At 62.5% G+C, this 57,671-nt stretch carries 48 protein-coding genes and 1 tRNA gene (1 of these 49 running past the window's edge); 21 read left to right on the top strand and 28 right to left on the bottom strand.

Annotated features, from left to right (window positions below; translation table 11 throughout):
* The 5 genes from yaaA to BP846_RS04395 all read left to right on the top strand — a co-directional run.
* On the top strand, positions 1 to 842 hold the 3' end of the coding sequence (gene yaaA / locus BP846_RS04415) for a peroxide stress protein YaaA (RefSeq protein ID WP_292392841.1). 967 nt of this gene lie to the left of the window's left edge; 842 of the gene's 1,809 nt are visible here — the last part of the coding sequence; its start codon lies beyond the left edge, outside the window; the stop codon is at positions 840 to 842.
* Positions 843 to 1,109: 267 nt separating this feature from the next.
* Positions 1,110 to 4,481: a hypothetical protein gene (locus BP846_RS04410; protein ID WP_292392840.1), complete on the top strand. Its 3,372-nt coding sequence runs from the start codon at positions 1,110 to 1,112 to the stop codon at positions 4,479 to 4,481.
* Positions 4,482 to 4,486: 5 nt separating this feature from the next.
* Positions 4,487 to 5,536, top strand: a complete 1,050-nt coding sequence (locus BP846_RS04405; RefSeq protein ID WP_292392839.1) for a hypothetical protein — start codon at positions 4,487 to 4,489, stop codon at positions 5,534 to 5,536.
* A 122-nt stretch (positions 5,537 to 5,658) separates the two neighbouring features.
* Positions 5,659 to 5,802, top strand: coding sequence for a hypothetical protein (locus BP846_RS04400; protein WP_292392838.1), 144 nt, complete (start codon positions 5,659 to 5,661; stop codon positions 5,800 to 5,802).
* 239 nt (positions 5,803 to 6,041) lie between these two features.
* On the top strand, positions 6,042 to 6,422 hold the full coding sequence (locus BP846_RS04395; RefSeq protein WP_292392837.1) for a DUF134 domain-containing protein: 381 nt from the start codon (positions 6,042 to 6,044) through the stop codon (positions 6,420 to 6,422).
* A gap of 170 nt (positions 6,423 to 6,592) precedes the next feature.
* Here BP846_RS04395 and BP846_RS04390 read toward each other — a convergent pair whose 3' ends face one another.
* Positions 6,593 to 6,952 carry a M23 family metallopeptidase gene (locus BP846_RS04390; protein WP_292392836.1) on the bottom strand — a complete coding sequence of 120 codons (360 nt, stop codon included), beginning with the start codon at positions 6,950 to 6,952 and terminating at the stop codon, positions 6,593 to 6,595.
* Positions 6,953 to 7,057: 105 nt separating this feature from the next.
* The gene (locus tag BP846_RS04385; protein ID WP_292392834.1) at positions 7,058 to 7,387 is read right to left on the bottom strand and encodes a nucleotidyltransferase family protein; all 330 of its coding nucleotides are present in this window, start codon (positions 7,385 to 7,387) and stop codon (positions 7,058 to 7,060) included.
* A gap of 405 nt (positions 7,388 to 7,792) precedes the next feature.
* Between BP846_RS04385 and BP846_RS04380 the strand changes: the two genes are divergently transcribed.
* On the top strand, positions 7,793 to 8,218 hold the full coding sequence (locus tag BP846_RS04380) for a Fic family protein (protein WP_292392833.1): 426 nt from the start codon (positions 7,793 to 7,795) through the stop codon (positions 8,216 to 8,218).
* Positions 8,219 to 8,696: 478 nt separating this feature from the next.
* Here BP846_RS04380 and BP846_RS04375 read toward each other — a convergent pair.
* The 4 genes from BP846_RS04375 to BP846_RS04360 all read right to left on the bottom strand — a co-directional run bounded on the left by BP846_RS04375 (position 8,697) and on the right by BP846_RS04360 (position 13,839).
* A tRNA-Ile gene (locus tag BP846_RS04375) sits at positions 8,697 to 8,771 on the bottom strand.
* Between the two features lie 144 nt (positions 8,772 to 8,915).
* The gene (locus BP846_RS04370) at positions 8,916 to 10,262 is read right to left on the bottom strand and encodes a phosphomannomutase/phosphoglucomutase (RefSeq protein ID WP_292392832.1); all 1,347 of its coding nucleotides are present in this window, start codon (positions 10,260 to 10,262) and stop codon (positions 8,916 to 8,918) included.
* 2 nt (positions 10,263 to 10,264) lie between these two features.
* A complete protein-coding gene (gene nifS, locus BP846_RS04365) occupies positions 10,265 to 11,437 on the bottom strand; it encodes a cysteine desulfurase NifS (RefSeq protein WP_292392831.1) in 1,173 nt (390 codons plus the stop codon).
* 5 nt (positions 11,438 to 11,442) lie between these two features.
* Complete coding sequence (locus tag BP846_RS04360; protein WP_292392830.1) at positions 11,443 to 13,839, bottom strand: Lon protease family protein; 2,397 nt, start codon at positions 13,837 to 13,839, stop codon at positions 11,443 to 11,445.
* A gap of 160 nt (positions 13,840 to 13,999) precedes the next feature.
* On the opposite strand from BP846_RS04360, the gene BP846_RS04355 reads away from it, so the two are divergent.
* The 4 genes from BP846_RS04355 to BP846_RS04340 all read left to right on the top strand — a co-directional run bounded on the left by BP846_RS04355 (position 14,000) and on the right by BP846_RS04340 (position 16,470).
* Positions 14,000 to 14,359, top strand: a complete 360-nt coding sequence (locus BP846_RS04355) for a NifB/NifX family molybdenum-iron cluster-binding protein (protein ID WP_292392829.1) — start codon at positions 14,000 to 14,002, stop codon at positions 14,357 to 14,359.
* 64 nt (positions 14,360 to 14,423) lie between these two features.
* Complete coding sequence (locus BP846_RS04350; RefSeq protein WP_292392828.1) at positions 14,424 to 14,756, top strand: NifB/NifX family molybdenum-iron cluster-binding protein; 333 nt, start codon at positions 14,424 to 14,426, stop codon at positions 14,754 to 14,756.
* On the top strand, positions 14,753 to 15,604 hold the full coding sequence (locus tag BP846_RS04345) for an ATP-binding protein (protein ID WP_292392827.1): 852 nt from the start codon (positions 14,753 to 14,755) through the stop codon (positions 15,602 to 15,604). Before BP846_RS04350 ends, BP846_RS04345 begins: the two co-directional genes overlap by 4 nt.
* A complete protein-coding gene (locus BP846_RS04340) occupies positions 15,601 to 16,470 on the top strand; it encodes an ATP-binding protein (RefSeq protein ID WP_292392826.1) in 870 nt (289 codons plus the stop codon). Before BP846_RS04345 ends, BP846_RS04340 begins: the two co-directional genes overlap by 4 nt.
* 162 nt (positions 16,471 to 16,632) lie before the next feature.
* On the opposite strand, the gene BP846_RS04335 is transcribed toward BP846_RS04340, so the two are convergent.
* Entirely contained in the window at positions 16,633 to 16,827 is a 195-nt protein-coding gene (locus tag BP846_RS04335) for a CxxC-x17-CxxC domain-containing protein (protein ID WP_011845255.1), read from the bottom strand.
* A gap of 203 nt (positions 16,828 to 17,030) precedes the next feature.
* On the opposite strand from BP846_RS04335, the gene thiC reads away from it, so the two are divergent.
* Positions 17,031 to 18,269 carry a phosphomethylpyrimidine synthase ThiC gene (gene thiC, locus BP846_RS04330; protein ID WP_292392825.1) on the top strand — a complete coding sequence of 413 codons (1,239 nt, stop codon included), beginning with the start codon at positions 17,031 to 17,033 and terminating at the stop codon, positions 18,267 to 18,269.
* A gap of 124 nt (positions 18,270 to 18,393) precedes the next feature.
* Here thiC and BP846_RS04325 read toward each other — a convergent pair whose 3' ends face one another.
* Together BP846_RS04325 and BP846_RS04320 are read right to left on the bottom strand one after the other, a co-directional pair.
* Positions 18,394 to 18,747 carry a DUF86 domain-containing protein gene (locus BP846_RS04325; protein WP_292392823.1) on the bottom strand — a complete coding sequence of 118 codons (354 nt, stop codon included), beginning with the start codon at positions 18,745 to 18,747 and terminating at the stop codon, positions 18,394 to 18,396.
* A complete protein-coding gene (locus tag BP846_RS04320; RefSeq protein ID WP_292392850.1) occupies positions 18,740 to 19,066 on the bottom strand; it encodes a nucleotidyltransferase family protein in 327 nt (108 codons plus the stop codon). Before BP846_RS04320 ends, BP846_RS04325 begins: the two co-directional genes overlap by 8 nt.
* A 121-nt stretch (positions 19,067 to 19,187) precedes the next feature.
* On the opposite strand from BP846_RS04320, the gene BP846_RS04315 reads away from it, so the two are divergent.
* Positions 19,188 to 19,448, top strand: a complete 261-nt coding sequence (locus tag BP846_RS04315) for a hypothetical protein (RefSeq protein ID WP_292392822.1) — start codon at positions 19,188 to 19,190, stop codon at positions 19,446 to 19,448.
* A 7-nt stretch (positions 19,449 to 19,455) separates the two neighbouring features.
* On the opposite strand, the gene BP846_RS04310 is transcribed toward BP846_RS04315, so the two are convergent.
* Positions 19,456 to 20,316: a 4Fe-4S dicluster domain-containing protein gene (locus BP846_RS04310; RefSeq protein WP_292392820.1), complete on the bottom strand. Its 861-nt coding sequence runs from the start codon at positions 20,314 to 20,316 to the stop codon at positions 19,456 to 19,458.
* A gap of 105 nt (positions 20,317 to 20,421) precedes the next feature.
* On the opposite strand from BP846_RS04310, the gene BP846_RS04305 reads away from it, so the two are divergent.
* Positions 20,422 to 22,440: a DUF2298 domain-containing protein gene (locus tag BP846_RS04305; RefSeq protein WP_292392819.1), complete on the top strand. Its 2,019-nt coding sequence runs from the start codon at positions 20,422 to 20,424 to the stop codon at positions 22,438 to 22,440.
* 113 nt (positions 22,441 to 22,553) lie between these two features.
* Complete coding sequence (locus tag BP846_RS04300) at positions 22,554 to 22,892, top strand: cupredoxin domain-containing protein (protein ID WP_292392818.1); 339 nt, start codon at positions 22,554 to 22,556, stop codon at positions 22,890 to 22,892.
* Between the two features lie 21 nt (positions 22,893 to 22,913).
* Here the strand turns inward: BP846_RS04300 and BP846_RS04295 are convergent, their stop codons facing one another.
* Positions 22,914 to 23,807, bottom strand: coding sequence for a UbiA family prenyltransferase (locus BP846_RS04295; protein WP_292392817.1), 894 nt, complete (start codon positions 23,805 to 23,807; stop codon positions 22,914 to 22,916).
* A 128-nt stretch (positions 23,808 to 23,935) separates the two neighbouring features.
* Here BP846_RS04295 and BP846_RS04290 point away from each other — a divergent pair, with 128 nt between their 5' ends.
* From BP846_RS04290 to BP846_RS04275, 4 genes are all read left to right on the top strand, one after another.
* A complete protein-coding gene (locus tag BP846_RS04290) occupies positions 23,936 to 24,421 on the top strand; it encodes a DUF7282 domain-containing protein (protein WP_292392816.1) in 486 nt (161 codons plus the stop codon).
* A 177-nt stretch (positions 24,422 to 24,598) separates the two neighbouring features.
* Positions 24,599 to 24,871: a DUF1294 domain-containing protein gene (locus tag BP846_RS04285; protein ID WP_292392815.1), complete on the top strand. Its 273-nt coding sequence runs from the start codon at positions 24,599 to 24,601 to the stop codon at positions 24,869 to 24,871.
* 90 nt (positions 24,872 to 24,961) lie between these two features.
* Positions 24,962 to 25,630, top strand: coding sequence for a hypothetical protein (locus BP846_RS04280; protein ID WP_292392814.1), 669 nt, complete (start codon positions 24,962 to 24,964; stop codon positions 25,628 to 25,630).
* 44 nt (positions 25,631 to 25,674) lie between these two features.
* Positions 25,675 to 26,601, top strand: coding sequence for a prenyltransferase (locus BP846_RS04275; protein ID WP_292392813.1), 927 nt, complete (start codon positions 25,675 to 25,677; stop codon positions 26,599 to 26,601).
* A gap of 16 nt (positions 26,602 to 26,617) precedes the next feature.
* Here the strand turns inward: BP846_RS04275 and BP846_RS04270 are convergent, their stop codons facing one another.
* From BP846_RS04270 to BP846_RS04230, 9 genes are all read right to left on the bottom strand, one after another.
* Positions 26,618 to 29,371, bottom strand: a complete 2,754-nt coding sequence (locus BP846_RS04270) for a hypothetical protein (RefSeq protein ID WP_292392812.1) — start codon at positions 29,369 to 29,371, stop codon at positions 26,618 to 26,620.
* A gap of 428 nt (positions 29,372 to 29,799) precedes the next feature.
* Positions 29,800 to 30,510, bottom strand: coding sequence for a hypothetical protein (locus BP846_RS04265; protein ID WP_292392811.1), 711 nt, complete (start codon positions 30,508 to 30,510; stop codon positions 29,800 to 29,802).
* A 17-nt stretch (positions 30,511 to 30,527) separates the two neighbouring features.
* On the bottom strand, positions 30,528 to 34,421 hold the full coding sequence (locus tag BP846_RS04260) for a hypothetical protein (protein WP_292392810.1): 3,894 nt from the start codon (positions 34,419 to 34,421) through the stop codon (positions 30,528 to 30,530).
* A 21-nt stretch (positions 34,422 to 34,442) separates the two neighbouring features.
* Positions 34,443 to 39,626, bottom strand: a complete 5,184-nt coding sequence (locus BP846_RS04255) for a S8 family serine peptidase (RefSeq protein WP_292392809.1) — start codon at positions 39,624 to 39,626, stop codon at positions 34,443 to 34,445.
* A 608-nt stretch (positions 39,627 to 40,234) separates the two neighbouring features.
* Positions 40,235 to 41,044, bottom strand: coding sequence for a PKD domain-containing protein (locus tag BP846_RS04250; protein WP_292392808.1), 810 nt, complete (start codon positions 41,042 to 41,044; stop codon positions 40,235 to 40,237).
* A gap of 5 nt (positions 41,045 to 41,049) precedes the next feature.
* Positions 41,050 to 43,026 (bottom strand): CUB domain-containing protein, encoded by a 1,977-nt coding sequence (locus tag BP846_RS04245; RefSeq protein ID WP_292392807.1) that lies wholly within the window; start codon positions 43,024 to 43,026, stop codon positions 41,050 to 41,052.
* 367 nt (positions 43,027 to 43,393) lie between these two features.
* A complete protein-coding gene (locus tag BP846_RS04240; protein WP_292392849.1) occupies positions 43,394 to 44,161 on the bottom strand; it encodes a PKD domain-containing protein in 768 nt (255 codons plus the stop codon).
* Positions 44,161 to 46,644 (bottom strand): MEMAR_RS02690 family S-layer glycoprotein, encoded by a 2,484-nt coding sequence (locus BP846_RS04235; protein ID WP_292392806.1) that lies wholly within the window; start codon positions 46,642 to 46,644, stop codon positions 44,161 to 44,163. Before BP846_RS04235 ends, BP846_RS04240 begins: the two co-directional genes overlap by 1 nt.
* On the bottom strand, positions 46,601 to 46,792 hold the full coding sequence (locus BP846_RS04230) for a hypothetical protein (RefSeq protein ID WP_292392805.1): 192 nt from the start codon (positions 46,790 to 46,792) through the stop codon (positions 46,601 to 46,603). Before BP846_RS04230 ends, BP846_RS04235 begins: the two co-directional genes overlap by 44 nt.
* 745 nt (positions 46,793 to 47,537) lie before the next feature.
* Here BP846_RS04230 and BP846_RS04225 point away from each other — a divergent pair.
* A complete protein-coding gene (locus BP846_RS04225) occupies positions 47,538 to 48,686 on the top strand; it encodes a hypothetical protein (RefSeq protein WP_292392804.1) in 1,149 nt (382 codons plus the stop codon).
* An 11-nt stretch (positions 48,687 to 48,697) separates the two neighbouring features.
* Entirely contained in the window at positions 48,698 to 49,672 is a 975-nt protein-coding gene (locus tag BP846_RS04220) for a DUF1616 domain-containing protein (RefSeq protein ID WP_292392803.1), read from the top strand.
* Here the strand turns inward: BP846_RS04220 and BP846_RS04215 are convergent.
* From BP846_RS04215 to BP846_RS04180, 8 genes are all read right to left on the bottom strand, one after another.
* Positions 49,620 to 50,414 (bottom strand): hypothetical protein, encoded by a 795-nt coding sequence (locus BP846_RS04215; RefSeq protein ID WP_292392802.1) that lies wholly within the window; start codon positions 50,412 to 50,414, stop codon positions 49,620 to 49,622. The two genes, BP846_RS04220 and BP846_RS04215, sit on opposite strands and share 53 nt — an antisense overlap.
* The gene (locus tag BP846_RS04210) at positions 50,411 to 50,701 is read right to left on the bottom strand and encodes a hypothetical protein (RefSeq protein WP_292392801.1); all 291 of its coding nucleotides are present in this window, start codon (positions 50,699 to 50,701) and stop codon (positions 50,411 to 50,413) included. The genes BP846_RS04215 and BP846_RS04210 overlap by 4 nt, the downstream gene beginning before the upstream one ends.
* Positions 50,701 to 51,951, bottom strand: coding sequence for a DUF58 domain-containing protein (locus BP846_RS04205; protein ID WP_292392800.1), 1,251 nt, complete (start codon positions 51,949 to 51,951; stop codon positions 50,701 to 50,703). The genes BP846_RS04210 and BP846_RS04205 overlap by 1 nt, the downstream gene beginning before the upstream one ends.
* A 2-nt stretch (positions 51,952 to 51,953) precedes the next feature.
* Positions 51,954 to 52,925, bottom strand: a complete 972-nt coding sequence (locus BP846_RS04200) for an AAA family ATPase (protein ID WP_292392799.1) — start codon at positions 52,923 to 52,925, stop codon at positions 51,954 to 51,956.
* On the bottom strand, positions 52,918 to 53,730 hold the full coding sequence (locus BP846_RS04195; protein ID WP_292392798.1) for a DUF4350 domain-containing protein: 813 nt from the start codon (positions 53,728 to 53,730) through the stop codon (positions 52,918 to 52,920). The genes BP846_RS04200 and BP846_RS04195 overlap by 8 nt, the downstream gene beginning before the upstream one ends.
* Positions 53,711 to 55,312 (bottom strand): Ig-like domain-containing protein, encoded by a 1,602-nt coding sequence (locus BP846_RS04190; RefSeq protein WP_292392797.1) that lies wholly within the window; start codon positions 55,310 to 55,312, stop codon positions 53,711 to 53,713. The genes BP846_RS04195 and BP846_RS04190 overlap by 20 nt, the downstream gene beginning before the upstream one ends.
* Entirely contained in the window at positions 55,309 to 55,575 is a 267-nt protein-coding gene (locus BP846_RS04185) for a hypothetical protein (protein ID WP_292392796.1), read from the bottom strand. The genes BP846_RS04190 and BP846_RS04185 overlap by 4 nt, the downstream gene beginning before the upstream one ends.
* Positions 55,576 to 55,897: 322 nt before the next feature.
* Positions 55,898 to 57,064, bottom strand: a complete 1,167-nt coding sequence (locus tag BP846_RS04180; RefSeq protein WP_292392795.1) for a Fic family protein — start codon at positions 57,062 to 57,064, stop codon at positions 55,898 to 55,900.
* Positions 57,065 to 57,504: 440 nt separating this feature from the next.
* Here BP846_RS04180 and BP846_RS04175 point away from each other — a divergent pair.
* On the top strand, positions 57,505 to 57,671 hold a 167-nt coding region (locus BP846_RS04175; protein ID WP_292392848.1), incomplete at its 3' end, for an antitoxin VapB family protein.

The raw sequence follows: 57,671 nt of genomic DNA, 5'->3' as shown, positions 1-57,671 counted from the left end.
TCTACTACTACCGGGATCTCATCAACTGGCAGCGATTCAAAGGAATGGTTGAAGAGAGCGGGATCGAGTGTGACATCCTGCACGTCTTTTCTCCGGTTGGTGCGGGTGATAATGCTCTGCCTGCATTTGGTGAGAGCATCGCTCAGCAACTCATCCACTACACTGAAGAACAGTTGTACTCTATCGTTCCGGAGGAGTCCATCGGAAATGTGTACTTCAGGGCTATCTATGGGGCTCGCGAGGGCCTGACGAGCGACTTCCCGACCGGCGAACCTATGATAGCGCTTGAAAAAATCACCGATCCTGATGCGAAGAAAATCCTGGCAAGTGCGGATCGGGCGACGATCCACTCCTATAGGAACCCGAACAACCCTCCGGATGCAGGCTCATCTCTGATATGGCACTATGGCAAAGGGTTAGAGAAGTTGTTGCACCAGGAGATCACATGCAAGGTCGGGGACCAACTAAGAAGAGCATATGGAGGGAGTATCCCTCAGAGCGTTCGCTATCGGCCCCGGGAGGAGGGTAGACTCTGGAAGCCGTTTTGGTATTCGCACCAAGTCTCTGCAAAACAGATTACTCTGGGTCAATGGGCCCGGCTACCAGATGGTCTGATCGAATATCCCGAGAATCCTTTTGCAATTAAATTGCGTCAACTACTCGGCCAAAACTCATCGGGTAGGTTTATTGAGGTGATGAAAAAATGCAGTTCGGTGGAAGAGATACGTAACGAAGCAGTTCACCCGAAGGTGATATCATTTGAAAAAGGGATGGAAGAGCGAAAGAAGATCGTGCCGACCATTAACGCAATCATTGGCCTCATATACCCCGAATCTTCCTGATGCTCTGGGAGCAGAATCCGGTTGATGATCCTTGAGGAGCGTCCGGAGGGGGACATCGCCAGCGCGCGGGGTGGTCGGAGGATATGTAACCCCCTCCGGCGGGCACGGCTATCTTCCGATCCGCTTACCCTCAGGATCCGGGAGCCGGCCCGGTAAATCATGGTTTGTCTATCGCTTCAAAACTCCTCTGCGTAAAGAAACAGACGCTTCAGGGTGGCCCGCGAAACAATCGCAAGGCTTATGCCCCCTATAATACCACTGTCCCACATGCGATCTCTGATCACGGTTCCCGCAGGCCTCCCCGGGCGGATGCTGGCACGGGAGCCTGGAGGGAGCGGTATGATCGGAAAATATGGCTTATTCATTGTATTTTCCCTGCTGGCGGTTCTCGCCTGCCCGCCTGTGCTGGCGTCCGAGCTCGGCGAGTACGAACTCATCGCCACGTGGGGATCTCTCGGCGCGGATGACGGACGGTTCAACCGTCCGACCGGGATAGCCGTCGATGCCGAGGGGAACGTCTACGTGGCGGATTATTGCGATCGGATACAGAAGTTCGACAGTACCGGCGCGTTCCTTCTGCAGTGGGGGTCTTCGGGCTCTGGTGACGGAGAGTTTTATCAACCTGATAATATCGCGCTGGATGCCGATGGAAAGGTGTATGTGGTAGATTATTACCGCATACAGGTATTCGATAGCAACGGAACGTTTCTTAAGAAATGGGGATCATACGGCACCGGCGAAGAGCAACTCCAATACCCCCAGAGCATTGCTTTTGACGCCGACGGCAACGCCTACGTCATCGCTGGAGGTGGCATCAAGAAGTTCGACAGCGATGGGAACTTCCTCACTTCATGGGGAGGGTTTGGCACCTATGATGGGGAGTTTCACAACGCGGTAGATGTCGTGGTCGATGCTGCCGGAAACGTCTATGTCGCGGACTGTTACAACAACCGTATTCAGAAGTTTAACAGTACCGGCGCGTTCCTTCTGAAGTGGCAAGTAGGATACCCATATGGAATAACAGTTGATTCTGCTGGCGATGTTCTTGTAGCAGCTTCCAGTACATCCGTTCTGAAGTTTGATAGTTTTGGGAATCTGCTCGCAAGATCTCTTGGAGGAAGTGGAAAAGACATAACTGTTGGTGCTGACGGCACCGTCTACGTAACCCGCGATCATTGCGTTAGAGTATTCAAACAATCCTCGGCACCAACACCGACCCCGACTGTTCCTAAGGGACTTGGCATTACGTCAAACAAGGACAGCGTTGTCCGTGGCAACAGTTTCACCGTGACCATCACCGGCGAGTCGCTCAAGGCCTACCGCCTGTTCATCAAGCCGGAAGAAAGCCTTGCCGATTCGGATTACCCGTGGATTGTAGCCGGCCAGAACGGAGTTAGCACGGTTGGCATGATCAACCCGGAGCGGAACGCGACCGTTATGACCACCGCCGGCGGCACCCGGTCTATCCAGTTCAACACCAACCAGAGTACTGATGCCTGGGTCTTCACGATCCGGGTCGAAGATCCGGCAGATCCTACCACCTATGATGACATCAAGGTGAAGATCGAGGAGGGTGCAGCCACTATTACTACCTACGGTACCCGCTACCTTGGTGAGGGTGTCCCCCTCTATGGTATTAACACTGACGGCGAGACCACTTACCTCTTCCTGACTGGTTCCGATCTCGCTGTCAGCGGCGTCAAACTCTCGGATATAAAGGTCGCGGTTGAGGATGGCAATCCGGGCACATTCACCTGTGTGCATGTCGAGGCCTACGACACCTGGTCCTACATGTGGAACACCGCCGATATCGGCAGGCGCCTCAATGCCGGCAATTACACGATCTATGCGGCCGCGGAGCCCCGGAGCAGGGACAACCTCAGTGATGTCAAGCATGCCGCGGCCGATATACAACTGAAACTCCCCTCCATTAAAGCGGCCACATCCAGTGATACTGTTGCCCGAGGTGACGATCTGGCGATCGATGGGACCGTAACGGGCTATCCCGATAGCGTCCAGATCTGGATCATCGGCCCGGACTACCTCAGTCTCGGTGTGCCGATAGTTTTACGAGATGAGTACTCTTCTAGCAACCGTTTCACATACCGCCTCACAGGCGCTGAAACCAGCAACCTCACCGCGGGCAGGTATTTCGTCGTCGTCCAGCACCCGGTGGTCAACGGGTTTGATGTCACGGCCAATGGCACCACCATCAGCGGCCCCGGTGTGATGCCTACAGACCTTGCCGGCCTGCAGCCATCCGAGGCGGCAAACGCGCTGATCAGTGCCCTTGAGTCTCCATACGTCGATGATACCTACGCAAAACTCACCTTTACCGTCGGGGCGCCCATGATCCGGATCGATCCTATCGAAAGGGCCGATAAGATCAACTGGTTTGGCAAGATCGACTGGTTCGACTGGCTAAGCACCTGGACCTGCGGTGAGACCTTCACGGTCACCGGCACAACCTGCTACCCGGCAGGGACGACGCTGGCCTACACGATAACCTCACGGTGGAATGGGGCATGTATTCTCTCCGGTGATATCATCGTAGCTGATGAGGGTGCGTGGAGTTTCGACGTGGACACGGCCGTGATAGAACCCGGGGAGTATATCGTCCGGGTCATGTCTCTCGACGATCAGTCCTCGGCATCTGCATCCTTCACCGTCCGTGATGGTGTCGTCAACCCGGTCCCCCCTGCAGGGGCTACGTACCGGGTGGAGCGCATCTCCGTGAATCCCTCCCTCGACTACCTCGCTCCCGGCGAGAGGGTGGTTCTCAACGGGATCATCAATGCTCCCCGGGCCGGGTGCCAGGAGGATCTCGGGTTCTCCACCGACCTCCTGGAACCTGCATGGTCCTATGCCATCGAGGTTGAGCGGGAGGTGATCCGCTCCGGATCGCAGAACGTCGGGTCTTTCACGCTGTCCGCGTTTGAGCTCGACTATGGTGAGGAGGATGTGCGCGTCCTCCTCCACCTCTCTGGCACTGTGCCGGGGACTGGAGCAGAGGATCCGGCCCTCCTCAGGATCCTCCAGCGCGACGCCAGCGGCGGGACCGTGCCGGACAGCGAGTATTCTCTCCCGTTCACGCCCTCCGGGAACGACCCGATCCAGCCTTTCGGTGACAACCTCACCCTCTCCCCCGGCTGGAACTTCATCTCGGTCCCCCGGCCGCTTGCCGCCGGGAACGACACCGCGATGATCTTTTCCGGCATCAATACCACCGGCCGCTCGGTCCTCCGGTACAACACCACCATAAGGGATTGGACGGCGCTCGTGGAGGAGGACCGGATAGCCCCCCTCGAAGGGTTCTGGATCTACTCGGCCGGCCTCTCGACGGTCCCCCTGAACTTCTCGACCGATCCCCTCCTCCCGCCGGCGGAGCGCATCCTCGCCGCGGGCTGGAATGCCGTCGGGACCACCGGCACGGCGCCGGCGACGGCGAGGGATACCCTCTACTCGGTCAACAGAGAGTGGTCGACTCTGATCGGGTTTAATGCCAGATCCCAATCCTTTGAATCGGGGATCGTCAACGGCGGGAGCGACGCGAACGCCGATACCCGGTCGGTCTATCCCGGCAGAGGCTACTGGCTCTCCATGTCCGGGCCGGGCACCCTCTACGCCATAGGAGCGTGATATTGATGAGACACACACTCTGGATTCTTATCCTCCTCTTCGCCCTTATCGGGACGGCGTCTGCCATCCCCCTCCTCCCCGCAGAGTTCTCGGGCTCGGTCACGATCGATGGGAACCCCGCGCTGGCAGGGACCGTCATCACCGCCCGGATCGGCGACCGGGACTGCGGCTCGCTCACGCTCCCCGCCGCCGGGGCCTTCGGCGGGGACTCCACGTTTGATACGCGGCTGCTTGTCAGCGGGGAGGACGGCGATGCCGGAAAGACGATCACCTTCTTCGTCGACGGTGTCCCGGCCGCGGAGACGGTGGTCTACGCTCCCGGCACCCCCACAATCCTCGCTCTCACAGTGACGGGAGGCGGGACGAGCGGCACCTCTTCCGGATCGTCGGGCGGTGGCGCCCCGGCCGGCCCCATCACGACTCCGGCGCCGGTGACGGAGTACACCGGGAGCGGCACCCTCGATACCGATACTGAAGGTGCGGTTCGGTTTACCACCGTCATCACCGCCGCGGAGGGCGACGCCAGCCTCTCCATCGGCCGCGGGGTCCGGGCGCTGGACCGTTCCGGAGCCCCCATCGGTTCGGTGAGCGTCGAGAGCATCTCGCCTGAAGACCTCCCCGGCACGAGCGACACCTCGGAGCCGGTCGGCCGGGCGGTCCGGTGCGGTCCTGCCGGCGCGACCTTCGACCCGGCGGTCCGGGTCTCGTTCACGCTCACCCCGGAGGAGTGGGAGCGTTACGAGGGGGGGCAGTTCGTCGTCCGGTGGTACAACAGCGCGACCGGCGCCTGGGAACCTCTTGCGACGACGGTCCACCCCTCGACCCGCACGGTCAGCGCGGCGGTCCCGCACTTCACCCTGGTTGCGGTCTTTGCCGTGCCGGTTGAAGAGGTCCCGGCCCCCGCGGCGACGACGGCCCCCCTCACCGACCCCACCCTGACCTTCGGGCCCGTGGTCTCGGCGACCGCCGTGCAACAGGCCGGACTGCCGTTCTCGTGGTTTGCCGGCTTTGCAGCTCTCGCCGGGGCGGCGCTTCTCGCCCGGAAACGGGGTTGATCCTCTCCTGAACGGGGGATATTCCCCCCACCCGGTCGTGGCAGGGAGAAGAGCATGCCCTCAATGTTTATGCTCTTCCAAGATACCGTGCGGGAACTGCGGCACAAAGATCGGGGTGGAGTATGGCGATCGATATCAAACGGCAATACATCATAGCAGGCGACAGAGAGATCGGGGTTGTGCTCGACATCAAGACCTCCGAGCAGATTGAAGAACTCCTCGAGAACTGCGGGCTTGCGCGGTACATGGAAGACCTCTCTCAATGAGGCGCGGCAGTACTATGCGCAGCTGAGCGAAGAGTGACATGGTCACCTGCCGGTACAAGAAGACGTTTTTACTCATATGTGTACTAATTGGGGTGATACACCATGCCAGGATTTGATGGAACCGGACCTGCCGGCCGCGGTCTCTGCGGCGGTCGGGCACGGCGCCGGTGGTAACCCCGGTGCCGGAACGAAGGCACTATCTGCACGGGGGACGGATCTCTTCCCCGGGAGATGGTAGCATGAACGAGAGCGAGTCGCCCGACGGCTGCCGTGGCCGCCGCGGGCGTGGCCGCCCCCGGGTCCGCCGGATAATCGGCGACCGAGGAGCGTTCCGCTGTTTCGGCCCCCTCTGCGGGCGGCCCGATGAGGTCGTCCTCCTCCTCCCCGAGGAGGTCGAGGCCCTGCGGCTCGTCGACCTCCAGGGGCTCGAACAGGAAGAGGCTGCCCTCGCTCTGGGCGTCTCCAGGAAGACCCTCTGGCGCGACCTCCACGAGGCGCGGGCGAAGGTCGCCGACGCCCTGGTGCACGGGAAGACAATCCGGATCGCCGGGTGCGGCCGCCGGCGGGAAGAGGGGTGCCCTGAAGACGAGGATGCCCTCTCCGGCCCGCCGCCGGGATGATCGGACCTGCAGGGCGTCTTAGTGCCCTCCGGGATCCTGCCGGATGCCGGTTCCATAGCGGCGGGGCACCTCCATCGGCCCACGACTGGGCCGCCACGCTTATAGATATGGGACTCAGGCCGGGAGATCTCCCGGCGACAACTGCAGGGAAAGACAAAAAAAGGATGCGGTCAGGGGAGCCGGACGATAGCCCAGTTCTCCGTGAGGCTGTTCTCCTGAGAGACCGGGTGCGGGGAGAACGTGACAAAATCGCCAAATTCCGACCATAACCTGGTTACCGGGTAACCGGGCCCGGACATTCTCTCTTCTGCAAGGGTCTGGTCGACCCCGCCGATGACGTCGAACGAACGGTATACGTGGGGATAGCCCTCGGCGCCGAGGAAGGAGGGCGTATCCATCACGACCTGGAAGTGGAGGTGCGGGATATCGGAGTTCCCGCTGTTCCCCATCAGGCCGAGGACCTGCCCCTCCGTGACGGTGTCGCCGATCACGACCCGGATCGAGCCGGGGACCATGGGCGTAGCAGGCATACTTCCGGTCCCCGATATCGACGATGACGTAGTTGCCGGCTGCCGCCTGTCCGGTGGCCGGGTCCAGGTATATCCAGTCCTGCGCGTAGCGCTGGGGGACGCGGGTCACCCCGTGCATGGTGATGTCTCTATCGCCGTCCAGCCCGGGCCACGCATCGGCGAGCCGATGACCACCGGCGCAAGGTCCTTGCGCACCGTGACGTTGCCGCCGGTGACAAGGTCGACTCTCCGTCCGTACAGTTCCTCCAGATAGTCGGCGAGTGCCATGAAGTTCCGAAACGTCAGGTGATCCGGCGCGAGTTCGACCAGAATATCCACGTCGCTGTCGGACCGCCCCTCGCCGCGGGCGGTGGACCCGAAGATCCCGACCTTTACCACACCAAACCGCTCCATGAGTATCGGTAACACCTCCTCAAGCCTGACGACAGGTGGCATTTTCTTCGATGAGTTGGGGGGGAGCGGTCATAAGGACGTCTCACGCTTTTCTAGAATCTGTTTGCGTCGTTTCCCCTTGATCGTTCACCTACACCTGATGGGACATCATCCGCACTGTCCCGGAACAGGGGCGGCCATTGTTCTGCTGGAACTCCGTAGTAACATCCATACCTCCATCATCGCCTATGTCTGGCTGCTCCTCTCGCAGGGGTCGTTCGCTACATCTCTCGCCAGGTGTGTAAAATGGTCGAAATATATGCCTTTATAAGGAAAACAGGCAGAAGGCTCCCCGCTTTAGTGGGGGATGAATGCCGTCTACCGGATGTGTTAATTAAGCGTATAACCGACATAAGACGAAGAAGGAAAGTGTGTAATCGTTGAAAATCGGATAGGGTTCGCTGGATCATGAGCACCCCGGAAAAACTCAGCCCTCTGGCGCGGCACATCATCTTTGTGCAGACGCAGATAATCCACAAAAGCGATCTACCGGAGGATCAGGGTGCCGCAGGGGTTGTAAGGGACTACGGGGTATTCGGTTCGATTGGTTTTTTCTTAGAGTACGAAGCAAAGTTTGACACTCTGGCCGACTCGGTGAAACGCGTAGCATGGATACTTCATGCAATAGCGATCCGGCACCCTTTCCAGAACGGAAATAAGCGCACCGCCTTTGTTGTCGCGGATGCTATTCTTCGAGAAGAGTGGGGTTTTCGTATCGGTGCCTCACAGGGAGAGAAAGGGAACTTCCTGATCGAAGTTGCAGATTATCGGCACGATGTTGATGACGTTGAAGGGTGGATCTGGAAATATCTTGAAAAAGATGATGATATCTAACGTTTCGCCATTATCTCAAGGGCTTCACGGTTCTCTTCGATAGAGTCGGCGATTGCCTTCCGCTCGGATTGCGTAAGAGCGTCATCCATAAATGCACCCCTCCGCCGCTGCACAGCAGGGAGATTATAGGGAGTTGCATCACTGTTCGTGCCGGGGGCCACCACTATCATCAACCTGGTATCGTTTACTGCGTATTCAGTATGAGTGTCAGTATATATTGATGTTGCACATTTCAGAACCCGCGAACTACCGTCCGTCCTCCTGTTCTGGCGTGACCTGAATCCGGACCTTCGCAAGCAACATGCGTCGGGAACTCTCCTGCCGGTGATCGTACCGATCGCCGGCGCGCTCCGGCATAACGGCCGGCCGGGGGATTCGCGATCCAGGCAAAGGGACGCCACCCCCCGGCGGGCGCAGGGGATCTTTTCGCTCATGCCTTATAGCGATAAAAAATTCCGCCTGTTTTGGTGAATAACAGTGGGCCCGGAGGGATTCGAACCCACGACCGCCCGGTTATGAGCCGGGCGCTCTGACCGGACTAAGCTACGGGCCCCAAAACAACTGCTGAAGTGTCAGGGATGTGGAATCAGCAAGCATTGCTGCGGTTTCCCGAACCCCTGAGAACCCCGGTGCATATAAATATCTCCCTTTTACGATAAATACGTTGTGCGGGCCGCTGATCGGCCCCTGCGCCGGGTTATACCACCTTCGTGCCCGGGTCGGCATCCCGGATGACCCCGAGGACCTCCCGCTTCTTCTCACCCAGGAGGCCCCTCGTGTCCGCTTCGAGATTCAGCCGCACCACCGGCTCGGTGTGGGAGCGGCGGATGTTGAACCACCAGTCCGGATAGCCCACTGTCAGCCCGTCCAGGCGGTCGATCTCCGCGTCCCGGTAGCGCGCCGCGAGCGCCGTCAGCACCAGATCGGGGTCGCTCACCGTCAGGTTGATCTCCCCGGTCGTGGGGTAGTGGTCCAGCGGCCGGATGAGTTCGGAGAGCGGCCGGCCCCGGGCGGCGATGAGGTTTAAGACCTGGATCATCGTGAGGATGCCGTTATCCGTAAACCCCATATCCCGGTAGTAGTAGTGCCCGGAGAGTTCTCCGGCGAATAACGCATCCTCCTCCCGCATCCGGGCCTTGATGAAGGCGTGGCCCACCCGGGACCGGACACCTCGCCCTCCCCCCCGGGCGATCGCCTGCGGAACGGCCCGGCTCGACCGGAGGTCGTAGAGGACGGTCGCCCCCGGGTTCCCTTCGAGCAGAAACCCCGCGATGAGCCCGGTCACCAGGTCCTCCCTGACCCGCTCGCCCCGCTCGTCGATGAGCCCGCACCGGTCGGCATCTCCGTCGAACGCGACCCCGATATCCGCGCCCTCCGCCACAACCCGGTCCTGGAGTTCCCGGGTGGTCTCGGGGTCGAGCGGGTTTGCGTGATGGTGGGGGAACCGCCCGTCGGGCTCGATATACATCGGCACCAGCCGCCATGCCGGAACCCGCTCAAAGAGCCGGGGCACCTCCGGCCCGGCCATACCGTTCCCCGCGTCCACGACAACCGTGAGCGGTCTCGGGTTCCGGACGAACCCAGCCACCTTCCCGATGTAGGCGTCGAGCATATCGACCTTATGGCAGGACCCGGCGGCGCGGGCTACCGGCTTCTCCCCGACCATCGCCTCGAGGAGCGGCAACCCCCGGTCGCCGGAGAGGGGGACCGCGTCCTTGCGGGCAAGTTTGAGCCCGTTCATATCCTCCGGGAGGTGGGAGGCCGTCACCATCGCCCCACCGTCGAACCCTCCGGCGATGATGGCGTAGTTGAGGAGCGGCGTGCTCACCTCTCCGGCGTCAGCGACATCCGCCCCGGCCGCTATCGCGCCGTCTGCAAACGCACCTGCGAGCGACGCCGCAGAGAGGCGCATGTCCCGCCCGACGACGATCCGCTCCGCCCCGAGGAGCCGGACGAACGCGTTCCCGATCCTCTCTGCCGTCGCCTCGTCGAGTTCGTCCGGGTAGCGCCCCCGGATATCGTATGCCTTGAAGATGCCCGCCATGCTCACGCCCCTCCCCGGAGCGGCGACATCTCCCGCAGTCGGGCTATAATGCCGGGGAGGGCCGCGAGGACGTAATCGACGTCGGCGTCGGTGTTCCCCGGCCCGAGGGTGAGCCGGAGCGAGCCGTGGGCGTGCTCGGGCGGGAGGCCGCAGGCGGTCAGGACGTGCGAGGGCTCAAGCGACGCCGAGGTGCAGGCGCTCCCTGTCGAGGCGGCAATCCCGAGGGCGTCGAGCGAGAGGAGGATCGACTCCCCCTCGACATAGCGGAACGCGACGTTGACATTGTTCGGGAGCCGCTCGATCGGGTGGCCGTTCAACCGGGTGTCGGGGATCGTCTCCAGGATGCCCCGGATCAACCGGTCCCGCATCGCGGCGACCCGGGCGGCGTTCCGGGGCATCTCAGCAACCGCAAGGTTGATCGCCCTGCCCAGCCCCACGATGCCGGGCACGTTCTCGGTCCCGGCCCGCCGTCCCCGCTCCTGCGCCCCGCCGTCCATGAACGTCCCGATCCGGGTTCCCCGCCGGACGTAGAGCGCCCCCGTCCCCTTCGGGCCGCCGAACTTGTGGGCCGAGAGCGCGAGGAGGTCGGCCCCCATGGCATCCACACCCACCGAAAAGGCCCCGATCGCCTGGACAGCGTCGGTGTGGAATGGGACATTGTGGTCGTGCGCGATGCGGCCGATCTCCGCGACCGGCTGGATCGACCCGATCTCGTTGTTCGCGGCCATCACCGAGACGAGGATGGTCTCATCGGTGATCGCGTCCTCGACGTCGCCCGGCTCGACCCGGCCGAACTCGTCGACCGGGAGATAGGTGACCCGGTAGCCCTGCTTCTCGAGGGCCCGGCAGGGGTGGAGGACGGCGTGGTGCTCGATCGCGGAGGTGATGATATGGTCCCCCTTCTTCCTGCTCGCCGCCGCCACCCCCTTGACCGCCCAGTTGTCGGCCTCCGTGCCCCCCGAGGTGAAGTAGACCTCTTCGGGGCTCGCGCCGATGGCCGCCGCCACCCGTCCCCGTGCCTCCTCCACTGCCTCCTTCGCCTCACGAGCGAGGGCGTAGAGCGAGGAGGGGTTCCCGAACCACTCCGAGAAGTACGGCAGCATCACCTCGACGACCTCCGGCCGCACCGGCGTCGTCGCCGCATGGTCCATGTAGACCGAACGTCTCTGCTCCATCCCGGTCACTTCGGCGTCATTGGCTGGAACCCGCGCATCGTCTCCGCCATCTCCCCAAGCCGCCGGTCCACGAGATAGTTCACGGTCCCCTCCTCGTAGGTCCCATCCTCCCGCCGCCTGCCCGCCGGGACGCCCGTGAGGACCTCGATCCCCTCATCGATCGTCCGCACCGGGTAGATCCGGAACTTCCCGGCCTTCGCGGCCTCGACGACCTCTTCCTTGAGCATAAGGTTCTGGACGTTGCTTGCCGGTATCAGGGCTCCCTGGTTGCCGTTGAGCCCCTTCGCCTTGCAGACCTCGTAGAATCCCTCCAGTTTCTCGTTCACGCCCCCGATCGCCTGGACCTCGCCCTTCTGGTTCACCGAACCCGTGACGGCGAGATACTGTTTCAGGGGGAGGCCCGAGAGCGCCGAGAGGAGGGCGTAGAGTTCGGTGCTCGACGCGGAATCGCCCTCGATCCCCTCGTAACTCTGCTCGAAGACGAGCCTGGCCGAGAGGGCGAGCGGCTTATCCCGCGCGTAGTTGTTGTTGAGGTAGCCGTTGATGATCAGGACGCCCTTCGTGTGGATCGGCCCCCCGAGCGCCGCTTCCCGCTCGATATCCATGATCCCTTCGCGGCCGACCCCGATGCTCGCGGTCACCTTCGACGGCCGGCCGAAGGCGAAGTCCCCGAGGCCGATGACCGAGAGGCCGTTCACCTGGCCGACCTTCTCACCATCGGTCTCGATGAGGAAGATCCCCCGCCGGATGTACTCCTCGATCTTCTGCTGGATCAGGTTCGAGCGGTAGATCTTCTCCTCGATCGCCTTCGTGACATGCTTCTTCTCGACCTGCTCCGCCCCGTCCTCTGCGGCGTAGAAGTTTGCCTCCCGGATGAGGTCTGCGATGGCGGCGAACCGGGTGGAGAGTTTCTGCTTGTCCTCGGCGAGGCGCGAGCCATACTCGATCACCCGGGCGATCGCCTCCCGGTCCAGGTGCCGGATCTTCTCCTCCCGGACGAGGTTGCACATGAAGTCGGCGTACTTCCCGGCGTTCTCGTCGTTTCTCTCCATGACGATATCGAAATCGGCCTTGACCTTGAAGAGCTCCTTGAAGTCGGGGTCCATCCGGTAGAGGAGCTGGTAGAGCATCGGTGTCCCGATGAGGGTCACCTTGATGTCGAGGGGGACAGCCTCGGGCTTGATCGTCTTTGCCGTGATGAACCCCATCCGTTCTCCCGGCTCCTCGATGACGGCTTCCCCGGTCTTCAAGGCTGTCTTGAGCCCGTCCCAGGAGAAGGGGTTCCGAAGGAGGTCCTCGACGGTGAGGACGATGTAGCCGCCGTTGGCCTTATGCAGCGAGCCCGGCCGGATCATCGTGAAGTCAGTCGTGAAGATGCCGAACTGGACCTCCCTCTCGATCTTCCCGAGGAGGTTCTGGAAGGTGGGGTTCTGCTCGACGATCACCGGCGCTCCCCCGGTATCGGCGTTGTCGACGACGACGTTCACGTCATACTTCCGGAATGGGAGTTCCCGGATGAAGGCCTGGAACTGGGGCGGGGCGCCCGGCTGCTCGGGGATCCCGAGGAAGGCCTGGAGGTTCTCGAGGATGTCGTTCTGGACGGCATCGATGTAGACCGGGACCTCCGGAATGTCGGCGTAGTTCTCCTTGAGTTCGGCGACGAGGTTTCCTATCGCGTAGAGGGAGATCTCGTGGTTCAGGTTCGTGACCCCCTCAGCCCCCTGCCGCTCGATCTCCTGCACCTGCCGGAGGGTGCTCCGGAGTTCGGCGTTGAGGGCGTCGCGCCGCCGCTGGACCTCCGCCCGCACCTCATCGGGGAGGGTGATGAACTCCTCCTCGGGGACCGGCTTCCCGTTGATGATCGGGATGGTCAGGAGGCCGATGGGGCTCATCTGGATGGTGAACCCCGCCTCCTGGGCGCGCTGGTTGATCCGGGCTATGAGTTCGGTTCTCTTTCCCTGGAGCGACTGGAGGGTCTCGTCCCGGCGTTTGGCATACTCCTCGCTCTCGAATGCCCGGGGAAGCGCCCGGCGGGCCTCCTCGATGAACCGTTTCATATCCTCCCTGAACCCGGGCCCCCTCCCCCCCGGGAGGGCGATGGCGTTGGGTTCGTACTGGTTCTCGAAGTTGTGGACGTAGACCCAGTCGCTTGCCCGGGGCTTGGCCTTCGCGAGCTCGTCGAGGAAGCTCCGGACGGCGGTCATCCGCCCGGTTCCTTGAGCGCCCGCGGTGTAGACGTTGAACCCGGGCTCCCGGATCTCAAGGCCGAACCGCAACGCCCGGAGCGCCCGTTCCTGGCCGATGATCTCCTCGAGCGGCCGCATCTCTTCGGTGCTGGCGCACTCTACCTTTCCCGGCTCGTATATGTTCCGGTACTCTCCGATATCCAAAGGCTGAACCATCAGTCTCACCACAGTTCCTGGTCGCAGGATGCCTGCGACCTTTAAAAAGATTCCCCGGCCCCGGACCGGATGGTACGATAGGCGGTTTTACTTCCTTTCGCGCTTATGTGTAGTATGTTTATACGCGGTTCCACATGGGACCGCAAGGATCGGTGAGACCATGAGGATTGCGATTGCGCAGGACGGAAACCAGGTGTCCGGGCACTTTGGGCACTGTGAAGGGTATGCTATATTTGACGTGGAGGAGTCGATTATCTACCGGAAGGACGACCTCCCGAACCCCGGCCACGAACCCGGGCGGCTCCCGGTCTTCCTCGCGGAGCACGGGGTCAACCTGATCATTGCCGGCGGGATGGGGCCCCGGGCCATCGACCTCTTCCACGGGAACGGCATCGAGGTGCTCCTCGGCATCAGCGGGAACGTGGATTATATCGCGCAGGACTACATCGCCGGCCGCCTCTCGCCGGGAGAGAGTTCCTGCCATCACGAAGATGGCGGCGAGTGCGGCGGGAGCCACTGACGCGGGAGTGGCATCATCCATAGTATTATGCTCATATGGGTAATAATTCCCATGAGGTAGTAGTATGATTGTATGCATCACAGCACGTGCAGCAGGCACGGACGCCCCGGTCGAGCAGCGGTTCGGCCGGGCACCTTACTTTGTCTTCGTCGATACGGAGACAGGAAAGTCTGAATCGGTTGCAAACCCCCTCATTGACGCTGCCGGCGGGGTCGGGCCCCGGGCGGTCCAGGTGCTCGCGGAGCGTGGCGCGACCGTGCTCGTCACCGGTCAGGTCGGCGGGAACGCCGCCCGGGCAATTGAGGCGGGCGGGATCAAGGCTTACGCCTACCGCGGGAGCGGCAGCGCGGCCGACGCCCTCGCGGAATATACCGCCGGGGACCTGCAGCCGTTATGAAGATCGCAATTGCCAGCGGCAAAGGCGGCACCGGGAAGAGCACGGTGGCGGCGAACCTCGCCTGCACGCTCTCCCGCTCCCGCGAGGTGGCACTCGTTGACTGCGACGTCGAGGAGCCGAATCTCCACCTCTTCTTCCCGGCCCCGGCGACGGACGTGCCGGTGACAAACCTGGTCCCGGAGATCGACGCCGAGCGCTGCACCCTCTGCGGGGAGTGCGGGAAGTTCTGCCGTTTCGGGGCGCTTGCGGTGCTGAAGGACAGTGTCCTTGTCTTCCCGCACCTCTGCCACTCCTGCGGGGGCTGCGTCCTCGTCTGCCCGCAGGGGGCTGTCCGGGAAGTCCCGCGGACCATCGGCCGGGTCGCCTGCTCCCGTCCGCTGTCCCGCCTCACGCTGATCAGCGGGGTCCTGAACGAGGGGGAGGTGCAGGCCCCGGCGGTCATCAAGGTGGCGAAGGCGCTCGCGGAAGGGCACCCCCTCATCCTCTACGATGCCTCCCCGGGGATCGCCTGCCCGGTGATCGAGACCCTCGAGGGGAGCGATGCCTGCGTTCTGGTCACGGAGTCGACGCCGTTCGGGCTGCACGATCTCCGCCTCGCGGCCGAGGTGGCGGAGAGGGTCGGCATCAGTGCCGGCGTCGTGATCAACCGGAGCGACGGAGAGGACGCGGCGACGATCGGGTTCTGCCGGGAGCATGGGCTTCCCATCCTCATGACCATACCGTTCTCCCGGGAGATCGCCGCCGTCCAGAACCGGGGCGGGCTCGTATGCCGCGACCTCCCCGGGTGGGAGGAGCGGTTCGCCGGTCTCTTTCGTGCGGTTCTGGACCTCCCGGGGGTGAGGGCGTGATCCGGCTCGCGGTCGTGAGCGGCAAGGGCGGCACGGGAAAGACGATGATGGCGGCGGCGCTTGCCGATATCAGCGCTGTGCCGCAGGTCCTTGTCGACTGCGACGTGGACGCCGCGAACCTGGAACTCCTCTTCAAGCCCCGGCGGCTCACCACGGAGGAGTTCCGGGGGCTTGAGGCGGCCCGGATCGATCCAGAACGGTGCCGCGACTGCGGGATCTGTGCGGACCACTGCCGGTTCGGGGCAATCGTGCGCCGGGACGATGCCTGGACGGTGGATCTCCTGCACTGTGAGGACTGCGGTGTCTGTGCCTACGTCTGCCCGATGGGGGCGGTCCGGCTGGAACCGCGTGTCTGCGGCGAAATCTCCACATCGGCAACCGGCCGCGGGAACCTCGCCCACGCCCGGCTCTTCCCGGGCTCGGGGAACTCGGGGCTGCTCGTCACCGAGGTGAAGAAGCGGGCCATGAACCTTGCGGGCGACGCGGATCTGCTGCTCGCCGACGGTCCGCCGGGGATCGGGTGCCCGCTGATCGCGACGGTCAGCGGTATGGACGCGGTCCTCATCGTGACTGAGCCGGGGGTCTCGGCGCTCCACGATCTCGGAAGATTGGTGACGGTCTGCCGCCGGTTCGGCGTCCGGATCTTCGTCGCGATCAACCGTTTCGACCTCGCGGAGGATATCTGTGAACGGATCGAGGACTACTGCGGGAAAGAGGGCCTCACCGTGGTCGGGAAGATTCCATTCGATCCCGGGGTTATCGAAGCGGTCCGGAACGGCCGTCCCGTGACCCGGCGCGACTCCCCGGCGGCCGGGGCTCTCCGGACGCTCCGGGATACCCTCTTCGCCGAACTCGGGCTCCGGTGAGCCCGCCACCCGGGGTGATTCCGATGCCCCGGGCTCTTCTCTGCACCACTGATCTGTGAAGACGGAGCGTTACCGGATGTGCGGTAGAAGGGTGTCGTGACTCTCCGGTCTCAGCCGGAGATTCACTTGCTAACGTTTCGCGAAAAAGAAAAATGTATTGGTTTAGAACCGGGGTTTTCTGTGCTTCGGGAGGCAGTCCTGGCAATACACAGGTCTGCCCTCGGTCGGCTTGAAGGGGACTTCGCACTCTTTCCCACAGTCTGAACAAACGGTCTTCGTCATTTCACGGGGGCCGCCGAAGTTCCTCGGTCCACCGAAATTTCTGTTGCCTCTGTTATAATCCATTGGATTGCTCATGCAGATAGAACACTGCCTGTAGAGTTATGAGTGTATAGTATATAAGGTACTTCACAGGTCCGTGGAGGGCTCTGCGGGGCTATCAAACGCAGGGTGAAAGAGGTACACGGGGATTCTGCAGTCGCCCCTCCATGGCCCCCTCTTCTTTTTGGCGATACAATCATCGCGGGCTTTTTCGGGTCTGGAACCCAACATATGGGGAGATGAAGACCCAGATCGAAGAGGCCCGGGAGGGGACCATCACCCCCCGGATGGAAGCGGTCGCAGCGGCCGAAGGGATCGAGGCCGAAGACCTCCGCTACTCCGTCGCCGCCGGCGAAGCCGTTATTATGACACGAGGATCATGCTCGGTCGGCATCGGCCGCGGGCTGCGGACAAAGGTCAACGTCAACCTCGGGACCTCGACCTCCCGGGTTCGCCCCGCTGAGGAGGTCGAGAAGGCCCGGATCGCCGGGCTGCACGGCGCGGACACCATCACCGACCTCTCCACCGGGGGCGATATCACGGCGATCCGGCGGGCGATCTCTGCCGCCACCACCCTCCCGATCACCACGGTGCCGGTCTACCAGGCCGCCGCCGAGATCGGCGTCGAGAGCATGACCGCAGCGGATATCCTTGCCACCGTACGGCGTCAGGCAGAGGAGGGGGTCTCCTCGTTCGTCCTCCACGCCGTCAGCAGGGAGATGATCGACGCCGCCTGGGACGGGGAGCGGATTATGGGCGTTGTCTCGAAGGGAGGGTCGATCACCGCTGCCTACATGCTCACCCACGACGCCGAGAACCCCTTCGTCGAACACTTCGATGAGATCCTCGCCATCCTCCGGGAGCACGATATCGTCCTCTCCCTGGGCAACACGATGCGGAGCGGGTGTATCCACGACGAGATGGACGAGGCCCAGAAGGGCGAGATGCGCTGGAACGCACGGCTTGCCGCCTACGCCCATGAACACGGTGTCCAGACGATCGTCGAGGGGCTCGGCGGCCATGTCAGGGCCGACCGGATCCCCGTCTACCTCCGGCGTTACCGGGAGCACTCCCCCGCGCCGCTCTTTGTCGCCGGCCCCCTCCCCACCGACACCGCCGTCGGCTACGACCACATCGCCGGGTGCGTCGGCGCAAGCATCGCAAGCGGCGCAGGCGCCGATTACCTCTGCTACCTCACCCCGGCCGAACACCTCGGTCTCCCGACCCCCGACCAGGTCAGGGAGGGGCTCATCGCGTTTAAGATCGCGGCCCACATCGGCGACTCGATCAAGTACGGCATGGACGACGAGGACCTCGCCCTCGCCCGGTTCCGCTCGCGCCTCGACTGGGACGGGCAGGTCGCCCATGCCATCGATCCGGAGACTGCACGGGCTCTCGCCCCTGAACCAGGGCCGTGCACGATGTGCGGGGACTTCTGTGCGGTCGCCCTGATGAAGCGGCTCAGGGAGGAGAGGTGAGGGGAACATCCCCGGATCTCATACTACAGCCGGATAACGAGTTCCACGTTGAATGCCGGGGCCGGTGGAGGCAGGCCCCGGAAGCGCGGTGGCCATTAGCGTTGCCTGCCGCTTGCGACCGGAGTTAACCTTCTGTTTCTCTGCCCGCGAGGGTTGCGCGAAGACTGGACTGGAGGTCGGGAAGCTGCCGGGTGATGATGAACCAGACCGTCTCGAGGTCGACACCGAAATAGTGGTGAATGACAATATTTCTGACCCCCACAATTTTCCTCCAGGGGATTCCGGGGTACCTCTCCCGAACCGGCCCGGGAACCTGTCCGCATGCCTCCCCGATGATCTCAAGGTTACGTATCACCGCATCGATGGTCTTTTGGTCCCGGAAGAAGTCCTCCTTTGAGTATCCTCTGGTATATTCCCTGATGCGGCCGATGGCCTCCAGAATATCTTCAAAGAGGAGGGTTTCATCGCGCTTAGACATACACCGCGTCCTCCTCGATGGCACGGAAAAGCCCCGGTCGCCGGGCGACCCCTCCCTTCAGGGCGAGGTCCACGGAGACGCCGAGCATCCTTTCCAGGTCCTCTTTGAGGTCCACGACATCCCACCCGAGGGGTCTGTCGAGGTCGACCAGGATGTCCAGATCACTCTCCGGACCCTGCTCGTTTCGCGCATAGGAACCAAAGATGCCGATCTCGCGGACATGATACCTTTGCTCAAGGTAGGGCTTTGCCTTCCTCAAAGCGTCAATGATTGACCGCACGGTCCAGTGCGGGGGGATATCCTCGGGCCTTCGCGGCACTTCCAAACGCCTCCTTTGAATGGTATGTGGGTGGAAGAATTGTTTATTGGTTTCCCCACGCTGTGTCTGTGAGGGATCCCCCAAGGTTTATGGATCTGCAGGCGATTCTCTGGACCGGTGAATGATGATGAACATCTCCCGGCTGAAGTACAGGGTCGAGGTCCTCGGCGACCACGACGAGATCAAGCGCTACGGGCCGTTCAACGAGCAGAAAGCACGGGAATTCTTCGAGGTCGAGGAGAGCCTCGGCGGGACCGCCCGGATTACACGGCTGGAGGAGGGGATCCGGGAGACGTGGAAGGTTATCGCTGAATGCGGGAACTGTGATAGTTACGAGAGAGGGCTTCATGAAGAGAAAAGAGTGGAGTTACAGGTGCAATGATAGGTCTTCACCCGGTATCTCGCGGCCTCATCCCGGCGGCCGCAAAGACCTCCTCCACCCCCACCCGGTCCATCAACTCCCCGAGCCTCTCGCCCGGCTGTGCGTTCTCCCGGAAGTAGTCGAGCAGCCTCCCGACGATCTCGAGGGCCGCCTCCACCGGGACCATCTCTTCGGCCTCGACGCCGGCCCGGACGACCCGGCCCGACCTCCCGCCGACGGAGAAGCGCAGCCCCTCCGCCGCGACGCCGATCGCCTCCGTGGGACAGACCGCAATACAGTCGCCGCAGCCGACACAGTCTTCTTCAGAGAAGAAGACCTCGCCGTCGGTAACCCGGGCCGCACCCTCCCGGCAGACCTTCTCGCACGCGCCGCAGGTGTTGCATTCTCCGGCCCCGAACGCGGGGAACCTCCTTCCCATGATCCCGATGTCGTTCGCCTGGACCCTTGCGCAGTTGTTCGGGCATCCCGCGATCGAGATCTTGAGTTTCCTCGGGAGAACGCATCCGCCGTGCCGCTCCTCGATGGCCCGGGCGAGCCCCTGCGTGTCGCAGCACCCGTGCCTGCAGACCGTGCCCTTGCAGGCCACGACCGACCGGAGCGTGGCCCCGGTGCTCCCGGGCTCGATCCCCGCCTCCCGGAGCCTTTCCGCGACTTCCTCAGCGTCCCTGCGGTCGACGAAGGGGATCTCCACGTTGAGCCGGGCCGTCATGGCGACCTCTCCGTTCCCGAACTCCTCTGCAATCCGGGCCACCGCCGCCATCTGCGATGCGGTCATCACGCCGGCGGGTATCCTCCCCCGCATGGCGACCTTTCCCTTCTCCCGGAGGCGGATGACCCCCTGTTTTTTGCTCTTCTTGCCGTCGGTCATGTGGTTCCTGCCTTAGAATATGGCAAGAATCGGTGTTAAACCACCCGCCGACCGGGGCCTGGGAGAGATCACAAACCGCATATACCCTCCCCTCGATATCTGGGTGTGGACCTCATCCTGCAGGCATCCTATCTCCTCTTCTGGGCCGGTCTCCTGAAAGGCCTCCAGCTGGCCCTCTGGCCACGCCTCCGCCCCGCGCTCGGGGACTACGCCTACCCTGCGGCCTACCCGGTCTCCCTCCTCCTCTTCGCCCTCGCAACGTGGTACTGCGGCCTCCTCCGTATCCCGGTCGCCCTCGCCCTTCTCCTCTTTGTCGCCCTCGGAGCGTGGGGCCTCCGGCGGGGCGAATACCGGGCACGGGAACTCCGGGGCTTGCTCGCCTGGGACGCGATCTTCCTGATTGGGTTTTTATTCGCGCTCTCCGTCCGGTTCACGGACCCGGTCATAGGCTACTTCAGCGAGCAGTACATGAACCACGCCTTCCTCGCGAGCGTCATGCGGGAGCCCGTGGTCCCGCCGCTCGACCCCTGGTTCGCGGGCGGGCACCTTACCGTCTACTACTACCTCGGCCACTGGCTGATGGGCTGCCTCGGGATCGTCACCGGCGTCCCGTCGGAGGTGGCGTTCAACCTGATCCCGGCCACAGTCTACGGGACTTCGTTCGTGATGCTCTACGCTCTAGGAAGCCTGCTCCTGCGACGGCTGCGGTGGGTGGTGCTCGCGGTCCTCCTCCTCGTCCCGCCGTCGGTCCCCTGGTTTCTCGCCACCGGCTGGAATCTCTATGGGGCATTCCAGGAGACCAACTGGATCATCCCCGGCGCCCGGTTCGAGTTCCCGGTCTTCTCCCTCTTCCTCGGGAACGCCCATGCCTTCGAGATGGCCGCGTTCAACCAGTTCCTCCTCATCTTCCTCCTCGGGTTTGCGTGGTTGCGGTGGGGCGGGCTTGATGCCCGGGGGCGGCGGGGGCTTGCCCTCCTGATCGGCCTCTCCATCGGATCGATGCCGCCCTTGAGTTCCTGGGACGCTCTTGTCTACGGGCCGGTCGTCGCCGTCTTCCTCATCCTCCTGTGGGCCCGGGAGCGGGAGAGCGTTTCCCGGACGGCCGTCGTGGCGGTCCCCGCAGTCGCCTTCCTCATCTACCTCCCCTACTACCTCCTCCTCCAACCTGCGGGCGTGGGCGGGATCGGCTGGGGGTTTCCCCCCACCGACCCCCTCGTGTTCCTCGCGATCTGGGGCGGGTTCCTCGCGGTCGTCTACGCTGCCGTCGCCCGGGATATCCGAAAATCGCCGGTTTATCTCGCCGTTGCCCTCCCGTTCCTCGCCACCGGCTACGTCGTCCTCGGGGTCGTCGCGGTGCCGCTCGTGTATCTCCTCCGGAGGAATCACTCGTTCCCGGACCTCCTCTGCGTCGCCGGGCTCGCGGTGCTCGCCTTCTGCGACCTCTTCTACCTCCGGGAGATGCTCGGGGGAGATTACAGCCGGTTCAACACCATCTTCAAGTTCTACTTCGACGCCTGGGTCCTCCTCGGCACCGGCTCCCTCCTCCTCGCCGGGGGGTGGTTTGCCGCCCGGCGCCCGGTCCTCCCGGCGACTCTCCGGCGGGGAGCCGCGGTCGTCGCGGTGGCCGCTCTCCTCGCCGCCCCGTTCGCCCTCAACATCGACATCGGCCGGGGCCTCCTCGGCATCGATTACCCGGAGGCGGGCTACAACACCCTGGACGGCCTCGCCTATCTCGACGCCTCGCGACCGGGGGAGGCCGCAGCGATCGACTACCTCCGGACGCTTGGGGGCGACCACCGGATCGTGGAAGCGGAGAACGGCGATTACGGCTACTATTCACGGGTATCGACGTTCACCGGCATCCCCACAATCCTCGGGCAGATCAGCCACGAACTGACGTGGCGGGGAAACGGCGCGTGGTATACCGCCCGCCCGGCGGATATCCGGGCGATCTATGAGCGTCCGAATGAAACCATCGCGCTCATGGCGAAGTATAACGCGACTCTCCTCTACGTCGGCAAGCCCGAGCGTGAGCGCTATGACGTCCGGCTGCCGGACCAGGGTCTTCTCCTGGTCTACGACGAAGGCGGTGTCCAGGTCTACGAGCGGCCAACCGGGGGTTGACGGCTCTCCGGCCGGGTAACCATTATATACCCTGGGCCCCGGGTGGGGCTCATGGCGCAAGCAACCGTAACCATGGCATCCTCCCTGGTGAACGCCACCGCGGGGGTGCAGACGTGAGCCCGAAGGTGACCACGGCTCCACCGCCCCACGCCGCCGCTGGCCGGAGCGTGACCGTCGAGATCGCGGCCGAGAACATGGCCTTCGACACGAGCACGATCACCGTTCCGGCGGGTGCGGAGGTGACCATGAACTTCGACAACCGGGATGACGGCATCCCGCACAATGTCGCGGTCTACACGGACTCCTCCGCGGCGAAAGAGATCTTCGTGGGCGATATCATCACCGGCCCGGAACGGGCGACTTACACCTTCACGGCGCCCGAGACCCCCGGGACCTACTTCTTCCGGTGCGACGTCCATCCCTCGATGAACGGGGCGTTCGTCGTGCAGTAGAGGGGGATTGATCCCCTTCCTTTAGAGGGCGGCGGCCGCTATGATCGCTACGGCGTAGACGACCACGGTCGCATGGATGAGCGGGAGCGCCCGCATCGCGGCACCCGGGCTCTTCCCCCGGAGGATGATGTAGTTTGCCAGCCCGAGGAGGATGAGTCCCACGGCGAACCCGGCTATGGCGACGGGGCCGAGGGTGAGGGCGAAGACGAACGCCGTCACGGCGTGGACGGCCGAGAAGCCGAGGGTCCAGGCGGCCGCCCCCTCCATTCCGTAGAGGACCGGGACCGTCGCCATTCCCCGGGCGCGGTCGTTTGCGATATCGGCTATGTCGTTTGCCGCGAGATGCGCGAGCGTCCAGGGGTAGAAGAAGAGGAAGAAGAGGAGGGCGGTCGCGTCGGGGCTGCCGTGGACGAGGTAGCCGGCGACGGGGAAGAGGGCGAAATCCGTCCGCCCAATCACCTGGGCGAGCGGGAGGGTCTGGCGTCGCTTCTTCGTCTGGTAGAAGTACTCGACCAGGTATGAGTAGCCCATGATGCCGAGGACGTAGAGGTTGTGGGGGGCGGGGAGGGTCGCGGCGAGCGCGGCCGCGGACCCGGCGAGGGCGATGAAGACCGCGAAGGCCGCCCGGGGAGAGATCCTCCCCTCCGGTATCGGCCGCCCCGCAACCGGCCGCCAGTAGCGGGTGAGCGACCCGTTGATGTCCCGCCGGTCATACTCCCGGTCGACGTAGTCGTTTAAGACGAGCCCGGCCTCGAACCCGAGGAGGCCGATGAGCGCGGCCCGACCGATGAGTTCCCACGAGAACCCGCCGTAGTTCTCAAACGCGAGGGCGAGCCCCGAGCAGAAGAGGAGGGGCCAGACGAAGAAGAAGTGGGCGCGGGTCAGGTCGGCGAGCGCGGCAAGGGTCTCTCTCATGGTGGTATGTGACGGGTTATACGGCCGTGCTCAAAAAACCGCTGTAAGGTCTCGGGCGATCGGGTTTCACCCGGACTCCTTATGTGTCCCAGGGACCCCTCCCCACCCCCCCGGGGGAGGTCAACGGTATGAAGAAATACTGGCTGGTTATTACGGCGGTCCTCGCGGCCTGCTGCATCGGGCTTGTCTCCGCCCAGGCCGAAGGGGGGACGAACGAGACCGCTAACGCCTCGATCACGGTGACGGACCAGATGGTCGCGGGCGACGGGGTCGTCGGGAACGTCACGGTCGATGAGGCTGTGAGCAACGGCACCGGGTGGCTCGTCATCCACAACAATCTCTTCGGGCATCCCGGAGGGGTCATCGGGTATGCGCCGGTAGAGTCCGGGGTGAACACGGATGTCACAGTGACCATCCACACGTTCGTCGCCACCGATACCCTCTTTGCGGTCCTGCACCACGACGCCGGGAAGGAGGGTGTCTTCGAGTACCCCATCCCCGACGTCGAGCAGAGGGTGGGGGGTGAGATCGTGATCGTGCCCTTCAACGCCACAGCGGAGAACGCCACCCTGCTGAACCTGACGGCGCTCTGTCCGGCGAGCGGCACCAGGTGAGTGGGATGGTTCCCCTGCCGCTCTTTTCCGGAAGATCGGGGCGGGCAGTCCAACGGCAACCTCTTTTGGTCCGGGAGAGAACGGGTACAGTGTGCAGAACCTCAACAGAACAGGCGTGCCCAAACCCGGGGTGTGGCGCACGGGTCCCGGGATATCCGGGCGAGAGGGGTAGGCGGCATGCCCCTCCTGCCGGCCGCGGCTGCGGTCTACCTCCTCGCAAACATCCTCTCGTTCTCTGCCTTCTTCCGCGACAAACGGTCGGCGGAACGGACGGCATGGAGGACCCCAGAGCAGCGGCTCCTCGTCCTCGCGCTCTTCGGGCCGTTCGGGGCGCTGGCTGCGATGCGCGCCTTCCGGCACAAGACGCAGAAGGCGAAGTTCCGGCTCGTCCCCCTCTTCCTCTGCCTGCACATCGGGCTTGCCATAGCGCTCGTTCTGGTTCTCGTATGACCCGCCGGCCGGATCGGGTGCGGGGGTCCTGGAGAAGCCATTGATTTCAGGGGAAAGTTAAAAGCGTTATTTTGCCCCACCATAGACTGTATGGCATACGACTACGGCCCGCCCGCCTGCCCGCTAGAAGAGACCCTCACGGCGATACAGGAGGGCCTCATCCGCGAGTACCGGGCGGAGTGCCTCCCCGCCCACCGGCGGTCGCCCCGGAGGACGAGGAGGCTCCGGCGGATACGAGGGTGGAGCAGGGAGATTGAAGACCTGATCTCGCAGGTCGGCCGGGTGGTGCGCGAGACCCTCCCCCGCATCGAGCGGGATACCGGGCATACCTTCCAGGGGCCGGACGGGCTCCTCCGGATCCTTATGGACACCTCCACGAAACGGCTCTTTCTGGATATTCTTGCCGGGTTCCCGGAAGAATCGCTCCCGGTCCCGGCGAAAGACCTCGGTATGCTCGGGAGGTTCCCGAACGACTCCCGGGCCCTCGCTCTCATCGGCGACGTCACCCTGCGGTTGAAGGTCCTCTCCGGTCCGCATGGAGAGGTGATCGACCTCGCGGCGCTCTCTGACCGGTGGGGCCTCCATGAGAGTCGTCTCGGCCTCGCGTGCCGTCACCGCCCGGCCGGCGAGCCCCTCCTTCGGGAGAAGGAGACCCTCTCCCGGGCTGTCCTCGGCCTCATCTACATCGAGGGGGGCACCGATGCGCTCGGGGGTGCGGTGTCGCTCCTCGGATGCGGGCCGGGTGGAGCAACTGGATAGGAATATATACCGGATCCACCCCTCCGGGAGCAGGAGACTCTCTCATGGGTACCCATGCTCTCGGTGCGTTCATAAGACTCGGGAGGTTCCGCCTCCTCCTCTCGGGTTTCATCCCGTTCACCGCCGGGGCGCTGCTTGCGTTCCTCCTCGGGGCACGGTTCACCCCGGCGCAGTTCTTCCTCGGCTACGCGGCCATGGCGGCGGCGCACCTCTCGGTCCACTACAGCAACGACTACTTCGACGCCGACGCCGACCGGTTCGTCGAGACGACGGCGATATCCGGGGGGAGCGGCGTCCTCGCCACCAACCCGGACCTCAAGCCCGCCGCGTTCTGGGCGGCCGTCGTCCTGATGGCGGTCTCAATCCTCGCCGGCTACGCCTTCGTGGTCATCTACGCCTACCCGGCCGTCTTCCTCGCCTTCGCCGTCGGCGGCAACCTCCTCGGCTGGTTCTACACGGCGCCGCCGCTCCGGCTCGCCTACCGGAACCTCGGGGAGGTCACGAACATGATCACCTTCGGCCTCCTGATGCCGGGGGCGGGCTACTTCGTCGCGATGGGGAGGCTTGACGCCGCCTTCTTCGCGTTCTCTCTCCCGCTCTTCCTCTATGGGCTCGTCTTCATCGTGAGCGTCGAGATCCCGGATAGGGAGGGCGATATCGCGGGTGGGAAGCGGACCCTCATCGTGCGGAGGGGGCGCGTTTATGGGTTCTCGCTCATCGCCCTCGCGGCGGCGCTTGCGACCGCGACACTCCTTCTCTTTGCGGTCACCGGCGTCTTTGCCCCCGTGGACTTCCGGCCGGTGGCGCTGTTCTCGTGTATCCCGCTCGGTATAGCGCTCTGGGGGTTCCTGAACCGCTCCCCGGATCGGGCGCCGGCCCTCCGCTACGCTACCGCGAATATCCTGGGCTACTTTATCTTCCAGGGGCTTGTAGCCGTCTACTTCGCCCTTGCGGCCGCTGCGACCCGATAAAAAAAGAGTTGGGAGATTACTTCCGCATCATGAAGAAGTATCCGGCCGCTATGACGATGACGAGCACAGCGAAGATCGCGATGATCATCATCATGGGCAGCCCTTCAGCGGGCTGATCCCCGGACGGTGTCGTGGGCGTTGTCGTGGTCGTCGTGGTCGCCGTCTCGATCGGGGTGACCGTTGTTACAGGCTCGGTGAAGAGCGCGTAGATGCTGAAGTGGGTTATCCGGATCTCGACGGTCCTCGTGCCCGGGATGACGGTCGTCTGAACGTCCTCCCAGAGGCCGGTCTCCTTGTTGTACCACTTCATCGTGAGCTTGTTGCTGTTGGGGTCGAGAGTCTTCCAGACGTCCTCGGGGATATTGAGCGAGAGCGTGATGCCCGGGCTGAAGGTGGCGCCGTCGGGGCCGGCCTCGTAGGCGTAGCCGGCGAACCGGAAGACCGATCCGGACGGGATGGCCGGGACCGCGTCGCCGGCGAGGGGACTGAGGGAGATCTCGCCAAGCGGTTTGCCGTCGGCATCGAGCGCCTTCACGCCGATCGGGACGAGCAGGCCTCCGATGTTGTCATTGGCGTTCACGATGATGGACTTGAGGACGGTGCCCGAGCTGCCGGTCAGCAAGGTACCGGTCCCGGTGTAGGAGGCGGTGGTGCTGCCGCTGCCGCCGCCACTGCCGCGGTGGTAGTAGGGTGTGGGCGTGGGCGTCACGGCGGGGGTGATCTCGAGCGTGTGCACGCCGTAGGCCTGCATCGTTCCCCTCGCACTCTGCCCTGCCAGGTAGACCTGGTAGGTTCCGGCGTCAAGCCCGGTTGTCGAGACCGTAGCCTGATTCGTATTTGCCACCACGTACTTCCCGCTGTTCGGGCTGACGTAGATATTGCCGATGAGTTTCTGGGTTGCGGGGATGCCGCTATGGGTGATGTTCAGGCGGAGGGTGTCTTTACCGAGCGTCGCTGCATCGATGAACGCGGTGCCCTTGTAAGCAACATTGTTGCGGAGCAGGACCACGCCAAGGCGTTCACAGGGTGTGTCAAACTTTGCGGTGAAGGTTTCGTTCAGCTTCACGCTCGTGGCAGAGATCGAACCCTGGTTGGAGTCCTCAAGGACCACAACCGGCATTGCGGCAAGGAGGCCGATCCGGTCATCGTCCACGGTGATTGCGGCGAGCGCGTAGTCACCGGGTGGGAGCTTGATTTCTTTCAGGCCCTGCGCACCCAATTGGTACCCATTGCCGCCCAGGTCCACCTGGTTCTTATGATGACCAAGGACCCCGGTGACGGAAGTGTCATAAGCGGGGACCGTGATGTTCTCTCCAGAGGAGTTGCCCTGATTGACTTTACCTTTATCATCGATTGTGACCTCTGTCCAGCCACCGTCAATGAAGATGTATGCGGTCTTCTTCACGAGTTCCATGTAGTCGACCGATCTCATGCTGCCCTTTCCGCCTTTTATCAGGTCAGCGATGTAGGACTCATTCGCCTCAGCGAGCACGAGGACGGCTTTCTGTGTGTTTGGAACCTTCACCGTGAAGTCGAGGACCGTGCCGGGTTCGTAGACCCAGGCGTTACGGTAGGTGTCGCTCCCACTAACGGTTATGTTTGCATTTTTGTCCACGGTCACGTAAGTATCGTTGGTGACCTGACCGACGTTTGTAACGTACTTCTGCAGCTGATCCAGGGTGGGGAAGGGTACGTCGCGCCCGTTATGGAGGGTGATGGAACTCACGCCGGTCCGGCTGAGGTCTTTTGCTGCGGTGTAGGTCGTGTCGATGCCGGAGACCTTGCCCATCTTCGTCGAGTTCACCCAGATCATGTAGTTGTTGTAGAGGTGGAACGCGCGCTTGGCGTAGTTACCGGCCTTGTCGTAGGCACGGAACTCGAGGTCGCGGTTTCCGACGTTGATTGTTGTTGTGGCGGTTCCGGTGGTCCTGATGTCCTGCCAAAGTTCTTTCCCGGTTGCCGCGTCCACGAGGGCGACACGGGCAAAGCTTGGGTCGGAATCGGAGACAGCCCAGTTCAGGGTGAGGGTCTCGCCGGCCTCGATGTAGCCATCACCGTCACCGTCGCTGTCGGTGATGGTGAAGGTGTCAATCTTCGGCGCCTTGGTATCGAGCGTGAAGGTCCAGTTCAGGGATTGCGAGTTTCCGTAGTTATCGGTTCCGCTGACCTCCACCCAGTACTCGCCATCGGCGAGGTCACGGGGCAGGGTTCCTTTTGCGCAGCTACCTTCGATGGTGGCACCTAGATCCTTCTCATATGTCGCATTACCGAGACACATGGTGACCGGTCCCAGCATCTCGGTGATGAGTACCGAGGCAGACTCCGGGATTTCATTGATGTAGCTCTCTGGTGCAGGGATCGGGTCCGAGAATCCAGCAGCAACGACGCTGATGGGTGTTGTGGTATTCTTCCCTTCGTTCCCGGCGGCATCGATGGCCGTGACGGTCAGCGTGACGTCATTCTCAACCGGCCAGGTGACCTGCCTATTGAAGGTGTAGTCAGGGGCCGATCCACCGAGCGGAAGGAGATCATACACGACCGCTGCATGGGTCGAATTCTTCAGGGTGGCCTGAGCGGATTTTATCTCACCAGCCTCATGGATCGTCCCGGCAACGTCGAACGTCGACGGGACGCGTCCCTTCGTGTCGAGCGTGATTACCGGGAGCACTTTATCCTCGGTGGTGAAGGTGCCGTTCTGGACGGTTGTATAACTCATGTAGCTGATATCATCACTAACCCCAATCTTCTCCAACTCGAGACCAACCTCCATCCTACTCCCATCGTTCTTCTCTGGCTTAACCGTAAAGGTGATATCCCATAGCCAGGTTCCGGTTGGTATCCTCTTACCACTTGCGAGTGCCAACTTAAATCCGCTTCTCGGATTATTCAACTCATCTGTTCCGAAGACGTTAGACAGATCCTCATTCAGACTAAAGTTGGTAACTTCTGCAACGGATTCATCGTAGTGAACTTTTAGCTGCAGGGCTTTCACCGCCGGATCGTACGAGCCATTGAGGAAGATGAACACATGAGCGTTCTCTCCCCCTTTGACTCCCAGTGCATCGGTTGCAACAAGTGTGCCGCCACTTGCAGCAGCACCTGTCGTAACGACACAGAGCGCAAGTAAAAACGGCAGTATTACACCAGCCGTTATAAGTCTCGACAATTCCATGATTTACCCTCTCATCTCCAATACAATTAACCCTTTCTTTTTAATACCATTACGATAAAGACTGCAGAGAGTGCAAGCAGGGCAGGTAATACTGCCTTCGGCGTGCTCTCTGTCTCTACTCCTCTTTCAGGCGCTCCCTGTGACTCCACCGGGGGTACCTGCGTTGCCATGGTTGTTGTTTCGGTCGTCAGGGCCGGTGTTGTCCCAGTCTCCGTCAACTGCGGCGTCCCTGCAGGTACGGCGGTTTTCGTCGGCAGAGAGACCTGAGTCGACGCAGGCGTGACGCTCCCGCTGCCTAGCGTGTTCCCTGATGTGGAAGACCCTGGCGTGGGGATTGTCCCGCTAAATTCCAGATTGGTGAAGGGAATGGGGTCACCACGGGTATTTCCCAGATCCCTGACACTGATCGTGATGGAACCGGTCCCCTCAACCTTCATGGACGCGACAGGGATGTCCCCAGTCAGCCCTTCAGCCGATATCCCGGCAATTATGGTCATCCCCTCGTCGTTCCGTATGTTCTCTGCCACCAGAAAACCTGAGAGAGGTTCGACCGAGGTGACAGAGACATCAGGCCCGTACGAGAGAACAACGTCAAAAGCACCAAGTCCAATGCTGTCGTCGATGCCTGCGACGATGAGTTGCCCGTCAGTGAGGCGTACTTCCGCTGCCTGTGCCGCTGTGAACGATACGCACAGTACCGCTACAAGAAAGAGTGTGCGTGAAAAAGTGGAGTTCATGAGTTAACACCCCTCAACTATAGGATGGGATCATAGTATTCGTCTACGTTCCCTACGACATAGTTCAAGATAGCAACTGCATCGAACACATTTGTTTCACCGTTCTTCGTTGCATCGGGGTAGTCATAGGCATTTTGGAATTCATTAACTCCAATATTGCCTACAACAAAGTCCAGAACAGCAACAGCATCGAATATATCTACCTCGTTGTTTGAAGTCGCATCACCCAGCAGCCCACCTTCAAACCCGATCTCAACCGTATTGCTGCCTGCCGTCGTGTTGTAGACGATCAAGGTAGCATTCGTGGTTGAGTAGGTCGCCCCGTCTTCGCCATACTCAAACGTCCCACTGATGAGCTCATACGTCGCATTTTCGCCGTTCACCTTCACCACCGGCTCGTTCACCAGGTACCGCATCGGGAACTCAAGCGCAATGCCGAGTTCACCGCCGTCCCCGAGGACCGTCACGGTGTAGGTGGTGTTCTCATTCCGAAGCGCGCTGAGCCGCCCGGCCGGTTTCTGCTCCACACTGGCGATGCTGCCTGCCCCTCCCTCCGAGAAGACCAGAGCCGGTTCAGTGAGGGACGACGGGAGCGTGACGTTGCAGAGCGCCGTCGCATCAGGCGTGACCCGGACCGCGGTGCGGATCGAGGGGTGGTCGTTGGTTCCATTCACGACAAGCGTGTAGTTGCCGTTGAGGACGTTGGTGAAAGTGTGGGTTGGTACATTCTCCTGAAGAATGGGAACACGGCCTTCTCCAACGAGCGTTATGCTCTTGGCCTGAGCGGGTGCGCCGTTCTCATCGACGACGTTGACGCTGACGTTCCCCCTGCCCCTGACCGTGAAGGTCTCGCTGGCAAAGGTCACATCTGTATCATCGTAGAGCGGCCGGATACGGAGGTCCAGATCCAGTTCCCCGTGATCTTCAGGAGTTATCGTGAACTTGTAGGTCTGAAGATCGCTCACATTCCACGCGACAGACTGGATGAAGAGCGAGGGGTGGTCGTTGCCTGTCGTGCCGTTCAGGTACTGGAATGCGCCTGGCTCATTGTTTTCGGTGATTCCGGTCTCGTTATCGAAGGTAAACCCTGCGATCGGGATCTCGATCATCGGGGAGTAGACACCTGTCTTTTCTGGCGTGACCTTGATCGTCACGTCTGCTTTCTCACCGGCAACCATCTCGGTTGGGAGGATTTCAACATTGTAGGTATTGCGGATCTTCTGTATCAACGAGGCGTCGCTCAGGATCCCGATATCAGTCGAGACCTGCAGGAGCCCGGCCTCTTCCTCGTAGCCGAATGACTGGATCAGCCGGCTTCCCTGAATATCCCAATCGATCTCGTTGACCGGGGCGGACTGTGAGTGGTCGACGCTGACCAGGAACGGGCCGGTAGCTCCGGTGGACGTGGCAGTGAGCGTGTGGGACTTCACCGTGCTGAACCCATTGTTGAAGGTGCGTCCTGGGATTGGGGTCCCACCCGCCATCAGGGTGTCCATCTGGTCTTTCGTCAGTGTGTACTCGATCCGCGGGGTTGTCGCGTCCATCGAGAAGGTCTTTATCAGCTCCCCCTCGTACCACCTGACCTCAACCGTACCGGTGGTAACCTCCGTCGGCTGGCACTGGATCAGCGCATCGATGGCTACCTGGGAGGCCCAGGTGTATCCCCATCCTCCGCCATTCTCGTACTGGTTGATGAGCCAGCCGACCCCCTTCTGGATCGTCTCATTATCGGCAGGAATCCCGGTCGCGTTCAGCGCGAGGACAGCGTACGCGGTCGCTTCGGTCTTCCTTCCGCCGTCATACCAGCCATAGTAACCGTCACTGCCGACAGGCCAGAAGCCCTCCGATTCCTGGGCGCCGATCAACCATATCTTCGCATTCTCCTTTGCATCACCGATCTCCTCGTCGGAGACATCATCAGATGTCATCGCGAAGGCCTCAAGCCCCCAGAGGGCGAGCGCAGTTGCCATCGCCTCATCATCGCCGGAGGACCAGGAGCCCTCTGGATTCTGGGTACGAATGAAGTACCGCGTGGCGTTTCTCATGTTGTCTTTCATGTAGCCGCTGTATGGCTCCTGGACGTCCACTGTCTGGTTGATCATGTCATGGATGAGCATGACGAACGCGGTGTTCGACTCAGGAGTCCACGAGTGGCAGACGTGAGCGCTCCACGTCCAGGTGCCGCTGCTCCTGTTGTCCGGGTATTCATGGAACCACTCGATCAGTTTCTCAAAGTTCACAGTGTCGTTTTCGACCGTGGTGCCGTTGGAGACCTTCCCGTCAAGGAGCGTATATAAATTTTTGTCACCGTTGATCCTGGCGAGGGTGTAGCCCGCGTAGGAACTCGACGACGATTCCGAGGGCTCGCCGCCCCAGAGGCTCCAGCCGCCTGCACTTTCCGGATAGCGACTTCCGATGTTCTGGCCTACCTCGCCGCCCGCAAGAAGTTTTTTGACACCGCCGGCGACCGAGGAGTCCGCGCGCTCCTTGATGTTGTCCCAGTCCGCGGGCCGGTCGCCCTCTGGGCGGCCCAGGTAGTAGTTCTTCACGTTGAGCGACGCCAGCATCCTGCTCGTCGTCTGCTCGACGCACCCGTAGGGGTAGCCGATGAGGTACTCGAGGCCCGAGAGGGTGCGCCCGCGGGCGCCGGACTGGACGATGATCTTTGTTACGTTGTCGTAGGTGTTGTTGGTGTGGAGGGTGTTGAAGGTCAGTTCGCCGGAGTGGGTGCTGTTTACAGACGTAGCACCGACCGACGAGACCCGGATCGAGGGGACCCAGATGAGCACTTCTTTCGTGCTGTTCCGTAAATCGGACACCCCGTTCGCGGCGATCTCAAACTCGATATCACCTTTGTTGATCAGGCCCGGCGTATCTGTCCACATCCAGGTGCCCACGTAGTTCCAGTCGCTGGCGTACAGGTAGCGGGTCTGGTTTCTCCCACCGTCAACCTCCACATGGGCCGGGGCGGTGATGTTGAACCAGGCGTTGCCGGACTGGCTCGCCTTCACGTAGGCATACATGTAGAACCATGAACCGGCGCTTGCCCTGTTGTCCCACGGGCCGGAGATATCACTGTTGAACTTGAGGGTGTACTCCTTCGCGGTGATGGTCTTCGCATCATCCCTCCGTCCCTTGAGGTCGACCTCCGTCTCATTTGTCACGTTGATGACGGCGGTGTAGGTCCCGGAGGCTTTAGGAGTCCACACCACTTCCTGCTGGAACTTACCCCATCCGGAGATGGTCGTACCGCTCCAGGTCTTGCTTATGACTGTCCCCGTCTCATTCTTGATCCAGACGGTAACATTCAGCTTGCCCGTCTCGACGCCCTGGTTGTTCACGACAGAGGCGATGATCGTGTTCTCCTTGCCGACGATCGCCTGGTTCGAGGCCGTGGCGATCCGGGCAGTGACGTCGTTGTGGCCAATCCTCGTGATCGTGGCCGGGGTGATGCTCGATACCGGAATCTCCTCGCCGGACGTGGAGTTCAGGAACCCGTAGTTGTTGACGGTGAGGTTGACCGTTGTCGACCCCTCCGTACCGCCCAGGCCGACAAACCGCATCATAAAGAGATCGGCACCGTCACCATAGGTGGTGATGCCATGGGGGCTTACGCCGGCGACCCGGATTCGGCCGCTCTTGGCGCTGTTGTCGTTAACCACAAGATTATCGATGACGTAGGGACCCGGGATAATAGCATCACCCGTTTCGGTAAGCCCGATGAATGCAGGATCCCATGTCACATAGAAATCGAACCCGCCAAGGTTGTTGACATCCCTCACCATAACGGTCAGGTCTACAACCTCCCCGGAGGCGCAGGTCCTCTCTGCCGGCTCCACTGAGAGCGTGGCGGCAGAGCAGACGCCGCAGAGGAGGGTGAGGAGCAGGATGCTCCAGAATACATTTCTCATTTCATTTTCCTCCAATATCACTCATTTCAATCTGAAGTACGCATCCCTCAGACCGACGTTGTGCTGGGCGATGAACATCGCATCACCGACATCGATCACTCCGTTCCTAGTGACGTCAGTCACGAGGAACGCCGGCGTCCCGGCAGCGGGCGTCTCCGTATCGAGGCCGACAACCAGCCTGAGGACTTTCAGAGTATCCCTCTGGTTGACCTCTCCGTCCTCGTATGCGTCACCGAGGAGCAGGAGATACGCACTGCCGCTCCTGACCTCGACAGGGATGGTCAGTCCGTTTGCATCGGTGAGTCCTGCGGCCAGGTTCAGGGGAGTCCCATCACCGGTCGTGCCGGTGACCTTGAACCGGACGGTGGCGATGGTGACGTTTCCGCTGACGCCGGATGTCTTCACGCCTTCACAGCGGACGCGGCCGTTTTCTATGTTCTGTGCAAAAATACCCAGTGGACCCGGGATGACCTTCTCCACCTCAAGGACAGAGCCGTTGAAGGTGAGGTCAATGTTGTAGGCGGCAAGCTTCTCGGCTCTGTAGACGATTATCGGGAGATCGTAGGTCGTATTGGGCACCAGCACGAGGTCCTTAGGGAGCTCGATGCGGGTTACCGCGCTTTCTGATGAAAGAATTGTGGCGGTTGCACGGTTGTTTGTAAACGTCGTCTCGTAATCGCTGACCCCACTCGGGTTGACCTCGGCACTGACCGTGTACTCGCGGGCGACAAGTGCCGTCTCGTTCCGCCAGATCACCGTCGACTCCCCTGGCTTGAGCGCTGGGATAGTGATCCCCGTCTCTTCTGTCTTGCCGGTGATGCGGTAGGTGAGGGTTGCTTCGTTGCTCCCGACCTCACCGAGGTTCGTCACCCTGACCCCGATCGCGGTCTCGCTCGCCGGTGTGGTGTACCTCGGCGCGACGACCTCCACGGCCAGGTCCGGCGCGGTGATCCTGACTGGGTGCACGAGCCGGTTGTTCTGGTAGTTCAGTTCCTTGACCGCTTCATTCGCGTTGACCGTGACCGCAACGTTGACGTCGACGGGCAGGCGGTAGTCGCTCGGGTCGATATCAAATTGTTTTGCGATGAACTCAAGCGATATACCGGAGATGACTGACTTTGTCTCCCCTACTCCAAGATCTTGCTTGAAGTAGGCAGGTTCGCTGTGGGGCCCGACCTCAGCGGTGCAGGTCATCTCGACCCCGTCATAGACATAATCCGCCGTCCCGACATTTTTGATGCGGAGGGCGACGTTGGAGATCGTGATGGTGTCATCCTTCTCAAGCTTCACGATGTGCGGTGCAGAGACTTCCGGCACGAAGTCGGGAAGGAGGGCAGCGGTCACCTCAAGGTAGCCACCGTCTTCCTGCACGAGTTCGCCGTCGTGGTAGCAGAGCACCAGGTAGGGGATATCCGATGCGTGAGCGAGGGTCTCCCGGAGCGCCTGCTGGCCGGCGGCCGGTGCGGTGAACGTCAGGGTCACCTTACCGGAGGTGTCCGTGTAGCCGGTCGCGATCACCGTGTAGGGGTCAGGGTACCAGTCAGCCGCGAAAAGAATGTTGCCGTCTCTCGGGTCCCCGTAGCATGAGAACGGATCCCAGTCCCCCGCCGCGCCAGCCGCAAGCACGACACGTGCACCGGAGATCGGCGCTCCGTCCCCGGTCGATACATTAAAGACGACCGGTACGGACGATCCGACGAGGACTGAGTCCGGCATTGTGTAGGAGACGGACCTCTCCGGGTGACGAAGCGTGGTGTAGAGATATTTACTGATGCTCTGTCTGTTCGGGTTCAGGAGACCGTACATGACCTCGTAATGTCCCTCGGCTGCAGGGGTCACCCGCTGGGTTTCCGTCCCGTTGAACTCCACAACAGCGGCCGCTTCGGTCGCCTCGGAATCCCATATGTACGTCGCGGATCGCCTGTTGAGGGTGAAGAAGCCCTTCTCGTGGATGGGTTCGCCGGCAGGCCCGTAGCTCCTGGCGATCACGTTGTAAGCATTGCCATCCCGGACAACACCGGCGATGTACGTCTCGGAGTCCGGAGAGAGTGCCCCTATGTACGCCGGTGCGCCGAATCCGTTCGATATCATCTCCGGGTTGACGGAGTACTGGTTAATCAAACCGAACGGGACACCGGTCCCCTCACCCATGGACCCGGAGATTCCCGCGGTGGCAAGGAGGTAATCCATCCGCGTTTTGCCGGTCGTATCGACGGTGAAGGTGCAGACACCATCCTCACCGGTCGCACCGGTCTCAACGCCATTCTCCGTGTAGAGGTATACAGTCTGTCCGGGCACCATGCTGGATGTTCTCGTGACCGGATCATAGGTGTAGACATATGCAGCGATGGTGGCCTCATCGGTGGGCACCGACGCATAGGCGTCCTGGTCCCAGGTCGCCGGCCAGTCGGGATAGCTGTAGATGTACGTCAGGTTCCCGTCATAGAAGTCCTCGTACACCGGCGGAGTGCTCCGGTGCATGAGCCAGGGTTCGAGCGTCCCGTAGACGAGAACTGTGGTCGCCTCACCGGGGGACATGGCCGTGGGTATGTAGTCATGCGGGGAGGCGAACCGGACGATCGCGATGTAGCCATCCTTCGGCATCGTGAAGTTCAGGATCCCGATACCATCCGTCAGGCTGACGGTGCCCGTGCGGGTCTCCGGCTTCATCCCGGCGATCTCCGTAAGAAGCGCCTGCATGTCACCCTGGTCGGGGGCAGAGAGCGCCCGGGCGCCTGCCGACGAGAGCGAGAGGACCTCAGTCTCGGTCAGCGTGGTGACGTAGACGTCGATGTCCTGGCTCACGGTCTTCTGTCCGTGGTGCGACCGGGCCATGAGCCCGAGGTCGACACTCTTCCCCGGCGGGCAGATGGCTCGCGAAGAGAGGGGAACGACCTCCTGGAAGGAGTGCATCTCCTGACCCACGGAGATGGATCCTGCGTCTCTGCCATCGATCCCGAGGTCGAGGGAGGTTTCATCGAGAGGCCTCCCGGTAAGATTGAGCGAATACGATATGACACCATCTACCGGGACAAGCACCTCTTCAACGATGCGCTCACTGGAGTTGTTGACCGTGAAGGTGACGCTCCCCGTGTAGGGCGAGCCGTCGGCGGTGAGAAGCGGATACTTGATCGGGACGGTCGCGTTATACGGCACGGAGTAGCCCTCTCCCTCAAAGATGGGGACGACCGGGTTCGGCGTCGGGGTCGGGGTCGGGGTGACCGGGTACTTATACACCCAGTCTTCAATCCTGAGGTCACCATAGGCTATCCTTGTGTACACATAATTGCCGCCGGGGACGCCGGATATATCCGCGCCATAATAGACGGACCCGTTCGCATCGGTCCTGAGTGTCTGGTTTACGACGTAGATGAAGTGGGACTGGTAGTTGTAGTAATCGTCATACCACACGCTGATATCAACGTCTTCTCCTGCCATGGGCTCCCCGGCGGTCGTGTTCCAGAGAACCGCCATGACCGGGAGGGTGTCGCCTGTTACGGAGTAGGAGGAGAGGGTTCCGCCGATGAGCTCGTGCAGGATCCCGTCGGAGGGTTTCGTCCCGCCGAGGCCGCCGGTGATGTTCACCGCCTCGTAGGCGTTGATCCTGCCTGCGCCATAGGCGTTGTTCGGCAGCATCGCCGGCAGGGGGGTCCCGTCTTTACCGATGTGGACCGCCGTCTCCATCAGGGCGGCCTTCACGTCGGCGGGCGTGAGGGTGCTGTTGCCCGAGAGCATCAGCGCCGCCGCCCCGGCAACGGCCGGGCAGGACATTGATGTACCCTGCATGGAGGCGTACCACCCTTCGCGGTATGCCGATATGATGCCGACACCGGGTGCCATGACGTCGGGTTTGACGTAGGGTGCATCACGGTTCACCGGCCCCATGCTGCTGAAGGATGCACGGTAGTCCATCAGGTAGTCAGTGGCACCGACGGTGATGGCGTCTTCTGCCGTCCCGGGCGTGCCGATGGTTGAAGTGCCGTACCAACCGTCGTTCCCGGCGGAGACCGCGACGACGGTGCCGCCCTTGACGATGTTGTTGACGGCGGTATCGAGGATGGTCTCCCCGTTGGACTGGTAGCACTCGGAGAGCCTGATCTCCTCGATCCAGACCTCAGCTGCTCCAGTGTTCGTGACGTTGAGTTTCCAGACCCCGTTCCAACCGGCGGTGTTCGAGGCATAAGGTGCCTTGAAGTAGTAGCAGTTATCATCCTGGTCGAAGCCGAGCCAGTCAACCTCAGCCCCGCTGGCACTCCTGCCCTGAGCATCGGTCAAGGTGATCGTGAGGTTCGCCAGGGGGTCCGCGAAGCCATAGTCGGCCGCAGTGGCGTAGTAGTACGGGCCCTCGACCCTGACCGAGCCGATCACGAACTGGGGCTCATAGAGGACACCGAAACTCTCGTGCATCTGCGATGAGACAACAAGTGAAACAGTCTGATTCTCGCCCTCGGAGAGGGAGAAGTCACTCTCGGATTCGTCGCGGGAGACATAGGTTCCAAGGCTCATGGAGACGACGTCGGCCCCGTTCTCGACCGCCCACTGGACGCCGTCGAAGATGGTGCTGAACGGGCCGGAACCTTCATTGTCGAGGACTTTCGCCCCGATCAGGTTCGCTCCGGGCGCGACGCCCAGGGTCACGGTTAGTCCTCCCTGGCTGACCGTACCCCCTGCCGCCGTACCGGCGCAGTGGGTGCCGTGGCCGTGGTCATCGTAGGGAGTCTCGTTCTGCCCCCCGACGAAGTCGGCGAATGCGACGACGCGGTTGCCAAACGCCGGGTGGCTACCGTCGATACCGGTGTCGATGACGGCTATCGTCACGCCTTCACCGGTGTTCCCGCTCTTCCAGACGGACGGGGCCTCGATGAAATCCGCGCTCCAGACGGTGGCGTACTCATCAGGCCCCGGCCGGTGAATGGAGTCGGGGTTGATCGTTGAAGAGACCCCTGCGACCGGGTCGTTCACTGTGACAGTCAGGTCGGGCTCGATGCGGCTGACCCCGGGAATCGCGGCAAGCCGGTTCAGGCTCGCCGGGTCGGCCTCAACCCGGATCGCGTTTGCGATCCAGTAGGACTGAGCGGTCTCAAAGGCAGTCGTATCGACCGCCCTGACGGTCTGCAGCACCTGCGCCTGCCGACCCAGAGCATCGGCTTTGAGCTGGCCAAATGACGAAAACTGCTGCGGCTGTTCGTTCAGAACCAGAAACACCGGGATCCGTTCCCCGGCTTGCTGTGGCGGGGGGTCCCGTAGAAGGGTGTGGTCCTCATCTGGCAGGGCACTCGCTGTGCCCGCCAAAAGCAGTACAAAGAGCAGGAATATCAGGCCTGCCTGTGATCTCGACAATTTCATGCAAATCACCAGAAATCAGACGATAATAGACTAAAGAATTTATGTGGTATATAATAACTTTGTTTTAATTTTCAGATCTTCGATGAAATTATACCTAATTTAAAGAATCAGAGAACTTCCGTGTGACATTTACCACAGTAAATATTATCTATTTATATCATAAGAATAATATTGGATTATATCCATTATTTCAGGAAATATGGAACTTATATTCGGTTTTATCGACCAATGACCAAAAATTATAGGATATATGCTAAAACAAAGAGATTAAGGTGATATCCTATAGATGCCAGGCGCCTATTTCCTGTGCGCGGAGGTACTGGCGTTAATTCCGACACAGATCGCTGATCTGGCCTTCTTCTTCACCCAATACCCATAGCACCTCGACGGGCAGCAGGTCCCGCGGAATGGGGTCGCGGTGGCACCGGGACTGGTTGCACGTCCGGGACAAAAACGAAGGGTGTGGGTTACCCCGGCAGTTCAAACCAGACATCCCGGAGCCCGACGTTGTACTGCGCGATGAAGAGGGCATCGCCGACCTCGATCACCCCGTTTCGGTGGACGTCGGTCTTCTGGAACAACAGGAGGTCGTTGTCCACATCGGGCTTACTCTCCAGTCCCACGACCTGCTGGAGCACGAGGAGGGTATCAGCCTGGTTGACCTGCCTATCCTCGTTGGCGTCACCGAAGAGGACCGGGGTGACTTTGATGTAGTTGGGCTTTGTACAGACCATCTTCCCCCCGTTGGCCGAGAGCGCGACGGTATAGTTGCCGGGGGCGGTGTAGGTGTGGGTCGGGTTCTGCACGATGGAAGTGCCGCCGTCCCCGAATTTCCAGGACCAGGACTTCGGATCACCGGTGCTCTCGTCGGTGAACCGGACGGTGAGCGGCGCCGGGCCGGCAGTCACGTCCGCCGAGAAGCCCGCTCCTGACGTGGCCGCAAGATCGAGGCGGGTCGAGGTGCCCGGAGTGTAGACCGCTGTCCCGGTGGCTCTCGCGCCGCCGACAAAGAACGTGATGGTCTTCCCGATGTCATCATCCTCCCCGCTGACGAGCAGCCGTTTATCAAAGGTGGCGTACCCACCGTAGAACCCGGCGCTCTCAAGGGTGAGCGACCCGCAGTCGCGGCCGTCGATCCGGGCGGTGATGACGGTCCCGGCCGGCGCGGGGTTTCCGTCGATCGTGACCGAGCCCCAGAACTCCGCGGGGAGAAGGGGGACGGCAGATGCCGTCCCGATGAGGGCGATGAGGAGGAGGATAAGGGGGAGACGTCTCACCGGTATCACGCCCCGATGGCGCAGAGCGTGCCCGGCTCGGTCATGTAGAGCCAGTAGCCCTTTCCGGGATAAACTGATCTGGTATCGGCGTTCGTGCCGCTCCCACCATTGACGATCCCCGCCTCGAAAGCTTGCTTCCCGGCGTTAAACCCGATCAGGGTCGTCCACTGTGCGTTGACCGAGTGGAATGTATCCCGCGCTGTTGCCGGGATCGTGCTGGTGACTCCGACGGCGTTCCAGCCCGTGGAGAGGGAGCGTTTAGCCGGCGGGAGGAGGGGATCAGTCGAGAAGTTGAGCAGGACCGTCGAGGGCTCGGTTGAGTACATCCAGAATCCTTCGAGGGGGGCGAGGCGGTCGGTTGCTACGAGTGGTACCCATTCTCCGGCGGCGGCGTCATAGCGGAGGACCGAGTGGCCGTCCGTTTCGACGGGGGCAAAGATCAACGCGGTGTCATTGCCTGCCGCAAGCGGCCGGGGGACCGAGATGAAGTTCCACCCGGGGTGGAGGGTGAGGTTAGCAGGCGCAGGTATTTGGGATGGGGTAAAAACTCCTTCCTCGGTCTCGATCAGATCGATGAGGAAGCCATATGACGTATATTGACCATCTGTAACTAACTTCACCCGGAGGGTGTCGGTGGTCTGCCACTCGGTCCAGAAATCTGTGTTATCAGTCGGACCTTTATAATACACTAACTCTCTACCGAGTTCATCGTAAATCCTGAGGGTGTCGTAGTGTGACCAGGAGCCTGCCAGGCTCAATTTATCAAAATGAAGCCGCGTCTTGTTGGCACCAGGCATGGAGATCTTCCAGGTGTGCACATAATTGTTGGCATAGGGGTGGTACGACTCTGCGAAATGTTCGGTAGGCGGGAATTTCTCATACCTGCAGTCGACCTTGTCAATGAGGAATCCGTATGACGTATATCGGCTATCTGTGACTAACTTCACCAGGAGGGTGTCGGTGGTCTGCCATGCAGTCCAGAAATCTGTGCCATCATCCGGACCTTTATAATACACTAACTCTCTACCGAGTTCATCGTAAATCCTGAGGGTGTCGTAGTGTGACAAGGAGCCTGCCAGGCTCAGTTTATCAAAATGAAGTCGCATCTGGTTAGCACCGGGCTTGGAGATCTTCCAGGTGTGCACATAATTGTTGGCATAGGGGTGATATGACTCTGCGAGGTGCTCGGTAGGTGGGATTTTCTCATCCCTGCACTCGACCTTGTCAATGAGGAATCCGTATGACGTATATCGGCTATCTGTGACTAATTTCACCCGGAGGGTGTCGGTGGTCTGCCATGCAGTCCAGAAATCTGTGTCATCATCCGGACCTTTATAATACACTAACTCTCTACCAAGTTCATCGTAAATCCTGAGGGTGTCGTAGTGTGACAAGGAGCCTGCCAGGCTCAGTTTATCAAAATGAAGTCGCATCTGGTGGGCACCGGGATCGGAGATCTCCCAGGTGTATGTAAAGTTATTGGCATAGGGATGTTTAGACTCGACGGTAATATTCCGTATCCTGCTGGGCTGGACAGAGGCGTGCAGGGTAGCATCCGTTGTTGTACCATCAGGGACGGTATCCGTAAGCCATTCGGGCTGCTCGGTACTTCCATTTTCCTCACAGGTATCGATGATGCTCTGATCCAAATCCCTGGAATCATAATCACTCTCTGAGATGTTGACAGACCACGGTTCCGGGGTATCCGTTACAGTCACCGATCCGCCTGACTCTGAGAAATACTCTCCACTTTCGTCGCAACCAACCTTGATGTCTGATAACAACGGGCCACTGGTACTGCTTTCATTGACACAGAGGAGAGGGGTTATATTCGTTGACTGACTCTCCGAAGGCTCAAGATACGTAACCTCCGGGGCAGGAGGGGATGCGCCTGTAGTGTCAGTCGGAAGCGGCTCCGCCGCCACGCCCAGAGGCGCCAGCGCAATAAGTAGAGCAATTGCAAGCGTGAATATCTGCTTCATTATCACCACATCATGTTAGCGGATACTAGCCAGATCCTGATTTCCTGCCTACCGAGAAACGAGAGGTAACTGTTGAAGCAGGTGTTGCCAGGAAGCCCGGACTGCCTGGGGGTGGCTCGTGCCGGGCGGGTCGGTGAATGCTTCTCGTCCGGGGCGATCAGTCTCGCAGGACACCGGATCGGCACCGGGCATCCATGCATAACATTAACCCCCCCGGCGATGAAGAACGTTTCCCTTTTACTGCCCGCAGTTCCGTGCCGCTTCCTCCGGAGGCATCGCCGGGAACAGATATTTCCCTGATCCGGTGCATGCCCGCCTCCCGCAAAACCGGGAAGTGCCCTGCGCCGGGAGGGCGCAGGCACGCTCCTCACAGCGCCCCGATCTTCCCGACGAAGAAGTAGGCGATCTTTGCGGCATCCCCGATGTCGACCACGCCGTTCCCGTTGAAGTCGGCGGCAGGGTCGACCGCCGCCTTCCCGACGACCATGTAGGCCACCCGGGCGACGTCGCCGATGTCGACCTTACCGTCGCCTGTGACGTCGCCCTTCGGAGCCGTGACGGTGATGTAACCGGGCTGGGAGAGCGCGGCGGAGTTATCGACCGTGAGGTTCACGGTATAGTTGCCCGGTGTTCTGTAGGTGTACACCGGGTTCTGCTCCGCGGAGGTCCCGCCGTCTCCGAACGCCCAGGACCACGACTTCGGATCACCACTACTCTCGTCGGTGAACCGGACCGTGAGCGGCGCCACCCCGGCCGTCACGTCCGCCGAGAAGCCTGCTCCCGACGTGGCCGCGAGATCGAGGCGGGAAGAGGTGCCGGGATCGTAAACCGCCGTCTCGGCGGCCCTCATCCCATCGACAAAGAACGTGATCGTCTTCTTGGCGTCGTCATCCCTGCCGCAGACGAGCAGCCGCTTATCGAACGTAGCGTCCCCGCCGTAGACCCCGGCGGTCTCGAGGGTGAGCGACCCGCAGTCGCGGCCGTCGATCCGGGCGGTGATGACGGTCCCGGCCGGTGCTGGATTTCCGTCGATGGTGACCGAGCCCCAGAACTCCGCGGGGAGGAGGGGGACGGCGGATGCCGTCCCGATGAGGACGAGGAGAACACAGATCCAGGCGATCTCCTTCACCCGCATCACGCTCCGATGGCGTAGAGGGTGCCCGGCCCGGTCATGGAGAGCCAGTAGCCCTGGCCGGGGTGGAGCGATCTGGTATCGGCATTCGCGCCGCTCCCGCCGTTGACGATCCCGGTTTCGAAAGCCTGGGCCCCGGCGTCAAACCCGATCAGGGTCGTCCACTGCCCGTTGACCGAGTAGAGGGTGTCCCTTGCCGTCGCCGGAGTCGTGCCGGTGATCCCGATGGCGTTCCAGCCCGTGGAGAGGGCGCGTTCAGCCGGCGGAACCGGGAGGACGGTCGAGAAGTTCAGGGGGACCGTCGCGGGCCCGGTCGAGTAGATCCAGATCCCCTCAAGGGGACTGATCCGGTCCTCCTCCGCGAGCTGCGTCCAGTCCCCTGCGGCCGTATCGTACCGGAGGGCCGAGCGGCCGCCGGTCCCGACACCGGCAAAGATCGCCGCGGTGTCGTTCCCTGCCGCGAGCGGCCGGGGGATGGAGACGAAGTTCCAGCCGGGGGCGAGGGTGAGCGCCGGGCCGGAGGGCGGAGGTTCGTGCCCCTTGATCACGTTGAAGGCCGCGGTCCGGGATGCACCGGTCTCGATCGACTCAACCGCGACTTCGTAGCGGTCGGGCCCAAGATCGGTCGCGCCGACCTCGAAGGACCAGATGTTCGCGCCGTCACCCTTCCGGACGATCGCAACACCGGCGACGCCTGCACTGTTGCCCGGATCGAACACAGCGGGGACCACCTGGACCGCGAGCGTATCGCCGACCGCGAGGTTCGTGGTGCCGGTGATCGGGAACGCGCTGCCCGCGGTCTGGTTGCCGATCGGGTCGATCCGGACGTAGGGCTCCTCGACGACAACGGTGAATTTTGCATAGATATCATCGATGTTCGGGGAGTCGAGGGCGGTGATCAGCGCGTCTGCTGCCGCGGCAGCCTGCAGGGTGGCGAGGTCGACCGACGTTATGCCGTTGCCCGTAAGCAGGGTGCCGGAAGCCCAGACGTCAAATACACCGTCGGCCGGGTGCTGGATGACGATGAAATACTGGCCGGAGAGCAGGTTCGCGGTATCGCCGGGCGCAAGCCTGTACTCGAATGCACCATCGGGCCCGATAGGGACGAGTTGCTGGAGTTTACGGTAGTTCGTACCGAAGATCCAGACGCAAACATTGGCCGGGTTGCCTGTTGCGGTCCCGGCGATCGTCAGGCCGTCCCCCTTTGCCAGGGTGGCGCCGCTCACGGTTGCCGTGACGGAGGGGGACCTCAGGTTGAAGGAAGCCGTGCTGTAGGGAACGCCGCCGAGAGAGTCCTTGCCGCGGGGCGCCGAAACGGCATAGGCCGTATAGCCGCCGGCGTCAAGACGATTCTTGGCGCGGGAAGTGTCCCACCGGTAGGTCCAGGTATCATCGGCCTCGACGGCTACCCGGGTGAAGGTGCTCTCATTGCCGGTTTGAACCCTTGCGCCGATAACTCCCGTGTTGATGTCTTCAAACCTGATGCCGTTGGTGGGGTGGTTCGGACCGGTCAGGAAGAGGTAGACGGTGTTGCTGTCGCTGCAGGTGCCGGAGAGGCTGATCTCCTCGCCGATGGCGTAGGTGCCGGTGCCCGATGCGACGATGGTGACCGCACCCCTCTCGACCCGCACCCTGGCCTCGTCGTAGATCTCCGGGGCTGCCGGATCCTCGACACGGATCGTGAACCGCCATTCGCCGGTGCTCTGGCTGGTGTTGAACTGGACGGACCGGGTGCCTGCGACGTTGGTTGTAACGGTTCTGTACGTGTCGTTCTCACCAGGGATAGCGTAATTAACCGCAATCTGGCCTGGCGCAATCACCGGATACGCTCCCGGGGCAACGCCGCCGATCTCCCTGACGTAGAGGCGGTAGTTCCTCTTTGACTCCCCGGCGACCGTCACAGTGAAACTGTTGCCGCGGACGACCGTGTCCTTGTTGACCGAGATGCCGAGCGTTCTCGTGACGACCTCAAAGGTCACGGCCCTGGAATCAAAGCCCTTCCCGTAGAAGTCGGAAGCGGCGGGCCACTTTGCCACGGCAGTGTAGGTCCCGGCCTCGGCATTCTGCCCGAAGAGGACGTTGGACAGGTACTGGAGCTGCCCATTGGCATTAAACGACAGAGATTTGCCGTCGTACGTTCTCACCACACCGCCACCGGGCAGAGTGAGTTCCACGTTTGCCGTGGCGCCCGTGTCCACGTTGCTGTAAAACTTGAAGTTCAGCGACGTGTCCCGGCTGATGGACTTACCGTTCACGGAGTCCTTCGGAGACGAAGCCAGCATTACGTCAAGCGTCGCTTCAGGGTTCTGGACGTTGACATAAGTCTGTGTGGGGTTCGCCGAACCTATCGCATAGTAATGTCCGGTCGGTATGCCTTTGACAAGTTCGCCCACTACGCCACCGGTCACCATGATGGTCTTATCGATCGAACTCTTACCCACCTCACCGGTGTAGTGAACGAACTGGGTGGTTACCAGCAAAGACACCGCCGGTGAAGTCAAGATTCTCTTCACCCACAAAGACGTTGGTGCCATTCGTCGTAATTGTCCGCGCCGCCGCGGCCGGTGCAACAACCAGCGCAGCCAGGAGGGCCACGGCGACGATCATCGAAACTATCACTCGATTGGGAATCATAATACGATCTCCATAGTGCGTTACCGGAAGAGGCTGGATCTACGCAGGGTGCCGCCTGTGCGGGGTTTGAACAGAGACAAGAACGCTAAACCGGCTGAAGCCGTCCTTCCTGTGCGCAACGTTCCGTCTTGCGCCGGGTGCCATAAATATACCGCTATTAACCGGCCCGGGATGCCGGAGGCAGGCGCAATGCCGAACTACTGCGGGCTCGTAGGGCATTATAGGGAGAGGTTGTCCCCCGCTCGAAGACCTTCGGTCTTCTCAAACTCCGTTCCTGCGGAACGTCGTTCTCCGCGTGGTGATACCCGGTGGAAAGCCGTTTCACCATCCTGGTCTCTGTTATAGGCCAGATGGTAGAAACCTTGAACGTAAGTGTTCCGATCAGGGTGTACCGGAGGTTTGCAGGCCCCTTTGGGACGACCTCGGGATGTAGTTGCCAGGGCCGGCAGAGGTTGCGCCCTCCCGCCAGGCCGATTGCCTGCAACTGCTGGAGAACCCTGGAGATTGGAGGACGGGTTTGTCTGCGCTCCGCGACGACGTTAGAACAGTTCCCGTTCTATGCTTACCCGGTCCCGATGATCGAAGCAGGATGCGTCGTCGACCGGGGTTCCCTCCCGGGAGGGAGCCGGCGTGGTAACGGGCTCCCTCCGGGTTCATAACGAGCCCCTTTTTTTCAATTCTTCCATAAGCCTTTTTTATTCTCGAAAATTACCTATACCGTATCTAACAAAAGGAGATTCCGTTTATGACTAAATCCGGTATATTTTTGCTTCTGTTCCTTCTCCTGGTCCCGGCCGCAACGGCGGCGACGATCAGCATCAGCCCCGACGCGATCGAGTCCGGGGATACGGTCACCGTGAACGTAAACGATCTTCCCGACGGCGCTGCCTTCTCCCTCGGCATCCGCGGCGAGTTCGCCGCGACCCCGAACAGCACGTTTGCCTTCACAGCCCGGGATCTCACCCTCCCCTTCTCCCTCACCTCGGGAGAGGTGAACGCCTACACGAAGGGGACGAACTGGACCCGTCTCTCGGCGGAACTGCCGGACGGGGGCTCCGTCAGCATGAATTACACCGCTAAGAACGGCGAGGTCTTGATCAGCCAGCCCCGCAATATCCCGAGCGGGACCCTCAGTCTCGTCGCCCTCGACGGGAAGGCCGCGGCCACGAGCATCATCGCCGACCTGACGGTTCTCGGCACGAAGCAGGGGCCTGCCGACGGCACAATCTCGTTTGCCCTCGATGGTGTCGAGCGCGGCACCGCGACGGTCACCGTCTACATCGACGGGGCGGAGGCCCTCTCGCGGGCGATCACCATCGGAGGAGGAGCCCCGACGCCGACCGCCACCACCACACAGAGCAGTGGTGGCGACGGCGTCTCCTCAGGTCCCGGCGGCAGTAGCGGGGGCTCGACCGGCCCCGCCCCGACCGAGACCACCGGACCCGCGACGGTGACCTCGGCCGACGGGAAGGCCTCCCTCACCGGGACCGACGTTGCAGGCGCCGGGCTCCAGCCCCTCCCCTTCCAGGGCACCATCATTCCCGGCTCGTCCACGGCCGGGAACGCCTACGCCGTGACCCCCGCGAACCGGACGTTCGACCCCGCCGCGGTCCTCTCCTTCCCCCTCCCCTCGGCCGGCGCGACGGCGACGATCGCGAGGCTTGAGAACGGCTTCTGGTCGCCGGTCCCCTCGAAGGCCGAGGGCGATCGGATCACGACGGCGGTCTCGCGGGCGGGCTCGTACGTCCTCCTGGTCCCCGCAGAGGTGCCCACCCTGACGGCGACGGCGACGACGACCACCGCGGCGACGACCCCGGCCGCTGCGCCCATGGCCCCCCTCCTCCCGGTCATCGCTTTCGCAACCTTGATGCTTGGGTGGAAGAGAAGAGGCTGACAGAACCACCCATGGATCCCCAAGATCAAAAGCCCCTGATCGTCGAGGCCGCCGGGGACCTTCCCGGCGACCTCGTCGCGGTCGCCGCCGTGACAGCCGCGACTCTTCTCTGTGTCTATGTCCCGGTGCTGAACGCAAGCCCCCTCCGGATCCTCTTTGGGGTGGCGATGGTCCTCTTCATCCCCGGCTACGCTTTGATCGCGGCGCTCTTCCCGGCAAAGGGCGACCTCGACGGTATCGAGCGGGTCGCCCTCTCGTTCGGGCTCTCGATCGCCGTCGTCCCCCTCATCGGGCTCGCGCTGAACTACACTCCCTGGGGGATCCGGCTCGACCCGATCCTTGCGTCGCTCACCCTCTTCACCCTCGCGATGATCGCGGCCGCCTGGTACCGGCGCCTCCTCCTCCCGGCCGGCGACCGCTTTACCGTCCCGGCCCGGGCGATGCTTGCTTCTGTCCGCCTGGAACTCTTCGACCCGGAGGCCTCCCGGCTCGACCGGGGGCTCTCGGTTCTTCTCGTCGTTGCAATCGTCGTGGCGCTCGCGACGACCGTCTACGTCATCGCTGTGCCAAAAGAGGGGGAGCACTTCACCGAGTTCTACATCCTCGGCCCCGGCGGGAAGGCCGCGGATTACCCGACCGATTTTCCTGCCGGTTCCGCGCAATCGCTGATCATCGGGGTCGGGAACCACGAGTACCGGGAAGTCCCCTACACGGTCGAGGCGCTCGCCCTCAACCAGACCTTCGACCCCGCGACGAATACGTCCACCATCCACGCGGCCGAACCGCTCGACCGGTTTGTGGTGACGGTCCCGCATAACGAGACCCGGGAACTCCCCTGGGAGTTCTCGGTGCCGTCAACCGACTACAACCGGATCGAGTTCCTGCTCTTCAACGAGACGGTGCCGGACCCCTCGGTTACGGGAGAGGACCGGATCAACGCGAGTTACCGGGACCTGCACCTCTGGGTGCGGGTCCGGCCGGCGTGAGGATCACCTTGAGGGCTCCCCTCTTTTTGTCGACGCTGATGTGCTCGATCTTCGTTGGGCAGGTCGTCCCGAGGGCGACGATCGCCGCAAGCAGGCTGCAGACCGGGCAGCCGACCATGGTGCAGCACTTCGGGGAGGCCGCCCGGACCGCGCGGCAGCCCGGGAGGAGGCGGTAGCCGGAGAGGGTGACGACGATGTTTGCGCCGTCTCTTTTCGCCTCTGTCTTCTCGGCGACCTCGAGGAGATCTTCACAGACCTCCGTTATGCAGGCGAGGAGGGCTTCGTCCTCAGTCGGCACCTCGAGGGCGTGCTTCTCCCGCAGTCGCGCGAGGAGCGGGGTGCAGGCCGGGGCGATCCGGACGGCGCACTCCCCGTCTGCGGTGATGTAGGAGTAGTCGTCCCCGAGGTTCTCCGGGAGGGCGCCGGCGACCGGTATGACCTCGACGACGCTTCCGTCCGCCTCCGGGACGAACCAGGCGTCCCCCTGGACGCCGAGGTCGGCGCAGAGCGTGGCGACGGTGATCGTCCCCTGGACCGGGAGGAGGGCGGCGAGCTCCGGGTCGAGCGGCTCGCCCTTGTGGAGCGCGAGGAGGAAGACCCCGGCGATGAAGCACCCGGCGCCCGCGAGGACGAGGGTCGCGGTGGTGATGTCCCCCCGGCCGGTCGCGGCCGCGAGGGCGAGGAGGGCTGCGGCGGCGAGGATGAGGAGGAAGGCCCCCCGGTAGGGGCTTTTTGCGGTCATGCATCATCTCCTGCCCACAGCGTGAGCCGATAGTCCTGGAGGGTGAGGGCAGCATAGCCGCAGCCGAGGGCGGCCGCGAGACCGAGGAGGGGGAGGAGGACGTGGCCGGAGACCGCGAGGACGGCCGCGAAGAGGGCCGCGGCCGGTATGAAGGCCCAGTAGCCCCGCCGGTCACCGAGGTACGCGGCAAGGACGATCACCTGGAGGATGAGCGCGACCATGATATCGCCCGCGGCGACGACCAGGACCTCGCCCGCGCAGAGGAGGAGGAACCCCCGGTCAGTCATCAGAGCACCTCCACGACGTCGACCCCGGGGAGAGCGGGCGAGCCGGCGGGAGCCCGGAGGACGACCCGCATCCCCCGGACCTTTGCCTCGTGGACGATCTGGACAAGGTGGCTCCGGTCCCCTATCGGAAGGAGGGAGTAGAGCCGGACCTCTGAGGCCTCCGCCCGGCCGAGGGCCGCCCGCACCGCCGCCGCAAAGGGCGCGGGGCTCTGTGCCGCAAACGCGGCAAGCAGATCGCCGAGTCTCTCCCGGTAGGCCCTCTCCTCCCGTCCGGCCCCTGCGCCGGGTGCCCGGGCCGCCCGGGCCGCAAGGACGGCGGGCCCCGGCGCCCGGTAGAGGGGGGCGCGGGGCTCGAGCGGGGCAAGCCCGCCGAGGGCTGCGAGTGCCTCCCGGATATCCAGGGTCCGGGGGAGGAACCGGACGACCTCCCCGCCAGCGACGACCAGGAGGGAGCAGCCGTCGCGGGAGGTGATCGCGCCTTCCACCGCGCCGCAGACGGCCATCGAGAACCGGGCGAAGGTTGCCGGGTCGTCGCCCGCCCGGGGCGGGAGGTCGACGGCGATGAGGGGCGTCCCGCCCTCAAGCCCGGTCAGCTGCCGTATGTAGTAGGTGTCACGCCGGGCCGAGACCTTCCAGTCGATCTGCCCGGGGTCGTCGCCCGACCGGTAGGGCCGGAACCCGCGGATGCCCTGGCCGGCGAGGGCCGCCCGCCGGTCCACCTCGGCGTCCCCCATGCCGGCTCCCGTCCCCCTGCCGTTCTCGGTGGTCCCCACGGGGAAGACCCGGAGGTGCGGGGCGTTCGGGCGGCGGCAGGCGAGGTCGCGGGTGAAGAAGGCGTCGCTCGCGAGGAGGACGACGCCCCCAAACGCCGTCTCCCCCGGGGCCATGAGCCGGATAGTGTAGGCCGCGGCTTTCCCGGGCAGAGAGAGTGGGGCGCCGCCGCTCGCGACCGCCGGGGGTATGTCGCGCACCCGGATCTCCATGCCGGGCGGGGTGACGAGGTCGACCCTTACCCGGACGGTCGCCGCCGCTCCCTGCCGGAGGATCGTCCGGTCGACGTCGCGGTTCACCGCAAGAGAGGTGGCCGCAGCGAAAAGGTCACGCTCGAATCGCCAGGCCCGCCAGAAGAGGAAGAGGGCGAGAGAGCCGGCGGCGAGGGCCGCGGCCGGGTTCGCGAGGGGGAGGGCGACGACGGCGAGGGCGAGGGCGAGGGCCGCGATTCCCCCGGTCGTCCGGGTCGGCCGGATCATCCCTAGGACACCCCGACGCTCTCGACGATCTCGGTGATGACCGCTTCAGGGGTGACTCCGGTGATCGCCGCCTCCCGGGAGAGGATGACGCGGTGGCGCAGCGCCGGGAGGGCCAGGGCCCGGACGTCGTCGGGGATGACGTAGTCCCGGTTGTTCAGGGCAGCACGGGCCATTGAGCCCCGGAGGAGGGCGATCGAGGCACGGGAACTCGCGCCGAGCCGGATGTCGCCGTGGGACCGCGTCGCAAGCACGATGTCGCGTATGTAGCCGAGGATTGTCTCGTCCACCCTGACCTCCCGGACGGCCGCGGCCATGACCTTCACCTCCGCGGGGCTGAGGACGGGGGTGATCCGGTTCTGGTAGACCTTCCAGTCCAGTTCCCCGGCACGCTCCCGCCGGAGGACCTCGAGTTCGCTCTCGGGGTCGAGGTGCTCGAGGACGGTGCTGAACATGAACCGGTCGCACTGGGCCTCGATGAGCGGGAAGGTCCCTTCGGCCTCGTGGGGGTTCTGGGTGGCGATGACGAAGTAGGGGTCGCCGAGCGGGTAGGTGGTCCCGTCGATCGTCGCCTGGCGTTCGCTCATTGCCTCAAGAAGCGCGCCCTGGGTCTTCGGGGTCAGGCGGTTGATCTCGTCGACCATCAGGAAGTTCGTGAAGATCGGGCCTTTCTGGAGGATGAACTCGTTTCGGCTCCGGTCGTAGATCCGGACGCCGATGATATCAGCCGGCTGGAGGTCGACGGCCCCCTGGACCCTCTTGAAGTCGTAGTCGATCAGGCGTGCGATGATCTTGCAGATGGTGGTCTTGGCCGTCCCGGGGACCCCCTCGATGAGGAGGTGGCCGCCGCTGATCATGCTGATGAAGATCTCCTCGATGAGGGTCCGGTTCCCGACGACTACCTGCTGGGCAATCAGCCGGATATCTTCGTAGGTGTTTGCGATCGTCTCGATGCGCTCGGTTAGGTTGTCACTCATCTCTCTTCCTCCCGAACCGGTAGGCCACCGGCAGGACGGCCAGGGCGGCGAGGGCCGCCGCGGCCAGTGGCGTCTCCTGTATCCATAGTCTTGTGTTGATGATCGGGTTAGCGGTGCCGGTCCTGCTGTGGACGCCGTCGATCCGGACCGGCTGAAGGTTGTCGATGAACTCCGGGTTCTCGGCGAGCATGGCGTTGATGAAGAGGCTCGGGTCGCCAAGCACGGTGAGGTTGCCTTCCTTCGCGCAGACGACCGCGGTCCCGAAGGTCTCGCTGGCGGTGATCCTGCCATCGCCGTCGGCGTCGTCCCAGGTGAGGACCGACGTCTCGAGGAGGGGCTCGCCCCCCTCGACCGCCGCGGGGCGGTTGACCCGGATGGTCTCGATCCCGGCAAAGAGGCTCGCGTTCCCGGTGACCTGGACCCGGAAGAGCCCGGGGTCGGTGTGGTCGCGCTCCAGGCTCGAAAGGTTCCCCGGCCGGACTCTTATTCTGCTTCCGAGGTCGGCGAGGAGCGGGTTCGCGGCCCCTTCCTCGTCGGCGATGATGATATCTCCACCGTTATCAAGGAACGCCCGGCAGTAGCCGACCTCTTCGGGGGTGAAGGGCTGATCGGGCGCGAGGATGAGGAGGGTTACGCCGGGTTTGAGGTCCCGGACCTCCTCCCCGGCGAAGCCCGATGTGCCGTTCCAGCCGGTGTTGTAGCGGCTGTACTCCTCGGGGGTGGTTGTCACGTGGGCAAAGACCGCGGCGCCGGCAAGGAGGAGGATGAGGAGGATCGCCCAGGCCTCACGCTGCAGTCTCGTCACCCCCGAGGGCAACTTTTTCCATCGCGCGGAGTTCTTCCTCCGACGGCGTCTCGCCGGCATACCGGATCCGCTCATAGCGCTCGAAGAACCCGGCGTGGGCCGGGGCGATGCGGGCGCAGTCCCGCGGGGTCTTCGTCTCTGCGAGACCGAGCCGGGCACGGAGTGTGCGGAAGAGGACGGTCGCGGCGTCGCGGGGGGGGAGGCCCGCGATCTCGACCCGTGGCGGGGTCTCGACGACCTCTTCTACAACATCCACCATCCCGTGTGGTTCTGTGAGGGGGCTCTCCTCCGGCCGGCGCCGCCGGAGGTACCACCCGGCGCCGAGGGCGGCCGCGCCCGCCGCGATGAACGGGAGGGGGGAGAGCCCTTCGCCCCGGACGGTGACCGTCTCCGCCGGGCTCTCGGAGGCGTTTAAGGGGTAGCCCGCACCGTGGAACTCCGCCTTGAGGGTGTGCTCCCCGGCGGGGAGGACGATCTCCTTTCTGTAGGTGCCGTTGTTGTCGGTCTCGGTCCCGATGAGGGTGCCGTCATCGACCCGGAGGAGGACCGGGGCGAGCGTGACCGGGCGGTCGTCCTCGGTCGTGAGGTTCCCGGTGCAGGCGACGGTCGTCCCGTTCACCTCCGCGAGGGCGAGGGTGATCGCGGTGTTCCCGGGGAGGATCTCGAACGTCGCGACGGTGGAGTAGACCTGGCCTGCGGTCGCGTAGGCAAGGTGCGATCCTGCGAGGACCCGGTCGACACTGTAGGGGTAGGCGTAGCCGCCGCTCTCATCGAGGGTGACGGTTTCTGCGATCCGGCTGTCGACGTAGACCTCGACGGGAGCTCCCGGCGTTCCGCCGGCGTAGGTTCCGCCGATCAGGAGGAGATCCCCGTAACGCCCTTCGTCCGGGGTGACCGCGATACCAAGGGGGGATCTCGGGGCGCTCCCGCCGCCGATCTCCTCCCGCCAGTCGTCCGCGGCGTCGGCGACCTCCGCGTAGTCCTCGACGCTCTCCCGGTAGGGGGTGGCGTTCACGTCGTAGTGCTCGGCGATCTGGACCGTCTCGGTTTCTCTCTTCGCGTAGGCGGAGAAGCCCTCCCGCATCTTCTGCCGGAGGGCCTCGCCCTCGTAGACGACGGCCATGTGCCGGTCGTCGTCGCCCCGGACCTCGACCTCGAGGCGCTGGAGGTCATCGAACCGCCGGGTATCGTTTAAGAGTGTTGCGAGGGCCTCCTGGTTCTGCCGGTTGTTCTGCTGGAACTCGCCGATGTCGGTCCCGGAGACGTCGAGGGTGACGACGAGCCGGTCGAACTGCCGCGAGAGGTCGGTGTAGCGGGCGAGGTCCCGCTCGGCGCTCTCGTAGTCCTTGAGTTTGATCGTGAGGGCGAGGGTCCCGGTCTGGCCCAGGAGGTCGTCCATCAGGGGGACGACGGCCGCGGCGTTCCCGGGCGATCGTTTCTGGACGGTCGCGGGGTCGGCGTGGGCGGCGGTCGATGTGTTCTCGGCCGAGTAGAGGACGGGGCTCGCCGCCTCTCCTGCGAGGAGGACGAGGACGAGGACGGCTGCCGCCGCGAGGATGATATGCGAGGCCCGGCGGTTCATGCGGCAAGGATCTCCAGGATTTTTTCCACGACGATGTAGGCGAAGAGGGCGACTCCGGCGGCGATGAGGTAGCCGATATACCGCATGTAGCGGGGCTGTGAGAAGGCCCCATCGATCAGGACCGCGACGACCAGAAGCCCGATGAGGGCGAGGACGAAGAAGACCTCGAGGTCGAGGGTGCGGTTTAAGACCATGAAGAAGGCGACGATGATGAGCCAGGCTGCGAGTACGGCCGCAGCATAGTATTTCTTCGCAACCGCCATCCTGACTAGAATTCGGCTCTGCGAGAGATAATCCTATTGAAATTGTATCCTTTCGGTCCGGGCGGGCGGGGAGATCCGGGCGGTCCCGGGGGGGCGCCCCGGCCTGTCTCTCCGGGTTTCGTCTTAGTTACGTTTTGTTTACCTGGAAGGGGGTTTCCTCGTCTACGTTAAGTTTGCCTGATTAAGGGGGCTCGCTCGTGCAGGTTAACCGGGGTGGGGGGCCGGCTTCCGTGTCGGCCACGCGCTCGCCGGTATGAGACCCGGCCCGTTGCTATCGGACAGGCACACCCCTCCTGAAAGGTCCGGCCCGTCGATGAAGTTCTCAATTTCCGGGACCCGGCCGGGTTCCCTGCTCGATGATCGAGACATAATTTGCGAACATGTACTTTTTGTACCGTCGTCCGCCGGTAATCTCCTTTAAGATGCCGATATCCTCCAGCCTCCCGACCAACTGGTAGGCCGTCGGCCCGCTCACCCCGAGCACCTTCGCTGCCTCGCGTGTGGTTATGATCGGCTCATCGAAGAGCGCATACACCAATTTTACAGCGTTCGCTCCGCCGATGTCGTGCTTGAGGAGCGTATCGACGACACCGTCCTTTAGCCGGATGATCTCCCTTGCCGACGCGATCGACTCGTTGGATACCTCGATAACCCCCTGCAGGAAAAACCGAAGCCATGCCTCCCATGCTCCATCTGTCCGGATCTCGTTCAAGATCTGGTAGTACTCCTCCCGGTGCCTTTTGAGGTAGATACTGAGGTAAAGGAGCGGTTTTGCAAGGATCCCTTTCCAGCAGAGGTAAAATGTTATGAGTAGCCGCCCCATACGGCCGTTTCCGTCCAGGAACGGATGGATGGTCTCAAACTGGGCGTGAATAAGGGCGATCTTGATGAGCGGCGGTACAGAGCCCTTTGCGAGGATGAAGGCTTCAAGCTCCTTCATCAGGGCTTCAACGCGTTCCGGCGGTGGCGGCACGAAGACGGCATCCCGGATCGAGGTAGCTCCCGATCGGGCTATGTAATTCTGGACGGTCCGGAAGTTACCCGGCTCCCGATCCGAGCCCCGTGTCCCTTTGATCAGGACGCGGTGGATATCCCTGATGAGGTCCAGGGATATCGGAGCACGTTTGAGTTGTTCCAGCCCGCTGTCCATGGCCCGCAGGTAATTGACGACCTCAAGGAGGTCGTTGATGTTCTCCGTCGGCTTCAGGTTCGCCTCGAACTCCAGAACCCCTTTGAGCGAGGCCTCCGTCCCCTCAATCTGCGAGCTCAGCAGCGCCTCTTTCTTCATGTACATAGCGATGAACAGGTCGGGATTCGGGAGCGTCATTGCCATGCCGTCGAGCCTTGCAAGCGCCCGGTCGGCTTCCGAGAGAAGGTACTGCAGCGTCTCATCGTACACGATCGGCGGGTCGGGTGGAAGGCTCTTTGGTATGAAAGCGTTATATCCGCCTTTTTGATGAACGAAATGTCCATATCGACTCTCTTGCATGAAGCACCTGTGAGATGAGCATTTTCTAAGTTAACTTTTGTTTACTTAGAAAGGTAGATCTCCGTCTATGTTAAGTTTGCTTAATTTAGAACTGGTCGCGGTGTGAGCGGGTCTCCGCGTACCTCACGTACTTCTCCCGTATCGGGATCGGCGTCGATCTCTTCCCCTACACGGCAAGCGAGCTTACGAACCCCCTCGCCCACCGGGCGGCGGAGGGCGGCGTCCTGGTCTTTTCCCGCTGAACCTTTCTGTAGCGCGGTGTCCCGATACGGCCTGTACCCGATCTCCGGAGGAGGCCGACCTACCTGGTTCTGCACGGCCCCTCTCTCACCGGTACGAGAGTACCTCCTCTCTACCGTCCGGTGACAGGAAGACGAGATCGCCGGAGAGTACCCGGTACACCAGGCAATGTTTTCGGCAGTACCTATGCCATAGATGCCATGACCGCCACGAAACGCATCACTGTCAGAGAAGAGGTCCGGGCTGCCCTCTCCAACATGCGAGAGCCGGGGATGACCTTCTCGGAGCTGCTGGAGGAGATGATCGAGCACGAAAATAAGCGGCGGCTTGTAGAAAATATCAAGCTTCATCTCGAACGGGCAAGGAG

Origin of the sequence: Methanoculleus sp. UBA303, assembly GCA_002501655.1 — an archaeon.
Classification (GTDB): Archaea; Halobacteriota; Methanomicrobia; order Methanomicrobiales; family Methanoculleaceae; genus Methanoculleus.
Note: the sequence above shows the minus strand (reverse complement) of the source record. Positions and strands in the feature narration are given on the sequence as shown.

Bases quoted from the DNA above. Each gene is read 5' to 3' on its own strand.
- BP846_RS04325 (WP_292392823.1), bottom strand. From the start codon at position 18,747: ATGTCTAAGCGCGATGAAACCCTCCTCTTTGAAGATATTCTGGAGGCC.
- BP846_RS04295 (WP_292392817.1), bottom strand. From the start codon at position 23,807: ATGAGAGAGACCCTTGCCGCGCTCGCCGACCTGACCCGCGCCCACTTC.
- BP846_RS04245 (WP_292392807.1), bottom strand. From the start codon at position 43,026: ATGAAGCAGATATTCACGCTTGCAATTGCTCTACTTATTGCGCTGGCG.
- BP846_RS04395 (WP_292392837.1), top strand. From the start codon at position 6,042: ATGAACGAGAGCGAGTCGCCCGACGGCTGCCGTGGCCGCCGCGGGCGT.
- BP846_RS04265 (WP_292392811.1), bottom strand. From the start codon at position 30,510: ATGAACTCCACTTTTTCACGCACACTCTTTCTTGTAGCGGTACTGTGC.
- BP846_RS04225 (WP_292392804.1), top strand. From the start codon at position 47,538: ATGACTAAATCCGGTATATTTTTGCTTCTGTTCCTTCTCCTGGTCCCG.
- BP846_RS04405 (WP_292392839.1), top strand. From the start codon at position 4,487: ATGAGACACACACTCTGGATTCTTATCCTCCTCTTCGCCCTTATCGGG.
- BP846_RS04275 (WP_292392813.1), top strand. From the start codon at position 25,675: ATGGGTACCCATGCTCTCGGTGCGTTCATAAGACTCGGGAGGTTCCGC.
- BP846_RS04270 (WP_292392812.1), bottom strand. From the start codon at position 29,371: ATGGAGGTTGGTCTCGAGTTGGAGAAGATTGGGGTTAGTGATGATATC.
- BP846_RS04185 (WP_292392796.1), bottom strand. From the start codon at position 55,575: ATGGCGGTTGCGAAGAAATACTATGCTGCGGCCGTACTCGCAGCCTGG.
- BP846_RS04345 (WP_292392827.1), top strand. From the start codon at position 14,753: ATGAAGATCGCAATTGCCAGCGGCAAAGGCGGCACCGGGAAGAGCACG.
- BP846_RS04400 (WP_292392838.1), top strand. From the start codon at position 5,659: ATGGCGATCGATATCAAACGGCAATACATCATAGCAGGCGACAGAGAG.
- BP846_RS04310 (WP_292392820.1), bottom strand. From the start codon at position 20,316: ATGACCGACGGCAAGAAGAGCAAAAAACAGGGGGTCATCCGCCTCCGG.
- BP846_RS04360 (WP_292392830.1), bottom strand. From the start codon at position 13,839: ATGGTTCAGCCTTTGGATATCGGAGAGTACCGGAACATATACGAGCCG.
- BP846_RS04390 (WP_292392836.1), bottom strand. From the start codon at position 6,952: ATGCCTGCTACGCCCATGGTCCCCGGCTCGATCCGGGTCGTGATCGGC.
- BP846_RS04260 (WP_292392810.1), bottom strand. From the start codon at position 34,421: ATGAGAAATGTATTCTGGAGCATCCTGCTCCTCACCCTCCTCTGCGGC.
- BP846_RS04230 (WP_292392805.1), bottom strand. From the start codon at position 46,792: ATGATTCCCAATCGAGTGATAGTTTCGATGATCGTCGCCGTGGCCCTC.
- BP846_RS04355 (WP_292392829.1), top strand. From the start codon at position 14,000: ATGAGGATTGCGATTGCGCAGGACGGAAACCAGGTGTCCGGGCACTTT.
- thiC (WP_292392825.1), top strand. From the start codon at position 17,031: ATGAAGACCCAGATCGAAGAGGCCCGGGAGGGGACCATCACCCCCCGG.
- nifS (WP_292392831.1), bottom strand. From the start codon at position 11,437: ATGGAGCAGAGACGTTCGGTCTACATGGACCATGCGGCGACGACGCCG.
- BP846_RS04205 (WP_292392800.1), bottom strand. From the start codon at position 51,951: ATGATCCGGCCGACCCGGACGACCGGGGGAATCGCGGCCCTCGCCCTC.
- BP846_RS04290 (WP_292392816.1), top strand. From the start codon at position 23,936: ATGAAGAAATACTGGCTGGTTATTACGGCGGTCCTCGCGGCCTGCTGC.
- BP846_RS04210 (WP_292392801.1), bottom strand. From the start codon at position 50,701: ATGACTGACCGGGGGTTCCTCCTCCTCTGCGCGGGCGAGGTCCTGGTC.
- BP846_RS04315 (WP_292392822.1), top strand. From the start codon at position 19,188: ATGATGATGAACATCTCCCGGCTGAAGTACAGGGTCGAGGTCCTCGGC.
- BP846_RS04380 (WP_292392833.1), top strand. From the start codon at position 7,793: ATGAGCACCCCGGAAAAACTCAGCCCTCTGGCGCGGCACATCATCTTT.
- BP846_RS04180 (WP_292392795.1), bottom strand. From the start codon at position 57,064: ATGCAAGAGAGTCGATATGGACATTTCGTTCATCAAAAAGGCGGATAT.
- BP846_RS04220 (WP_292392803.1), top strand. From the start codon at position 48,698: ATGGATCCCCAAGATCAAAAGCCCCTGATCGTCGAGGCCGCCGGGGAC.
- BP846_RS04370 (WP_292392832.1), bottom strand. From the start codon at position 10,262: ATGGCGGGCATCTTCAAGGCATACGATATCCGGGGGCGCTACCCGGAC.
- BP846_RS04385 (WP_292392834.1), bottom strand. From the start codon at position 7,387: ATGCCACCTGTCGTCAGGCTTGAGGAGGTGTTACCGATACTCATGGAG.
- BP846_RS04200 (WP_292392799.1), bottom strand. From the start codon at position 52,925: ATGAGTGACAACCTAACCGAGCGCATCGAGACGATCGCAAACACCTAC.
- BP846_RS04215 (WP_292392802.1), bottom strand. From the start codon at position 50,414: ATGACCGCAAAAAGCCCCTACCGGGGGGCCTTCCTCCTCATCCTCGCC.
- BP846_RS04285 (WP_292392815.1), top strand. From the start codon at position 24,599: ATGCCCCTCCTGCCGGCCGCGGCTGCGGTCTACCTCCTCGCAAACATC.
- BP846_RS04190 (WP_292392797.1), bottom strand. From the start codon at position 55,312: ATGAACCGCCGGGCCTCGCATATCATCCTCGCGGCGGCAGCCGTCCTC.
- BP846_RS04335 (WP_011845255.1), bottom strand. From the start codon at position 16,827: ATGAGCAATCCAATGGATTATAACAGAGGCAACAGAAATTTCGGTGGA.
- BP846_RS04240 (WP_292392849.1), bottom strand. From the start codon at position 44,161: ATGCGGGTGAAGGAGATCGCCTGGATCTGTGTTCTCCTCGTCCTCATC.
- BP846_RS04350 (WP_292392828.1), top strand. From the start codon at position 14,424: ATGATTGTATGCATCACAGCACGTGCAGCAGGCACGGACGCCCCGGTC.
- BP846_RS04280 (WP_292392814.1), top strand. From the start codon at position 24,962: ATGGCATACGACTACGGCCCGCCCGCCTGCCCGCTAGAAGAGACCCTC.
- BP846_RS04410 (WP_292392840.1), top strand. From the start codon at position 1,110: ATGCGATCTCTGATCACGGTTCCCGCAGGCCTCCCCGGGCGGATGCTG.